Below are 42,316 nucleotides of genomic sequence, written 5' to 3'. Positions count from 1 at the left end.
CGTAGTGACGGTTTTCGGTTTCGTACTCGACGTGCGCGGTGTTGATGGTGATGCCGCGTGCTTTTTCTTCCGGAGCCGCATCGATCTGGTCGTATGCCTTGGCTTCGCCGCCGAATTTCTTCGACAGGACGGTTGCGATTGCAGCCGTCAGGGTGGTTTTGCCGTGGTCAACGTGACCGATGGTGCCGACGTTGACGTGCGGCTTGGTCCGTTCGAATTTACCTTTTGCCATTTTGATCTTCCTTTAAAAGAACGATTTTTACTTTGTGTCGTTATTGTAGCCGCGGCGGACACCCGCCACGGCACACATTTTTTATTACTTGGCTTTCGCGGTCACGATTGCATCGATGACGTGCTTCGGCGCTTCCGAGTAGTGCTTGAATTCCATCGTGTAGGTTGCACGACCCTGGGTCGCCGAACGCAGCGAGGTCGAGTAACCAAACATTTCCGACAGCGGAACTTCGGCCTTGATGATCTTGCCGCCGCCGCCTGGGATTTCGTCCATGCCCTGCACCATGCCGCGACGCGACGACAAGTCGCCCATCACGTTACCGGCGTAGTCTTCCGGCGTTTCGACTTCGACCGACATCATCGGTTCCAGGATGACTGGCGATGCTTTGCGGCAGCCGTCCTTGAATGCCATCGAACCGGCCATACGGAACGCGTTCTCGTTCGAGTCGACGTCGTGGTACGAACCGAAGGTGACGGTGACCTTGACGTCCACGACTGGGTAGCCAGCCAGGACACCGTTGGTCAGGGTTTCGCGCACACCTTTTTCGACCGCAGGGATGTATTCGCGAGGAATCACACCGCCCTTGATGGCGTCGACGAACTCGAAGCCCTTGCCCGGTTCTTGCGGTTCGATGGTCAGGACTGCGTGACCGTACTGGCCGCGGCCGCCCGACTGCTTGACGAACTTGCCTTCGACGTCGGTGACTGCCTTGCGGATCGTTTCGCGGTATGCAACCTGTGGCTTGCCGACGGTTGCTTCCACGTTGAATTCGCGCTTCATGCGGTCAACGATAATTTCCAGGTGCAGCTCGCCCATACCACCGATGATGGTCTGGCCCGATTCTTCGTCGGTACGCACGCGGAACGACGGATCTTCCTGTGCCAGGCGGTTCAGTGCCAGGCCCATTTTTTCCTGGTCGGCCTTGGTTTTCGGCTCGACTGCCTGCTGGATGACAGGCTCAGGGAAGACCATCTTTTCCAGGATGATCGGTGCCGAAGGATCGCACAGGGTTTCGCCGGTGGTCGCTTCTTTCAGGCCGACCGCAGCAGCGATGTCGCCTGCACGGACTTCCTTGATTTCTTCGCGCTGGTTCGCGTGCATCTGCAGAATACGGCCGACGCGTTCCTTCTTGCCCTTGATCGGGTTGTAGACGGTGTCGCCCGAATTGATGACGCCCGAGTACACGCGGAAGAAGATCAGCTGGCCGACGAATGGGTCGGTCATGATCTTGAATGCCAGCGCAGCGAACTTCTCGCTGTCGTCGGCCTTACGGGTGACCGGCTGGTCGTCTTCGTCGGTACCGCCGACCGGTGGGATGTCCACTGGCGATGGCAGGTATTCGATGACCGCATCCAGCATTGCCTGAACGCCCTTGTTCTTGAAGGCGGTGCCGCACATCATCGGGACGATTTCGCCCGCGATGGTACGATCGCGCAGTGCCTTCTTGATGTCGGCTTCCGACAGTTCGCCTTCTTCCAGGTACTTGTTCATCAGGTCTTCCGACGCTTCAGCGGCGGTTTCGACCAGCTTTTCGCGCCATTCGTTGGCCTGATCGACCAGCTCGGCCGGCACGTCGACGTAGTCGAACTTCATGCCCTGCGAAGCGTCGTCCCAGAGGATCGCCTTCATCTTGACCAGGTCGACCACGCCCTTGAAGTTGTCTTCGGCGCCGATCGGGATCTGCAGAGGAATCGGGTTGGCCTTCAGGCGCGCGCGCATCTGGTCGTAGACCTTGAAGAAGTTCGCACCGGTACGGTCCATCTTGTTGACGAAAGCCAGACGCGGGACTTTGTACTTGTTAGCCTGGCGCCACACGGTTTCCGACTGTGGCTGCACGCCGCCGACTGCGCAGTAAACCATGCAGGCGCCGTCCAGGACGCGCATCGAACGTTCCACTTCGATGGTGAAGTCGACGTGGCCCGGGGTATCGATGATGTTGAAGCGGTGTGGCTCGAAGTTGTTGGCCATACCTTTCCAGAAGCAGGTCGTCGCTGCCGAGGTAATGGTAATGCCGCGTTCCTGCTCCTGCTCCATCCAGTCCATGGTGGCGGCGCCGTCGTGCACTTCACCGATCTTGTGGTTCACACCCGTGTAGAACAGGATGCGCTCGGTGGTGGTCGTCTTGCCGGCGTCGATGTGAGCGGAGATACCGATGTTGCGGTAGCGCTCAATGGGGGTAGTGCGTGCCATAATTTTTCCTAAATCTTTGAATGGACAAAACCGGGCAACATTTTGAGATCAAAACGCGCCCGGCCTGAACAACAGATACTGCACGGCCAAGCCCCAAGGGAACCCAGCCATATTTTTTAGAAGCGGAAGTGCGAGAACGCCTTGTTCGCTTCTGCCATGCGGTGGACTTCGTCACGGCGCTTCATCGCGCCGCCGCGCATTTCCGCGGCTTCCATCAGTTCACCACCCAGGCGTTGTGGCATGGATTTTTCGCTGCGCTTGTTTGCGGCTTCGCGCAACCAACGCATGGACAGCGCCATACGACGAACCGGACGAACTTCAACTGGCACCTGGTAGTTGGCGCCGCCGACGCGGCGGGACTTCACTTCCACCATTGGCTTGGCGTTGTTGATCGCGGCTGCGAACACTTCCAGCGGGTCCTTGCCCGATTTCGACTGGATGTATTCGAACGCACCGTAGATGATGTTTTCAGCGACCGATTTCTTACCGGACAGCATCAGAACGTTGACGAACTTGGCGACATCGGTGTTACCGAATTTTGGATCCGGCAGGATATCGCGCTTGGGTACTTCACGACGACGTGGCATTTCAATTCCTTCCTATCTTCAGTTGAGTGCTTTTTCAGCACTCGCGAAAGACCCTCATGATCTTTCACTTACTCGGCCTTCCGGCCGGCTCAACTTAACTTTTCAATGTGACCTGTCGATGACAGGGCCGCAGATTACTTCTTGGCGCCGGCCTTGGCGCGCTTCGCACCGTACTTCGAGCGAGCTTGCTTACGGTCTTTCACGCCCTGGGTATCCAGTGCGCCGCGGACCATGTGGTAACGCACACCTGGCAAGTCCTTGACACGACCGCCGCGCAGCAGGACAACGCTGTGCTCTTGCAGGTTGTGGCCTTCACCGCCGATGTACGAAATGACTTCGAAACCGTTGGTCAGACGAACTTTGGCGACTTTACGCAGTGCCGAGTTAGGCTTCTTCGGGGTCGTGGTGTACACACGGGTGCAAACACCGCGCTTTTGCGGGCAGTTTTCAAGTGCCGGCGACTTGCTCTTCACAACCGCAGCAACGCGCGGCTTGCGAATCAGTTGATTGATGGTTGGCATCGTTCCTAATCCAACAAAGTACTACAGTTGATGACCCGAACCGCACAGGAGCGACCCGGGGACTGAAACCTAGTCCCGTTCAAGACTGACAGCGGAGGCGACGAAAGCCACTCACCGAAAAGGAGCGGCTGCGAGAGCGTATACGATTGCCAGAATAAATCGAGAACTCGCGAGTATAGACTTCCCGCAAACTGAGGTCAACCGGTTTACTGGCAGCGCGGGGAGCGGCCGGTCGAAAGCGCCGGTAAACCCCGGTGTTTGTGGTAGTCCTGACACAAGCGGCCATGCCCTCTGGAAGTACCTTGCACGGCAGGAATAGCTTTCCCGGCGATAAAAATCGGATAATAGCCGACTTTCCTCTGCCGCTACTGCCCATATCCTGCCCATGCGTTTGCCCGTGCGTCTGCCGTTGCGCTTGCCTGTCCGTCCGGCCACTGTCTACCTGGTGCTGACGTATGCGCTGCTGTCGGCAATGCCTTTCTTCCCGCTGCTGCTGGGCTTGCCGGTCACGCGGCCCTTGCAGGTGCTCGGCGTCGAGGTCATGGCCTGGATCGCGGCCTGGGCCCTGTTCAAGCGCCCGGCCTGGTTCCATCCACTGCTGCTGCCGGCCTTCCTGGCGCTGCCGACCGAGCTCTACTTATATACCTACTACGGCCAGGGCATTTCCACCCACCACCTTGGCATCATGGCCGAGACCAGCCCGCTGGAAGCCATGGAATTCCTGGGCTCCAAAGCCTGGCTGCTGGCGGCGGTGCTGCTGGGCGTGCTGGCCTGGTGGGCCAGCTGCTGGCGCGCGGCATGGAAGACCCGGCAGCTCGACTGGAACGACAGCTCGCGCTGGGTCGTGCTGGGTGTGCTCGGGCTGGCGGTGGCCGTGTTCGCCTACGAAAAACAGGTGGGCGTGACGCCGGAACCCAAGCCTGCCGCTGCCCCGGCGGCACGGGTGCACCTGGTGGCCGCGGCGAAGCCTGCGGCGTCCGCGACGGTTTCCGCATCCGCCGGTGCCTGGTCCGCACCGCGCTTGCCGGGCTGGGCCAGGCTGCCGGTCGAGCTGGATGCCTTTGCCCGCTCCTGGCCCTTCGGCCTGGTGGCGCGCGGCGTCGACTTCTACAAGGAGCGCCAGTACCTGGCCGATCTGAACCGGCGCAGCGCCGCCTTCCGCTTTGATGCGCGCCAGGCCGACCCGGCGAACGCGCCCGACGTGCTGGTGATGGTGCTGGGCGAATCGGCGCGCTTCGACCGCTGGAGCATCAACGGCTACACGCGCGAGACCAATCCGCTGCTGGCGAAGGAAGCGAACCTGGTGCCGCTGCAGGACCTGATCACCTCGGTATCGGCCACGCGCCTGTCGGTGCCGGTCATCATTTCGCGAAAACCCGCGATGCAGAGCCTGAAGGACGGTTTTACCGAAAAGTCCTTCCTGACCGCCTTCAAGGAAGCCGGCTATAAAACCTGGTGGCTGTCGAACCAGATCTCCTTCGGCAAGTTCGACACGCCGGTGTCGGTGTTCGCCAGGGAGGCCGACACGGTCGAGTTCCTGAACCTGGGCGGCTTCACCACGCGCTCGAACCTGGACGAGGTGCTGTTCGATCCGCTGGAGCGGGCCCTGGACGACCCGGCGCCGAAGAAGCTGATCGTGCTGCACACCCTGGGCAGCCACTGGAACTATGCACACCGCTATCCGGCCCGGTTCGACAAGTGGACGCCCTCGCTGCGCGGCGTCGACAAGCCGGTGGTCACCGACGACGCCATCGAGCCACAGATGAGCAACAGCTACGACAACTCGATCCTGTACACGGACTGGTTCCTGAGCCAGGTGATCGACAAGTTAAGATCGCCCGAGAAGGCGGCGGCCCTGATGTACGTGGCCGACCATGGCCAGACCCTGTACGACAAGTCCTGCGACCTGGCCTTCCACGGCCACAACACGCAATACGAATTCCACGTGCCGGCCTTTGTCTGGTATTCGGACGTGTACGCCGCGCTCTACCCGGCCAAGGTGGCGCAGCTGAAGCAGCACCGCAAGGCGCGGCTGTCGACCGAGAACGTGTTCCATACGCTGGTCGACCTGGGCGACATCCGCTATCCCGGCGAGCGCCTGGAGTGGAGCATCGCCAGCGCGCAGTGGAAGCGCCACAAGCGCTATGTCGACAGCTACGGCTGGACCGACTACGACAATGCGCGCATGCGCGGCGATTGCCGCGAGGTGATCGACAAGGGAACGCCGCTGCCGAGGAGGTAAAAGGTCGTTACGATTGCGCAGCCAACACATGCGCACCCGCTTCGGGCTGGCCGAGGTAGGTCTCCAGCCAGGCCGCCACCTTCTGCGCCTTGCCTTCGATCTCCGCGCCGAAGCCCTGCGTGGCCAGCAGCGCAATTCCGTTGGTCTGCGCCAGCACGCCCGGCGCCAGCACCAGCCGGCCCTCGTCGTCGCGGTCGATGCACAGCGCCTCCAGCCGGTGCTCCAGCAACGAGGCCAGCACCAGGTTGTGCGACGACACCACCACCCTCGCCCGCGCCGCCAGCGTATCGAGCACGGCCGCGCTGGACGCCACCGACTCCACGTGGTTCGTGCCCCGGAATATCTCGTCGATCAGGCAGATGCCCGGATGCGGCCCCTCGGCGGCGGCAATCAATTCCTTGGCGCGGCGCAGCTCGGCCATGTACAGGCTCTGGCCTTCCAGCAGCGAATCCTCGTTCTGCATGCTGGCATATACCGGCAGCGCCGGCAGACGCGCGCGGCGCGCATGGCAGAAGCCGAACGCGCGCGCCACCACCAGGTTCAGGCCCAGCATCCGTAGAAAAGTGCTCTTGCCCGAACCGTTCGGCCCCGAGATGAAGGCGCCCTTGTCTTCCAGCGCCACCGACAGCGCGGCCGGGGAAGCCAGCAGCGGATGCACGCCGGCCTCGATCTCGATCGCTCCATCGCTGCGCCCGGCCCAGCACCATGTTGGTGACGCGAGCAGCGTGCGCGCCAGCGCCAGGTCGGCCTCGAGCTCGGCGCAGGCGAGGTAACACTCGACCAAGAAGTCGCGCTCCGCGAACGCGATGGCCTGGCTGCGGTAATAGTGCTTGACGTTGGAGAGCATGAACCAGTCGCCATACGCCCCGCCGTCCTGGCTCATGCGCGCGAACATCGAGCGCGCCAGGCGCCCGCCCAGTCTGGCGGCGTGCTGGGCCCCCGCGCGCAATGCGTCCGGCGCTGCCGCGTCGCGCGTGCCGACGGTGCTGCTGGCCAGGAGCAGCATCTGCAGCGTGTTCAGCGCACGCTTCCAGGCCTCGACGCGCTCGTGGTAGCGCATCTGCCCCGCGATCAGCAGGTACAGCACGCCAGCCGTGGCCAGCCAGGACCAGGGCGTGAGGATCACGCCGGCAATCGAGGCCAGCAGCGCCAGCGGCAGCAGCCAGGTCCAGCCCAGCCAGGCCGGCGGCGCGGGCGCCTTTCCTTCGAACAGCAGGGCCGCCGTTTCGGTATCGGCATCGCGCAAGGGGCGCAGCGCCGCTTCCAGCTGCGTGCGGCGCGCCGGGTCGGCCATCAGCGCGCGCAGGCGCTCCGCCTGGCCGGCACATTCCGCATCGTTCGCGCCGCCGCGCAGGCGCCGGTACAAGGCCTGGCGGCCGAAGATGCTGACGCCGGCGCCCAGGCGCTCGTGGTAGCGCGGCAGCAGCAGGTCGTTCCAGGTCTGGTCGTCGAGCGCGGCATCGCCCGTGGGCGCCACCCGGTGCAGCTGGGCGATGTCGCTGTCGGCAAAGAAATAGTCGATCGGGGTCGCGTCCGGCCAGGCAAGCAGCTTGCGCGTGCCCTTCCTGAACGAGTCGAACAGCGTGGCGGCAAAGGCGGTCATGGTCGTTTCCAGGGCAAGGTCGGGAAGTATCCATGCCCCACTTATGGACAAGTTGACAAAAATCAATACGAATGTGCGTTAAGCCGGACTCATCAAATGTTCGTTCCCCCACATACCGCCGCGCGCCACTCTGGCACGATGAGTCGACCAATACTTACCCGACGATATCGACACGAAAGGACTGCACGATGAAACGCGCGCTCGCGGCTTCCCTGATGGGCCTTGCCATATCGGCTGCCTATGCCCAGCAGGGCGACGGCACCCAGTTTTCGACCAACATCAACATCTGGAAGCCGAACAAGGTCGAGCCGACGCCCGAGCGCATGCGCGCCATCAAGGCGCCGAGCGGCTTCACCGTCACACCCTTTGCCACCGGCCTGAAGAACGCGCGCATCATTGCGGTGGCGCCGAACGGCGACGTCTACCTGAGCCGGCGCGACCAGGGCGACGTGCTGCTGCTGAAGGATGCGAACGGCGACGGCCGTGCCGATGGCGCACCGGTCACCGTGGCGAATCGCGCCGGCGCCCACGGCCTGGCGATCCGCGACAACAAGCTCTACCTCATCACGGCCAAGGAACTGTTCGTCGCCGACATCCAGCCGGACGGCCGCCTGGGCGAGCTGAAGATGCTGATCGGCGACCTGCCCGACGCCGGCCAGCACGCCAACCGGACGATTGCCTTCGGCCCGGACGGCATGCTGTACATCAGCGTCGGCAGCACCTGCAATGCCTGCAACGAAAGCAATCCGGAAAACGCCACCCTGCTGCGCGCCTCGCCGGACGGCAAATCGCGCAGCATCTTCGCCAGCGGCCTGCGCAACATGATCGGCTTTGCCTGGCATCCGCAGACCGGCGAGCTGTGGGGCTTCGACCATGGCATCGACTTCCTGGGCGATAACCAGCAGCAGGAAGAACTGAACAAGATCGAGATGGGCAAGCAGTACGGCTGGCCTCACGTCTTCGGCAACAACGAGGTCTACCCGCAAAGCACGCCGCAGGGAGAAATCGGCAAGGATGAATGGAAGAAGCGCAGCACGCCGATGGTGCTGGGCTACACGGCGCACGCGGCGCCGATGCAGTTCGTCTTTGCCGACAAGAGCGCCTTCCCGGCGCAGTACCGGGGCGACGCGTTCGCGACCATGCGCGGGTCGTGGAACCGCAACCCGGCTTCCGGCTACGAGATCGTGCGCGTGCGCTTCGAGAATGGGCAGCCGAAAGGCGTCGAGCCCTTCGTCACCGGCTTCCTGACCGATGGCGGCAAGACCCACATTGCGCGGCCGGTCGGGCTGGCGTTTGCGAAGGATGGGTCGCTCTTGATGGCGGACGATGCGAATGGCGTGATCTACCGGGTGGCCTATACCGGGTCTGGCGCTTCGGCGCCGAGCGGTGCGGCCGCGGTGCCGCCCGCCGGGCCGATGGAGCAGCAGGCGAACAAGGGAAATGGGGTGCCGCTGGCGAATAAGCGGGCGGAGACGCAGGCATCGGGGGCGGTGACGGTGAGCTCGTCCAGCTTCCGCCATGGCGGCATGATGGACCAGAAGTACAGCGAGTATGCCGACGGCGTGTCGCCGGCGCTGTCGTGGAAGGCGGTGCCGGGGGCGAAGTCGTACGCGATCATTGCGGAGGACCCGGACTCGAAACCGGTGGCGCCGTTCGTGCACTGGCTGGCGTGGAATATCCCGGCGAATGTCACCAGCTTGCCGGAGGGCGTGCAGGAGCAGCCAAGGCTGACCGATCCGGAAGGCGTGCTGCAGGGGCGGAACACGCGCGGGTCGATGGGGTATTATGGGCCGAAGCCGCCGGTGGGCGAAGCGGCGCATCCGTATCACTTCCAGGTGTATGCGCTGGACGTGATGCTGGACGTGCCGTTCGGGTCGGATCGGGATACGCTGCTCAAGGCGATGCAGGGGCATGTGATGGCCAAGGGCGAGATCGTCGGGAAGTATGGGCAGAAGCAGAAGCCGCAGAAGTGATGCGTTTGTTGTGAAAGGCGGTTTGCACATGGCGTTGGGGCTGTTGCCTGTTCTGTTCGTGGTGGGTTGAATCCGCGTGGGCACGGGGTGCCCACCGTACGGGACACGCTGCGTATCCGGGTTTCGTATGATCTTGCCGATAATGGTGACCGTACGGTGGGCACCCCGTGCCCACGCGGATCATGCATACCAATAACGGCAACAGGCAACAGCCCCATTACCGCCCGAACACCCTGCGGACACGCCCGTGTCCGCGAACGACCGCCCACCCGTGACCGGACACCGCGGACACGTCTGCCCGTCCACCACAATCCTGCAAAATCAATGACTTAAACCCTGGCACGGATCGTGCAACAACGACCGCATACAACGTCGTTACCCGCACACATCATGATCCGCGATACCTCCCACCAGGATGCCGTCGTCACCGCGCCGCCATCCCACAAGTTCAAGCGCCCCGCTCTGCTGGTCGGCGCAGCCGTCGTGCTGATAGCAACCGCAGCCCTGCTCTTCTCCAACTGGAGCAGCGCCGGCCACTCGGTCAGCGCCAGCCGCCTGCGCATTGCCGAAGTCGGCCGCGGCACCCTGGTGCGCGATGCCTCGGTCAACGGCCGCGTGGTCGCCGCCGTCAGCCCGACGCTGTTCTCCACCGCTCCCGCCATCGTCAACCTGCAGGTGGCCGCCGGCGATACGGTCAAGAAGGGCGACATTCTCGCCGTGCTCGAATCCCCCGACCTGTCCGACGCCCTGAAGCGCGAACAATCCACCTACGAACAGCTGAAAGCCGAAGTCGCACGCCAGCAGATCCTCTCGCGCAAACAGAAGCTGCTGGCCCAGCGCGAAGCCGACACCGCCGAGATCGACCGCCTGTCCGCCCAGCGCACCCTGGAGCGCTACGACAGCGTCGGCCAGGTCGGCATCATCGCCAAGATCGACTACCAGAAAGCCAAGGACGCCCTGAACTCGGCCCAGATCCGCGCCCGCCATGCCAGCCAGGCGGCGAACCTGGAAGGCGACGACGTCGCCCTGGCGATCCGCACCAAGGCCAACGAACTGGAACGTGCGCGCCTGTCGATGGCGAACGCCCAGCGCCGCGTCGACGAACTCACCGTGCGCGCGCCGGTCGACGGCTTCATCGGCACCCTGAACGTCCAGAACCGCATGGTGGTGGCCGCCAATGCCCCCCTGATGACCCTGGTCGACCTGTCGCGCCTGGAAGTCGAGATCGAAGTCCCGGAAACCTATGTCTCCGACCTCGGTTTGGGCATGAACGCCGAGATCACCCTGCCCACCGGCAGCGCCAGCGGCAAGCTCACCGCGCTGTCGCCGGAAGTGGTGAAGAACCAGGTGCTGGCGCGGGTACGCTTCGACGGCGACCAGCCGAAGGGCCTGCGCCAGAGCCAGCGCGTGTCGGCGCGCCTCTTGATCGAGGAAAAGCCGAACGTGCTGATGGTGCAGCGCGGCCCCTTCGTGGAAAACGAGGGCGGACGCTTCGCCTATGTGGTGCGCGACGGCGCCGCGGTGCGCACCCCGATCCGGATCGGCGCCACCAGCATGTCCGCGGTCGAGATCGTGTCCGGCCTGAAGCCGGGCGACCAGGTCGTGGTCTCGGGCACCGACGCCTTCAGGAACGCCGAGCGCGTCACCATCAACTGACAACAACGAACAACCCGAAAGGACATCCCATGCTGCGCATGACCAAGCTCTCCAAGGTGTACCGCACCCACATGATCGAGACCCACGCCCTGCGCGGCTTCGAGATCGACGTCAAGCAGGGCGAGTTCGTCACCGTGACCGGCCCCTCCGGCTCGGGCAAGACCAGCTTCCTGAACATCGCCGGCCTGCTCGAGGAATTCACCTCGGGCGAATACATCCTCGACGGCGTCAACGTGAAAGGGCTGGACGACGCCGCGCGCTCGCGCCTGCGCAACGAAAAGCTCGGCTTCATCTTCCAGGGTTTCAACCTGATCCCCGACCTGAATCTGTTCGACAACGTCGACGTGCCGCTGCGCTACCGCGGCTTCAATACGCGCGAACGCAAGGGCCGCATCGAGGACGCGCTGGCAAAAGTCGGCCTGGCCTCGCGCATGAAGCACTACCCGGCCGAGCTGTCCGGCGGCCAGCAGCAGCGCGTGGCGATCGCGCGCGCCCTGGCCGGCTCGCCCAAGCTGCTGCTGGCCGACGAACCGACCGGCAACCTCGATACGCAGATGGCGCGCGGCGTGATGGAGCTGCTGGAAGAGATCAACGCCGCCGGCACCACCATCCTGATGGTGACCCACGACCCCGAGCTGGCGGTGCGCACCCACCGCAACGTGCACATCATCGACGGACAGGTGTCCGACCTGGTGCGGCACACGCCTTCGCTGGTGGATACCACCGGCGCGACCGCTTGAGGACACAGCCATGTTTGCCTACTACTTCAAGCTCGGCCTGCGCAACCTGCGCCGCAACCCGGCCCTCACCGCGCTGATGGTGCTGATCCTGGCGGTCGGCGTGGCGGCCAGCGTGTCCACGCTCGCCATCCTGCACGTGATGTCGGGCGACCCGATCCCGGGCAAGAGCGAGCGCCTGTTCGTGCCCTTCGTCGACAACGGCCAGCCCGAAGAAGGCGCCACCTACGAGGAACCCGAAGACATGCAGCTGTCTTACCAGGACGCGATGAACCTGCTGCGCAAGCATCCGGCCGAGCGCGCCACCGCCATGTTCGGCACCGGCATGCCGGTTGAGCCGCCGCGCAAGGACATCCCGGCCTTCCAGGCCTACGGCCTGGCGCCGACGCGCGACTTCTTCGCCATGTTCGAGGTGCCTTTCCTGCACGGCCAGCCCTGGAGCGCGCAGGACGAGGCGCGCGGCGCCAACGTCGTCGTGCTGAATCGCACGGTGGCCGAAAAGCTCTACGGCGACGCCAACCCGGTCGGCCAGCGCCTGATGATGAAAGGCGAACCCTTCACCGTGGTCGGCGTGCTCGGCGACTGGAACCCGATGCCGCGCTACTACAAGCTGATCGGCAGCGGCCCGGCCACCGGCGAGGAATTCATGATCCCGCTGGCCACGGCGGTGCGCAAGGAGCTCACGCCCTACGGCAGCGTGAATTGCAGCCAGACCCGCGACCCGGGCTACGCCAGCCTGCTGGCCTCGGAATGCACCTGGGTCCAGGCCTGGTTCGAGACCCGCTCGGGCGCTGATCGCGCCGAGCTGCAATCCTTCCTCGACAACTACGCAAGCGAGCAGCGCAAGCTCGGCCGCCTGAAGCGCAATGCGCCGAACCGCCTGTTTGACGTCATGGAGTGGATGGAAGAGCGCAAGGTGGTCGGCAACGACACCCGGCTGTCGGCCTGGCTCGCCTTCGGCTTTTTGGTCCTGTGCCTGGTGAACACCGTCGGCCTGCTGCTGGCGAAGTTCTCGGCGCGCGCGCCGGAAGTAGGCATCCGCCGCGCCCTGGGCGCCTCGCGCCGCGAGATCTTCCAGCAGTTCCTGATCGAGACCGGCGTGATCGGCCTGGCCGGCGGCCTTCTCGGCCTGCTGCTCGCCTTTGGCGCGCTGGCGCTGATCGGCATGCAAAGCCGCAGCATGGCGGCCATGGCGCGCATGGACTGGGAGATGCTGGGACTGACCTTCGTGATCTCGATCTGCGCCGCCCTGGTTGCCGGCCTGCTGCCGACCTGGCGCGCCTGCCAGGTCACGCCGGCCATGCAGCTGAAGTCCCAATAAGCGCAATGAACCCCGTCCAATAACGAGAGACCGAACATGGAAATCCGACCCATCCTGTCCGCGCTGTTGCGCAACAAGACCGGCCCGCTGCTGGTGGCGATGCAGGTCGCCCTCAGCCTGGCCATCCTGGCGAATGCCCTGCACATCGTGAGCGAGCGGCGCGACGTGGCCGCGCGGCCCTCGGGCCTGCTCGACGAAGCCTCAACCTTTTATTTCGCAGTGCGTAACCTGAACCAGGACACGCCGGAGCAGATGCTGTCCACCATCAAGCGCGAGCTGGAAGTGCTGCGCGCGGTGCCGGGCGTGGTGTCGGTGGCCCAGGTGTCGCAGATGCCGATGTCGCAAAGCGGCGGCACCACCAGCGTCGCCGCCGACTACCGCCAGCAGCGCGAAAGCGGCTACGCGTCGACCTATTTCAGCGGCGATTCGCTGGTCAAGACCCTGGGCCTGAAACTGGTGGAAGGGCGCGACTTCCTGCCTCAGGAAATCCCCGAGGTGAACGAGCAGACCAATGCCGAGGTGCCGAAACTGGTCATCCTCACCAAGCCGCTGGCCGACAAGCTGTGGCCGGGCGCCCCGGCGGTCGGCAAGACCATGTACTTCGGCACCGGCAGCGGGGCCACCGGCGCCCAGGTGGTGGGCGTGGTCGAGGGCCTGATGAGCGCCCACGCCGAACTGGGCGACACCGGCATCTCGTCGCTGATCATGCCGGCGCGCCAGTACGGCCAAGGCGGCGCCATGTACGCGATCCGCAGCGAAGCCGGCCAGCGCGACCGCGTGATGCAGGAAGCCGAACAGGCGCTGCGCAAGTCCTCGGCCACGCCGATGATCCTGCGCATCAAGACCGTCGAGGACGACCGCAAGGACCGCTACCGTGCCGACACCGCGCTGTCGTGGATGCTGGTCACCGTCAGCGTCCTGCTGCTCCTGATCACCTGCAGCGGCATCGTCGGCATGGCCAGCCTGTGGGTCAACCAGCGCCGCAAGCAGATCGGCGTGCGGCGCGCGCTCGGCGCCCGCAAACTCGACATCCTGCGCTACTTCATCGTCGAGAACGTGATGATCACCAGCGCCGGCGTGCTGGGCGGCGTGCTGCTGGGCGTGGGCCTGAACGCGCTGCTGGTGTCGCGGCTGGAAATGTCGCGCCTGCCCCTGCCCTACCTGGTGGCCGGCGCCGCCGTGTTCTGGGCGATCGGCATCCTGTCGGCCTATGGACCGGCCTGGCGCGCGGCGGGCATCTCGCCGGCATTGGCCACCCGCAGCACCTGAACGCAGTACTTGACGAGAATGCTATGCTGGCGCCCATGCCCACTGTACTCATCATTGACGACAACGCCGCCGTCGGCGTCGCCCTCGACGTGCTGTTCTCGCTGCACGACATCGCGGCGCTGCATGCGGCTTCGCCCGAGGAGGGGCTAGCGATCCTCGCCCGCGAACCAGTGGACCTGGTGATCCAGGACATGAACTTCAGCGCCGATACCACCTCCGGCGAGGAAGGCGTGGCCCTGTTCCGGCAGATCCGGGCGCATCATCCCGATTTGCCGGTGATTCTGCTCACCGCCTGGACCCACCTCGATGCGGCGGTCGACCTGGTGAAAGCCGGCGCCGCCGACTACCTGCCCAAGCCCTGGAACGACGAGCGTTTGCTGGCCACGGTCACCAACCTGGTCGAACTCGGCCAGGCGAACCGCGCGCTGGCCCAGCGCGTAGGGCGCGAGCGGCGCGAACGGCGCGAACTGGAAAACCAGTACGACTTGCGCGGCCTGGTCTGGGCCGACCCGGCCACCGAGCGTGTGCTGCAGCTGGCCTGCCAGGTGGCGCGCGCCGACGTCCCGGTGCTGATCACCGGCCCGAACGGCACCGGCAAGGAACGCATCGCCGAGATCATCCAGGCCAATTCCCAGGTCAGGGAGGGCCCCTTCGTGGTGCTGAACTGCGGCGCCCTGCCCTCGGAACTGATCGAGGCCGAGCTGTTCGGCGCCGACGCCGGCGCCTATACCGGCGCCTCCCGTGCGCGCGAAGGCAAGTTCGAGGCGGCCGACGGCGGCACCCTCTTCCTCGACGAGATCGGCAACCTGCCGCTGGCCGGGCAGATGAAACTGCTGCGCGTGCTGGAAACCGGGCGCTTCGAGCGGCTCGGCTCGAACCGCGAGCGCCAGGTAAAGGTGCGCGTGGTCAGCGCCACGAACGCCGACCTGGCGGCGATGATCCGGCTTGGCACCTTCCGCGAAGACCTGTTCTACCGCCTGAACGTGATCGAGCTGCGCCTGCCGCCGCTGGTTGCGCGCCCGGGCGACATCCTGCCGCTGGCTGCCAGCTTCCTGGCGCCAGGCAAGCGCCTCGAGCGCGGCGCGGAAAGCGCGCTGCTGGCCCACGCCTGGCCCGGCAACGTGCGCGAACTGAAGAACGTGATGGCGCGCGCCAACCTGCTGGCCCAGGGCGACCTGATACGCGTGGCCGACCTCGGCCTGCCGGCAGCTGCTACAGCTGCGGCAGCGGCGGCGCCGGCGCTTGAAGCGGAACCGGACCGCGACGCCATTGCCGCCGCCCTCGCGCGCGCCGGCGGCGTGGTGTCGCAGGCCGCCGCCGAGCTTGGCCTGTCGCGCCAGGCCCTTTACCGGCGCATGGAACGCCTCGGTATCGCGCGCGGCGCCTGATTCGCCGGCCACCGCGATGCGCCTGTCCCTCGTCACCCGCTTCTCGGCCCTGGTCGGCACCCTGCTCGCGCTCGGCATCGTACTGGCCCTGGCGCTCGATTACTTCCTGCCCGGCCGCCCGCTGTTGGTGTTCGTGCTCTGCCTGGCCTGCGTGGTGCCGCTCGCCATCATCACGGTGCGCGCCCAGATGCAGCCCATCCTGTCGCTGTTCCGCGCGCTGGAAGGCACGGTCAGCAGCTACCGCGACGCCGACTTTTCCTTCAGCCTGCACTGGCCCCAGAACGACGAACTGGCCGACCTGGTCGCTTCCCACAACGCCCTCGGCGACGTGCTGCGCGAGCAGCGCCGCGACCTGGTGCAGCGCGAACTGCTGCTCGACACCATGGTGCAGAACACACCGGTGGCGATGCTGCTGGCGGCCGACATCCCGCAGCGCCCGGGCACGGTGGTGTATGCCAACCTGGCGGCGCGCCAGCTGCTGGCCGACGGTCGCAAGCTCGAAGGCCACCGCCTCGGCGACCTGCTGGGCAGCGCCAGCCCGGCCCTGGTCGATGCCCTGGCGCGCGGCGGCGACGGTTTGTTCACGGCCGGAGAAGGCGCAGACGAAGAGGTGTACCACCTGGCGCGCAGCCACTTCAGCCTGAACGGGCGCAGGCACGAACTGCTGCTGCTGCGCCACCTGACGGCCGAACTGCGGCGCCAGGAAGTGCAGACCTGGAAAAAGGTGATCCGCGTGATCAGCCATGAAATCAACAACTCGCTGGCGCCGCTCGCCTCGCTGGCCCACTCCGGCGCGGAACTGGTGCGGCGCGGCCAAACCGAGCGCCTGCCGATGATCCTGGAAACCATCGGCGAACGCACGCGTCACCTTGAAAGCTTCATCCTCGGCTACGCGCGCTTTGCCAAGCTGCCCGCGCCGCGCATCGACGCCTGCGCCTGGCCCGAGCTGGTGGCGCACTTGCAGGCGCAGGTGAGCTTCCGCGTGGCTGGCGACCTGCCCGAAGAGCCGGCCCGCTTCGACCGCGCCCAGATGGAGCAGGCCCTGCTGAACCTGCTGAAGAACGCCCACGAATCGGGCTCGCCGCCCGATGACGTGGAACTGCAAGTGCGGCGCGGCCAGGACCTGCTGCGCATCGACGTCGCCGACCGCGGCAGCGGCATGAGCGAGGCGGTGCTGACCAACGCCCTGGTGCCCTTCTATTCCACCAAGCGCAGCGGCACCGGCCTGGGCCTGGCGCTGGTGCGCGAGATCGCCGAGGCCCACGGCGGACGCGTACTGCTGGCCAACCGCGAAGGCGGGGGGCTGGCGGTGACCATGATCCTCCCCATCTGAACGGTTCACACGGAGCGCCTGCATGCTGAAGATAGTCGGAAAAGCCACCTCGATCAATGTGCGCAAGGTGCTCTGGACCTGCGCCGAACTCGGCCTGCCCTTCGAACGCGAAGAGTGGAACGACGCGGCGCATGCCCTTCTCAACCCGAACCGCATAGTGCCGGTGCTGGTCGACGGCGACCTGGCGCTGTGGGAATCGAACACGATCTGCCGCTACCTGTGCACCCGGTATGATGGCGAGGCCCTGCTGCCGCGCGAGGCAGGCCCGCGCGCGCAGGTCGAACAATGGATGGACTGGCAGGCCACGGAATTGAACACCGCCTGGCGCTACGCCTTCATGGCGCTGGTGCGCCGCAGTCCCGCCCACACCGATGCGGCGCAGATCGACGCCAGCAGCGCCAGCTGGAACCGCCACATGGGCATTCTCGACGCCCAGCTGGGCCAGACCGGCGCCTGGGTGGCCGGCCCTGATTTCACGCTGGCCGACATCGTGCTGGGCCTGTCCGCCAACCGCTGGCAGATGACGCCGATGGCGCGGCCCGATTATCCGCACGTCGCGGCCTGGCTCGGGAAACTCGACGAACGCGCAGGCTGCCGCCTGTACGGCCGCAACGGCACGCCTTGACACGGCCAGGCGCGGCGCTCTGGTAAGATCGGCCTTCACCGCAGAACGCCTCTCCATGTCCAAGCCGCCTCCCTTCGATCCCCGTTTCGCCCAGCCGGGCCACCCGCCCGCCACCATCACCGAGTTCGAGGGCGTGCGCTCGCTGCACCTGGGCACCTCCTGGGAACAGGGGGCGATGCGCATTGCGCGACCCGATGCGATCGAGCTGGAATACGTGCAGATGATGATGGCCTGGCTGCTGTTCCTGGATGCGCCACGCCACATCGTGCAGCTGGGCCTGGGCAGCGCGGCGCTGACCAAGTTCTGCCACCGCCGCTTTCCGGAGGCGCGGGTGACGGCGGCCGAACTGAATCCGAACGTGATCGCCATCTGCCGCGCGCTGTTCGAGCTGCCACCGAACGACGCGCGCCTGGACGTACGCGAAATGAACGCCCTCGACTTCGTGCTCGACCCGGCGAACCGTGGCCAGGTCGATGTGCTGCAGGTGGATTTGTACGACGAGGAAGCGCGCGGCCCGGTGCTCGACACGCCGGAGTTCTACCAGGGCTGCTTCGACTGCCTGGCGCCGAACGGCATCATGACCACCAACGTGTTCGGCGACTTCGCCAGCTACGACAAGAACCTGGACGCGATGCGCGAGGTGTTCGACGCGGTGGTCTGGCTGCCCGAGGTGCACGACGCGAACATCGTGGTGATCGCCTTCAAGGACGCGCCGCAGATCGATTTCGCCGTGCTCTACGAGCGCGCCGGCGAGATCAAGCGGCGCTATAACCTGCCGGCCAAGGATTGGGTGAATGGCCTGAAGGAGTGGATGCGCGACCAGGCCGAGTAATGGCCAAGTAAGCGCCCAGTAAGGGCCGCGCTCCCGGGGTCTTACTGGCACTCGTGCGGCAGCGCCTTCGGCACGATCCCTTCGCCGCTGCAGCTCCACGACACATTCCCCTCCTTGTCGACCGAGGGTTCGAACACCAGCACGCCGGCGCCCTCTTTCGTCTCGATGCTGGTCAGCACGCGCAGCACGGCGTTCTTCGGATCGATCTCGATCTCGCGCACCTGGCCGCCCGGATTGGCCGGGATGCCAGCCTGGGCCAGCGTCGGAATGCGGCCATGCTCGGCCAGATAGTGCTCGACCTTGGCGCTGGCCTGCTGTCCGGTGGCGTAGGCGCCCATCACGACCGCCTTTTGCGTGTATTCCTGGTAGGCCGGGATGGCGACTGCCGCCAGGATGCCGGCGACGGCCACCAATGCAATCAGGCCGCCCAGGCTGCCGGCGGCGGCACCGCCCAGGCGCGGCACGAACAGCGCCAGCAGGGTGGCCAGGAAATGGCGGCGCGGCTGCTGCGGCTCCTGGCCGGCGGCCAGGGCGCGGATTGCGGCCATGCGCTTGACCAGCCACGGGTAATCGCCCACCAGTTCATGGAAGGACATCCAGAAACCCTCGGTCTCGCGCGACTGCTCGATGAAGGCGCTGTTGTTCATGGTGCGCCAGCGCTTCCCGCCGGCGGCCAGTGCGGCCATGCCGAATTCGGCGTTCACCGGCTGCTCGCAGGCCGCCAGGCCGTGGCGGTCGCAGGTGTACTCGCGGGCGCGCGAATAGGCGGCGCCGATCAGCGGCAGGACCGAGGCCGGCAGCAGTACCGTGCCCCAGCTCAGGTGCTTGCGCTTGATGTGGCCGATCTCGTGGCCGATGTAGAAGTTCAGGGCATCCGGATTGTCGTGCAGGCCGTCGACCACGTCGGAGTACAGCACCAGAAAGTCGCGCCCCAGGAAGCGGGTGGCAAAGGCGTTCAGCGAGCCGCCCATCTGCAGCAGGTAGGCGTCGGGCACGCGCTCCAGGCCGAGCTTGGCGCAGCAGGCGTTGATCTGCGCGTCGAGATCGGGGAACTGGTCGGCGGTAATGCGCACGGCATTGCCCTTGATGTAGGAGATCAGGGCGGACTGCGCGAAGCAGTAGAACAGGAAGAACATCACCGCATACCCGAACACCGCCCCGCCCATGCCGGCCACCAGGCCGGCCCAGACGATCAGCGACAACACCAGCATCACGACGAACAGGGAACGTTCGTTCTTGTACACCAAATCCATTGCATCCCTTTCGATTGTCTGATTATTATTACAACCTGGCAACTTTACAGTATTGCCAAGTAGAAATAAACAGCCAACGGGCGCGGGTGTTGTCGCTTAGACACAAGCTATTGGTGACGACGCGTTCCGCAACAGCAGGATCATTTCTTAACCAGCCTGAGCAGGGTCCTGCCATTCGCCAGCGTCTCGAACGGAACAATGCGAAACACCGCATCGTCCCGCGCCAGGGGCTGGTTCGCAGGCACCGGCACGAAGTCACCGTTGGCGCGGCTGTGGCGCACATAGCGCACGACGCGTCCCTGCGCCAGGAAGGCCAGCGACATCTCGCCATCGTCCATGGATTCGAAGGGCACGATGCGTTCGCAATCCCCGTCCTTCACGCCCAGTACGCCGCATGCCCGCGCGCGCGAGGTGTAGGGTTCGAAGATGAATACCCGGTCCCACGCGAAACGCGTGGCGTCGGCCAGGCGCAGCTCGGCCGGCTTATCCGTGCGGATCAGGCGGCCGATCGCCTCGCTGGTATCGGAGGCATCGGAACAGGCCGCGGCGGCGAGCGCGGTGGCCACCAACAGGACGGGGATGGAGCGCATGCAGGGGCTTTCATGTTGACCGACAAGCAATGTAGCCTTGTTGCCCCGTAAAGACAAATTCATGCTGTGTTTGTTTCCGCACTGAACGGGGCTCTGCCGCGTCCTATGCTGGGGTTGTAACGCAGCCGCCGGTTGCCCCTTGCAAGTGACGAAACATGAACACGCCCCGCTCCGCCCCCACCGACACCCGGACCGATGACGATCCGGCGTCGTCAAACGACAAGCGGCGGGCCGCTGCCTTGTCGCTCGCCGCCTGGAAGCAATTCGTGAACGTGGCCAGGCCCTACTGGCTGGGCGACCAGAAACGGACGGCCTGGACCCTGCTGGTGCTGCTGATCGTGCTGATGCTGGTCGAGACCAAGCTGGCCGTCATGCTGAACGACCAGGCCGGCGAAATGACCTCGGCGCTGGCGGGAAGGAATGGCGACCGCTTCTGGAACGCGGTGCGGGCCTGCCTGCTGGTGCTGGCCTTTGCGGTGCCGGTGTATGCCTTCTATTACTACATGCGCGACCGCTTCGCCAACCAGTGGCGGCGCTGGCTCACCGGCCGTTTCCTCGACGGCTACCTGAAGGAACGCAAGTACTATGCGCTGGGTGCCAACAGCGAGATCGACAACCCAGACCAGCGCATCAGCGAAGACATCAACACCTTCACCGGCCGCTCGATCCACTTCCTGCTGATCTTCCTCGGCTCGATCATGCAGCTGGTCGCCTTCAGCACGGTGCTGTGGTCGATCTCGCAGGTGCTGGTTGGCGTGCTGGCGGTATATGCGCTGACCGGCACCGTGGTCGCCCTCTACGTCTTCGGCAATCCGCTGATCCAGCTGAACTTCTGGCAGCTGCGGCGCGAAGCGGATTTCCGTTTCAGCCTGATCCGCCTGCGCGAGAACGCCGAGTCGATCGCCTTCTACCGTGGCGAAGCGCAGGAACGCGCCCACATCGACGGCAAGTTCGACAGCGTGATCCAGAATTTCGCGCGCCTGATCCGCAAGCAGTGCTCGCTGAACCTGTTCCAGCGCACCTTCAGCCAGCTCACGCTGGTGCTGCCCTTTATCATCCTGGCCCAGGGCGTACTGTCGGGCGAGCTGGAAGTGGGCCGCGCCGTGCAGGCGGCCGGCGCGTTCACCGCGGTGTTGACGGCGGTCGGCGTCATCGTCGACAACTTCGAGAGCTTGAGCCGCTTCGTGGCCGGCATCGACCGCCTGCAGGGCTTGTCGGCGCTGGTGCTGCCGGACGCGGCGCCTGAAGCGCCCGCCGCTGGCGAACATCCGCGCATCCGCATGCGCCCCGGCGAGCACTTGGCGCTGGAAGCGCTGACGCTGCATCCGCCGCAATCGGAACGGGTGCTGATCCGCGAGCTGAACCTGGTCCTGAAGCCGGGCGATGCCCTCCTGATCACCGGCGACAGCGGCTGCGGCAAGAGCTCGCTGCTGCGCGCGATCGCGGGCCTGTGGAACACGGGCAGCGGCACCATCCAGCATCCGCCGCTGGAAAGCTGCTTCTTCCTGCCGCAGCAGCCCTACCTGCAGGCCGGCACCCTGCGCAGCCAGCTGCTCTACCCCAGCGGCACGTCCAGCCTGGGCGACGCCGAGCTGCTGGAGATCCTCGACCAGGCGCACCTGCCGCACCTGGCCGCGCGCGTCGGCGGCCTGGATGCCGTGCAGGACTGGGAAAAGCTGCTGTCGGTCGGCGAACAGCAGCGCCTGGCCTTTGCCCGCGTGCTGGTGCACCGGCCTTCCATCGTCATCCTCGACGAAGCGACCAGCGCGCTCGACAGCGGCAACGAAGCCTCGCTGTATGCGCGCCTGCGCGCGAACGGCACCACCCTGATCAGCATCGCCCACCGCGCCGCCGTGCTGCGCCACCATACGCACGTGCTGCGCCTGCTGGGCGACGGCGCGTGGGAGATGCATGACGCCGAAGGGTATCAGTTCGATGGGGCGGTCGTGCCACTGCGGGGCAGCGGCGGCGGTACTGGTGCGGGTACTGGCGCCAGCCTGCAGCTGGTGACGCCGGCGCCGGTGATGGCGGCGACGGGCTAGTTCGCGGCTGGCTTCAGGTTTTCTTGTGGAACGAATGCGTCGCCCGGCCTGAGAACGCATGGCAAGACCGTTCGTCGTACTGCCAACGGATGAGCGGGCAAGCGGGCCAAAGGAACGTCTGATGTATGTCTGCTCTTCGTTCGTGTCGGATGCGCAGCCCGCGAAAGGAGGCTATCGAACCTGAGGTACGCTCCACGATCCGACGCCATCCTCCACGTCTTTTCGCCATCCCACGCCATGGTGTGATCATTGCTACGTGAGCGAAGCCCTGCGGCAGTTGTTGATGAGCCCGGAGACAAGCTGCGATAGATGCCTAAAGGTTTTCGGAAGAAGTGCGTGGGCCATGGCATGACTCGTCTATAAACACGGCCGCACTCTTCATGCTCGGACTGCGGCTATGTACGTCCGCTATCGACCCGGAGCGGACGGTCGCCAGCGGCCACTGTTTAGTTCGCTGTACAGGGAAAGTTCGAACCAATCGCACTGCCTGGCAGTTCGGGGACGCGGCATCAACGTTGTCTAGAACGACTATGCGCTTGCGGTAAGGGGCGCATTGATGCCGCCTTCCGCCCACGCGCAACTGCAGGCAGCCGAGGCGTATGAGTCTACGATGCTGTTGCATTTAAGGCTATACAAGTCAAAGGCCTGCATCTTTCGCCTTTTGCTTGCGCTTCGCCTCTTGTTCTTGACGCATTTTGGCATTATTTACTTCCTGATATGCCATAGACATGTACATGATGCTCACTTTTGGCTGATTGTTCACCACCATGAAGGCGTTACCATCATCTAGCTTCCACATAAGATCGTCCTTGACGACATTGGATGGCATAGGAAGAAATGAGGCTAAAGCAGACGTTACCTGCTTGACCTGACCGTCGTGCTCTTGTCGAGTTTTTGGGGTAGCGAGAGTCAAGTACACATTCCCTAAACCCATATCAAGAATGGTCATGGTAATAGATTCGACGTCAACGCCGCCGTATTTCAACCCCGAAGCTTTAACAACACAGGTTCCAGCCCCAGCTTGGAAGTCATCATCCTTGTGGCATTCCGTGAGCTTGGAAACATCCCGGCCATAGATTTTGTTGAGCTGAACAACGACTTGTTTGCCAGTCATGCCTAATTGCAGACCTTTGATGCCGTCTGGAAGATTTGCCGCTTGGGTCAGTGCAGTCGTGAATATAAAGGTAGCGGGAACAATAATTTTTGCAAAATTCAGCAAAGTAACCTCTAAACGGTAATGTACATATTTCGGTTGAAGCCTTAATAAGCTTGTACATCGCTTCTGCATGCGGAACGGCAAGCCATTAAAACCTTCTGAAAATCATTTGGCAAGGGCGCCACCGACACAATATTTGCCACAAAGGCAACTGGATTGGGTGATGTACTCCCCTTCGTTTTCGACGTGCGAATTTCAACGTCCGCTTCATGCAGATGTCCATGGAGCGGCACACGGTCATGTCGACAGCAATGATGATAGATTTAATTGTAGTTGCATTGTAGAAACATCTGCATCGGGACGCAAGTAGCGCGTTGACGACAGGTGTGGCATTTGAGTCCCGCGATCGCCAACGCAACGTACTTGTCTGCTCGGAGAGACCACGTCTTGGTAGGCACCCATGCCAGGAGATTTTCAGTCGCATCTGCACGTCAGCCAGTCATGCGCGGCGCAAGCGACCAGTCGGCGGGCGGTGGCGGCAGCGAGAAACGCTGCAGCCATTTATCGTGCAGCGTGGTTGTTTACGCAACCGAAAACAGGCATATTCGACGGTTGTACGGGGCAGACCATGGCATCAATCCGTCTACAAACACGGACGCATATTAGTACTTCGGCTGAGCCTGCATACGTCCGCTATCAATGGAAGACCGCTCCACCCCGTATTGGCATCAGATGTGCCGAAGTGGAACTGTTTAGTAGCCACTGAACAAGAGCGGACATTGAAAGCGATCAGTTATCAGTCTCTTTCGTCGGCGGAATCGCTTTGAAACAAGACGCACGAGCGCAGGACCATGCCAAGGTCCGCTCCTGGCCGATAGCATGCCATTCGTATAGCTCAGAGTATGCGCTTATCCCATCTGGTCAAGTAACAGGTACTGTCAGGCGCCTTAGTCCCACCGTCCATCCCCAGGCTGGAAAACCACCCGGTCGGGCGTCCGTCCAGGGTCGATCGCCGCGCTGTATTCCCCGTATTCGGCGCACAGCGAGAACGGCGCCCCGCCCCGCACGTCGTAGCGGGTGAACCAGGCCACGGCAAACGATACTTCTTCCGGTTCCGGCGGCGAGCGGCGCCATTCGCCGAATGCCTCGCGCAAATCGTGGAAGGTAAAGGCGCCGGGTTCGGAAATGAACTCGAGGGTCACGATGCGGGCCTCGGGTGAGGTGCCGGGCGCATCCAGCGAAAAGTGGATCTCGTCGAACAAGGGCGACGACGCCTCCAGCGTGCCGTCGCGCTCGCCCGACATCAGGTAGTCGCGGTGGTGCTCGGGCATGCTGCCCAGGTGCCGGATGACGTCGGCATACGGCTTGCCGGCACTGGCCAGTTCGAGTGCCGTACCGATCGTCTGTGCCAGTGCAAGGGCGGTCGGGCTGTTCGGGTCTGTCATGGTGTTCCAATCGCGGATGGAACCATGAGTGTAGTCAAATCCATCCCGGCGAAATGCACGGATTGTCACGACGCGGTCAGCGCCGCTCGCGCCACCACAGGCCGAGCATGGCCAGCGCGAACACGAGGCCGAACGGCCAGCCGGGCAGCGTGCCCCGGGTTTGTTCGGCGGCCACCGGCGTACGCGCCGCATAGCGGGCCGTAGCGTCGCGCCGCTCGGCGGCCTGCCACTGCGGCCAGTCGCCCGGCGCATACACGTAGACCTGCCCTACCGCCGGCTTGGCGCCCTGGGTTTCCATGCGCAGCCAGCCCGCCTGGCGCGGCCACACGGCCACGCACGACGCGTCGACGCGATCACTGCGGCGCTGCCAGGCCAAGGTCTGATCCAATGCCGGGAAGTGGACCTTGCCCGTCACGCCCTGTGCGCAGATCTCGGTACGCTGGCCCGGCAGCGGCATTTCCTGCGGATCGAGCCAGTGCACTTCCTCGATGCGCTGCACGCCGAGCGTATCAAGCACGCCCTGCCACCACAGCGCCAGCGCGCGCGGCTGGGCGATCGCCTGGCGGTGCCAGTCGGCGGCGCCGAGCCAGCCGATGCGGCCCTGGCCCCAGGCACGCGCCCACACGGCGTCCTTGCCGCTCCAGGCGCCGGCCTGTGCACCAGCCGGGTTCAGGGGCGCCGCCGTCAAGGCCAGCGAGCCGACGGTGGCATCGGCCGGCTGCGCACGCAGCGCGAGCTGCACGCTGCGCGACCAGACCGCGCTGTCGTTGGCGTTCCCGCCCAGGACCAGCAGCGCGGCGCCCTGCTTCACTTCTTCCAACAATGCGCTGCGCGCGGCGCTGGATGCGCGCTCAAACCACGCGGCGTCGATCAGCAGCAGGCCAGGCTTGTCCATCTTTTCGCGCGCGGTTTCGCTGCGGGTGACGGTTTTACCGAGCGCCACCTGCCAGTCGATCACGGCATGGCTGCTTCCCAAAAGTTCGTTCAGTACGCGCAAATCGAACGATGGCGCGCTGAAGCGTCCGCGCACCTGCAGCGGCGGCGTTGCACTGACGACCACCGGCACCGGCCCTTCGGCCACCAGCCTGCCTCCCGCATCGAGCAGGCGCGCCTTCAAATCCAGGGTTTCGGCCAGCGGCGGCAGCCAGTCGACGGTAAGCGCGCCATCGCCGCGCGCTTCGGCCAGCACCTGGCCATTCTCGGCCAGCAGCTGCAGACGTGCCGGCGTCTTGGCCGTGCGCTGCACGGTGAGCGTGAACATGCGGCCCAGCGGCAGATGGCGCGGGAAGTCCAGGCGCAGCGTTTCCGACGTGGGCGGTATCCAGGACAAGGGACGCGCCGGCAGGTCCTGCCATTGCGCGGCGCGCATGCCGTCGCCCTCCAGGGTGAGGGCACGCACGCCGTCGAGCGTCGTGGGCGGTTTCGCCGGGTCGATGGCCAACGTGGTGCCCAGCTCGCCGGGCAGCTTCCAGCCCGTGGCCAGCAGGAACAGCGCGCCGGTGGCAATCGCGGCCAGCAGCGCATCGAGAGGGCGGCGGCGCCACAGGTACAGCAGCAGGCTGAGGGCGCCGACGATGACAATGGCTGCGCGCAGTTCGATACTCACTTCGGCTCTCCTTTGCTCCACGCGCGGGTGAACGGCGTTTGCGCCACCGGTTTCGCTTGCAGGATCACCGGCGCCTGCGCGACACCAGCGCGCAGCCAGGCGCGCAGGACCGGACGGCAGCGCAGGCAACCGTCCGCCACGTCCTGGACCGCACGCTGGGCGGCCAGGCGCTGTTCGTCGTCAGCCAGGCGCTCGCGCACCCAGTCGTGGGCGGTGCGCGTCCACAGGGCGGGCAGCGGTCCCTCGCTCGACAAGGCCGTCACCAGCTCGCGCAGCGGCAGCGGGATCGCATCCTGGGCCTCGCCCTGCTCGCGCCGGTAGCTGGCGGTGCCGACCACGTCGCCCGTCATGCGGATTTCTTCCTTGATCGGCGGCGGCACGAATGCAGTCTTGTGCAGGTAGATGCGGTCGGCCTGCTGCAATTCCTTGATCGCTTCCAGGGCCTTGAGTTCGGGCGCGAGCGCGGTTTTCGGGGTGATGGCGCGCAGGGCCTTTTCGGCGTCCCACATCGCCACCAGTGCGCGGCGCAGGATTTTTTTCGTTCCCTCGTCGTACATCGTCGCGTTCTCGGCTTCGTCGTGGGCGTGGCCGAATTCGTGCAGCACGTCCAGTGGTTTACCCGGCGCCGCGTGGTCGTCGTGGTCGTCGTGCTCTTCCTCGCCGCCGAACAGCGTCGACTCCTCGCCCAGGAACTGGCCATAGCGGCGCCGCAGCTGGGCCTGGTCGGCGGCAATCGCTTCGCTGCGCTCGCGCACTTCGCCCGCGTTCATGCGGGTTGCCTTCATGTCGGCGATCAGCTGCTCGGTGTCGATGATGATCTGGCGCTGGCTGCGCAGGCTTTGCGGCTTGACCAGCATCGGCATGGCCGAGGTCTGTTCTTCTTCCTCCTGTTCCGGCGCGGGCAGGCGCAGGGTGTAGGTCGGCGACTGCACGGTGTGTGGCCTGGCGGCGTTGTCGACGGCGCGCACAAAGAAGTACAGCTCGTCGCCCGGCTCCATGCCCAGTTCCGCCAGGGTCCATTGTTTCGACCAGTTGCGCACGCGCGGGTCCTTCGACGCCGGGATCGGCATTTCGCTGTCGGTGAACTTGATGTTCTCGCCGCTGCCGCGCGCCAGGGTCAGGTGCAGGGTGGCGCGGCGCACGGCGTAGTCGTCGCGCACCGTCAATGCCATGGCGGCCGTCTTCGCCTCGGGCTTGAGTTCCTGGATCATCTGGGTCGGTTGCGAGACCGTGATCTGCGGCGGCGCGTCCGGCGTTACCTTCAGCGTGTAGCGTGCGCCGCGCCAGCGCCAGAACAGCGATTCGGTGGCGGCCAGCTCCGCGCACTTGTCGCCCACGTTCAGGGTGCGGCCATCGCTCAGTTCGAGGATGGTCTGGCCGGCCTCGGGATTCTTCAGGCACCAGGTGAGCTTGCTCCCCTCCGGCAGTTCGAGGTGGCGCGGTGCGCCTTCGCTGCGCGCCAGGCCGGTGTACGACGGCGGGATGGCGGTAAGGGTCAATTGCGGCACCACGGCCGCCCTGGCAGCCGGCGCCGCTGCGCCTGGCGCTGCGGGCTGCGCTGCGCTGCCCTGCTGGCCGAAGTACCAGACAATCGCGGCAAACACCAGCCAGGGGGCGAGCCAGCTCAGGCCCATGTCCACGTGACGGCGCACGATGGCGCGCAGCGTGCGCGCGTCGAGGCGTTCGGCGATGCGCGCCAGCAGGCGCTCGCGCTGCAGCCGGGCCAGCGGCGTGTCGGCATCGACCAATAAGGCGCTGCTGTCTTCCAGCTCGGGCACATCGGCGTCGAGCCAGCTCACCCAGCCATGCGATACGCGCTGGCGCAGGCGCGCGCCGTCCCACATGCACCAGGCCACCCAGGCCAGGAGCCCCGGCAGCAGGCGCAGCGACAGCCAGGGCAAGGCGCCCAGTACCCACAGCGGCAGGCGCCGCAGCAGCGCGGCACGCCAGATGCGCCCGGCGATGTCAGCGTCGGCGTGCATGGGTCAAGGTCCTCTCGAGAGCAAACAGGGCGACCAGCGCCATCATCAGGAAATCGCGCAGCGCACCGTCGGCATGCTGCGTTGCCGGCACGTTCGATGCGGCGAAGCGGTGTGCGGGCGCGGCATGGGGCAATGGCGCGTAATGCAGGCTGCGCCAGGTTTCCAGCAGGCGGCGTGCGGCAGCCGCGTCGCCCGGCGGCCAGGCACCTGATGTCCAGAGACGGCCGCGCGCACTGCCGGCGTAGCGGATGCCGTCCACGCCGGGGGCCTTGGCCAGCTCGGGGAAGGCGGCCGTATTCGCGGCCCACCACAGCGGCGCACGCATCGATGGCGGCGGCGCTTCCGGCTTGTCCCAGACGATCAATTCGGTTTTTGCACCCGGCACGGCGTCGACCACGGCGCGCAAGGGGCCGTCCAGGGCGGCGAACATGCGGCGCCACTCGCCTGCCCGCTCGCTGACGATGGCCACGTGTACCTCGCGCGGTGCGGCAGGCTTGGCCAGGGTGCGCAGCTCGAGCGCATGGCGGAACTGCGGCAGCGTGGCCGGCATCGGGATATCGCCCAGCACCAACAGGCGCGCATTCGGTTTCCATTCGCGCTCATGGGCGCGGACCCAGCTCAAGGCCTCGGCTGCGGGAAGCGGCAGGCGCGCTGCATCCTCCAAGCCGGCCTGCGCGGCCTGCTGCTCGACCCAGGCGGCGTCCGTGCCCTCGGCCACCACGACGGTATTCCCGCGCCACGGCAGCACCGGATCGGCCAGCCAGGCGATCAGGCAGGCCAGCAGCAGGCAGCGCACGATCATCAGGATCACGTCGGCCCAGCGCCACACGCGCATCTGGCGCGGTTCGGTGCGCGGCAGGAAGCGTGCGCTGGCCAGCGGTTCTGCCGCAACCTGGACGCGCTTCTTGCGATGCCACCAGATTGGCAGCAGCAAGGTCGGTAAAGCCAGCCACCACAAACTGTTCATCGTCGTCCCGCCTGGCGCAGCCATTGCCGCAACACGTCACCGGGCGCCTGTTCGATACGCGCATGCACCAGCGGCACGTCGCCGGCGCGACAGGCGGCCGTTACGGTGGCGAAGTGGGCCTCGCGGTTGCGCAGGTAGCCTTCGCGCAGGTCGGCGCCGAATCGGAACACGCCGGCGTCAAGCTCGGGGTCGCGGTAGGCCGGGTCCGCAGCGAAGCCGCCCGTGCACTCGGCCTCGGTTTGGATGCAGGCCAGGCGCACGTCGTGGCGCATGTGGCGCAGGCGCAGCAGCGCTTCCGACAAGGGAGAAGGAAAATCGAGGAAGTCGCTGGCGGCGAACACCAGCGACGGCGATTGTGCAAAGCGCAGGCCGGACTTCAATGCGGCGGCGTCCGGCAATGCGCCTTCGGCCTGGGCCGCGTTCAATTTCGCCAGCACGCGCTGCAACTGGCGCGGACCGCGCGCGGCGGGCGTGAACTGCACGCGGCCGCCAGACAGCACCACCAGCCCGAAGGCATCGCCCTGGCGCTGGGCGATCGCCGCCACGCAGGCCAGCAGGGTGCGCGCATAGGCGAGTTTATCGAGGCCGGGAATGCTGCGGCTCGGCTCCATCATCGAGGCGCTGGCGTCCAGCACCAGCCACAGGGCGACATGGCTGTCGCGCTCGGCCTCGCGCACGTAGTAGCGGTCGGCGCGCGCCAGCAGCTTCCAGTCGACGCGGCGCCACTCGTCGCCCGGCGCATAGGTCCGGTATTCGGAGAACTCGACGCCGGAACCGCGTTCGCGGCCGGCGTGGATGCCCTGCCCCAGCCCGGCCAGCACGTGGCGGATGACGAGGTCGAGGTTGGTCGTGTGCGCGATCAGCGCCGAGCTAGCAACTGCCAATTCAGTCGACCTTGATCTCGCTGCGCAGCGCCTGCAGGATGTCGGCCATCGCCACGCCGTCGGCTTCGGCCTCGAAGTTGCGCACGACGCGGTGCGCCAGCACCGGCAGCAGCATCGCTCCGATATCGTCGCGCGTCACGGCCAGGCGGCCCTGCATCACGGCGCGCGCCTTCGAGGCCAGCACCAGCGCCTGCCCGGCGCGCGGGCCGGCGCCCCAGCCGACGTGCTTCTTCACCGCGGCTACCGTCGTTTCCTGCGGCCGCGTGGCGCGCACCAGGCGCGTGGCATAGCGCACCAGGTGGTCGCCGATCTCGATGTCGCGCACCAGCTGCTGCAGGCGCAGCAGGGTCGCCACATCCATCGCCGCTTCTGCATCCTGCAGGCTCGAGCGGGTGGTGGCCGCCACCATCATCACTTCTTCGTCCTCGGTCGGGTAGACCACGTCGATGCGCAGCAAGAAGCGGTCGAGCTGGGCTTCCGGCAGCGGATAGGTGCCGCTCTGTTCGATCGGATTCTGCGTGGCCAGCACGAAGAAAGGACGCGGCAAGGCGTGCGTGGTGCCGGCAAAGGTGACCGAGCGTTCCTGCATCGCCTCCAGCAGGGCCGACTGGGTCTTCGGCGGCGCGCGGTTGATCTCGTCGGCCAGCAGCACCTGGGTGAACACGGGGCCGGGCTGGAAGCGGAAGGAACGCTGGCGGGTGGCCGCGTCTTCTTCCAGGATCTCGGTGCCGACGATATCCGAGGGCATCAGGTCGGGCGTGAACTGCACCCGGCGGAACTGCATGTCGGTGGCCTGGGCCAGCGACTTGACCAACAGGGTCTTGCCCAGGCCCGGCACGCCCTCCACCAGCGCATGGCCGCCGGCCAGCAGGCAGGTGATCAGGAGCTCGACCACGTTTTCCTGGCCGATGATCACCCGGCCCATGCTTGCCTTCAGTGCGGCGGTCTTGGCCACCAGGCTTGCCACTTCCACTTCATTCCACGCTACCGCATCTTGTTCAGCCACTGCTCAAGCCCCTAACGCATATTGAATGATGTTCACCGCAAAGCGGGTGTTGTCGACCGCGAGAAAACGTTTATTACGGAAGTCGTAATCCCACTCGCAGCCATAGTCCTTGTTCGAGTACAGCACGCGCACGCGCCCGCCGATCTCGATCGCCTTCAGGTATTCGTGCACCAGGTCGTCGCCCCAGCCGTTCAGCTCCACCGAGGTATTCGGCGGGCCGTCGAACTTGAAGAAGCTCGAATACACCGGATGGTTATTCGGGATCTTCTTCAGGGCCGTGGCCCCGAAGATCTTCGCCATCTCGGCCTCGAACGACTTCGCGAACAGGCCGTCGATGTCGTGGTTGCAGTCGTCCACGAAGACGAAGCCGCCGCCCTTCACGTAGCGCTCGAAGTTCTTGCGCTCGGCCGGGGTGAACTGCACCAGCTTGTGCCCCGCCAGGTAGCAGAACGGGGCTTCGAGCATCTTCGGGTCGGACAGCGACACCATCCGCTCGGCCGGGTCCACCTTCAGGGTGGTGTACTCGACCAGCGAATTGAGCACGTTACTGGGCATGCGGATGTCCACGTCCCAGTCGCCCGACTCGTACATCAGGCGCGTGAAGTAAAAATCGAACCGCTTCATCTCTTGATGCGATTACACCGCGTCGGACAGCGACGTGAAGTTGAAGTCGCGCACCTTCATCGGCGGCAGCACCATCTGGTAAGGCACCTCGTCGCCACCGATGACTTCCGGCTTGCCCAGTTCATCGACGTTGTTGAGGATGGTGACCGGACTTTCGTTGAAGCGGAAGTTCTTGATCGGGTACTTGATCTTGCCGTTCTCGACGTAGAAGGTGCCGTCGCGCGTGAGGCCCGTCAGCAGCAGCGACTGCGGGTCGACCATGCGGATGTACCAGGTGCGGGTCACGACCACGCCCTTCTTGGTCGAGGCAATCAGCTCTTCCAGCGATTTCGAGCCGCCGGCCATGATCATGTTGCCGTGCTTTGCGGTCGGCGCCACGCCCTGCTTTTTCGCCCAGTACAGCGAGTAGTCGAGCGAGGCGATGCGGCCGTTCTTGATGATGTCGGCACGCTGGCGCGCCAGGCCGGTCTGGCCATCCCACGGCGCCACCGGCACGTCCGGGTTCCACGGGTCGGCCCAGACGTTGATCTGCTCGTCGAACAGCTTGTCGCCCAGGCGGTTCTTGCCGCCGGATTTGGTCAGGAAACTGCGGCCTTCGTCGGCGTCGCGCGCATCGAAACTGGCGAACATATTGCCCAGCACTTCAGAGGTGGCGGCAGGCTCCAGGATCACCGTGTAGCGGCCCGGTTCCAGCGCTTTCGCATCGACCGAGCGCAGCGCCTTTTCGATGGCCACGCCAGCCGCCTCGCGCGCATCGAAACGCGACGCATCGACTGCCGAGCGGGTGACCCAGCCCGAGCCGCGGCCGTCTTCGGTGCGCACGGTGCAGGTATAGGCCAGGTCCGTCATTTCCTGGAAACCGAACACGCCGTTCGAATTGGCCACCGCATTGAAGCGGGTGCTGTCGTTGAAGAAGCCGGCACAGACCAGCTTGTTCTTGTTGGCCGCCTCGATGCTGTAGGCCGCCACTTGTGCGCGGTATTCCGGGTCGATGGCGGCGGTGGCGCGGACAAACGTCGGCGTGGCCTTGTACTCCTGCTTGCCGACGGCCGGCATGAATTCCGGATTCTCCGGCGCCAGGCGCGCCAACTCCTCTGCCCTTCGCACCGCCTTTTCGAGCGATTTATCGTCGAACTCGTTCAGCTGGGCGATGCCCGATTTCTTGCCGAAGGCGACCTGCACGGTGAGGGTCATGTCCTCGTTCAGGCCGGCGGTAGAGATGCTGTTGCGCGCGAAGCGCACGTTGCCGGCGCGGTTGCCGCTGATGTCGACGCTGCATTCGTCGGCTTTCGAAAAGCCCATGACACGGTCGCAGATGCGTTTTGCTTCTTCCTGGTTCAGATGTTTCATGTGTTTTCCTCAACCGATCTTGCGTGCGGTGTTGATGACATTGATGCCGTTGAAGCGCGTGGTGCTCGACCCGTGCGAGACCGCGCTGACCTGGCTCGGCTGGCCCTTGCCGTCGAAGAAGGAGCCGCCCATGCGCCAGTCGCGTTCGTCGCAGATGGCGCTGCAGGCGTTCCAGAATTCCTGAGTGTTTGACTGGTAGGCCACGTCTTCCAGCGGGTTCGTGATCTTGCCGTTCTTGATTTCGTAGAACAGCGTGCCGCCGAACTGGAAGTTGTAGCGCTGCTGGTCGATCGAGTAGGAGCCGCGGCCGATGATGTAGATGCCCTTCTTGACGTCGGCCACCATTTCGTCCGGCGTCATGCGCGCCTTGCCGGCGGCCAGCGACACGTTCGGCATGCGCTGGAACTGCACGCTGCTCCACGAGTCCGCATACGAGCAGCCGTGCGATTCCTTTTCGCCGATGATGTGGGCCTGGTCGCGCGTGGCCTGGTAGTTGACCAGCACGCCGTCCTTGATGATGTCCCATTCCTTGGCGCGCACGCCTTCGTCGTCGTAGCCGATCAGGCCGAGGGAGCCCGGCGTGGTGCGGTCGGCAATGAAGTTCACGCGTTCGGAGCCGAACTTGAATTTCTTCGTCTGCCATTTGTCGAGCGTAGCGAAGCTGGTGCCGGCGTAGTTGGCTTCGTAGCCGAGCACGCGGTCCAGCTCCGTCGGGTGGCCGACGGCTTCGTGGATGGTCAGGAACAGGTGTTCCGGCGCCAGCACCAGGTCGTACTTGCCGGGTTCGACGGATTTGGCGCTGAGCTTCTCGCGCGCCTGCTTGCCTGCGAGGCGGGCGTCTTCCACCACGTCGTACGACTTGGTGTAGAGCGTGGTCACGCCGCCGGCGGCGCGCACCTTGTCTTGCGCGCGCACGTCGAAGTATTCGTAGCCCATGCTCACCGGCGCACCCAGGCCGCCGCGCGAGCGGAACTTGCCGGTGGCCTTGTCGACCGCGGTGGCGGTGATCGGCGCCCACAGGCGGTGGATGTCCTGGTCGATGTAGGAACCGTCGGTGGAAGCGAAATACTTTTGCTGGTTAATCTGGAACAGGTTCGCCGTCATGAAGCTGGCGCCCGCTTCCAGGCCGGCCTTGTTGGCGGCGATCAGCATGTCGGCCTTTTCCTTGACCGGCACCGCGCGCCAGTCCTTCTTGATCGGCGTGGCCCAGCTGACTTCGCCCACGCCCTTCACCGGCGCGAGTTGCACCGGTTCGGTTTGCAGTTTTGCGTTGGCCTTGGCGATCGCTACCGCCTGGCGCGCGGCGGCGGCCACGGCGTCGGGATGCATGCTGTTGGTGGCGGCGAAACCGTAGGCGCCGCCGGCGATCACGCGCACGCCGACGCCGGTCGATTCGGTGTTGGTGATGTTCTCGACGTTCAGGTCGCGCGTGGTGATGAACTGGTTCAGGTAGCGGCCGATGCGCACGTCGCAGTAGGACGCGCCGGCCTTGGTGGCGGCGTTCAGGGCGGCGTCGGCCAGGGATTTCTTGAAGCTCAGCGCCATCGGGTTGAGCAGGTCTTCGGCGGCGATGGCATTGCCGAAGACCGGGACCAGCATGGCGCCAGCGGTGCCGGCGCCGATTTTTAAGAAGCTACGTCGTTCCATCTTGTCTCCATTTACCGCGCGTGTTTCCATATCCGCGCTGCGTCCCGTACGGTGGGCACCCCGTGCCCACGCGGATGCGTACGCGTTGTTACCTTGTGTCGTGGCCTGCTTCCGATGCGCTGCCACGGTGCATCCAATGGCATATCGTTTCGGCGTCAACGTGGCGCGAACATTCGCGTGGGCACGGGGTGCCCACCGTACGGTCAGCGCCAACATTCATATCGGCGCCAACGAGTCTTACACCGCGTCCGACAGCGACGTGAAGTTGAAGTCCCTGACCTTCATCGACGGAATCACCATCGGGTCCGGGCCTTCGTCGCCGCCGATCACCACCGGCTTGCCGATTTCCTCGATATTGTTCAGCAGCGCCACCGGGCTTTCGTTGAAGCGGAAGTTCTTGATCGGATGCTTGATCTTGCCGTTCTCGATGTAGAAGGTGCCGTCGCGGGTCAGGCCGGTCAGGGCCACCGATTGCGGGTCGACCATGCGGATGTACCAGGTACGGGTGACCAGCACGCCCTTCTTGGTGTTCGCGATCAGTTCGGCCGTGGTTTTATCCGTGCCGCCCATGATGTAGTTGCCGGCGCCGCCGATCGAGCGCACGCCCTTTTGCTGGGCCCAGTAGCGCGAGTAATCCATCGAGGCCACGCGGCCGCCCTTGATCAGGTCGATGCGTTCGCGCGCGCGCATGGATTCGTCCCACGGCAGCACCGGCACGTCCGGGTTCCACGGGTCGGTCCAGATGTTCACCTGCTCATCGAACAGCTTGTCGCCCAGGCGGTTCTTGCCGCCGGCCTTGGACAGGAAGCTGCGGCCTTCGTCGGCGCGGCGCGCGTCGAAGCCGTTGAACATAAAGGCGAGCAAATCGCTGGTGGCGGCCGGTTCCAGCACCACGGTGTAGCGGCCCGGTTCCAGTGCCTTGGCGTCGACCGAGCGCAGCGCCTTTTCGATGGCGACGTCGGCCGCTTCGCGCGGATCGAACTTCGCCAGGTCGCGCGCCGAGCGCTTGACCCAGCCCGAGCCGCGGCCGTCTTCGGTGCGGATGGTGCAGGTGAAGTCGAGCGAGGTCAGGACCTGGTGGCCGAAGACGCCGTTCGAGTTGGCGATGGTTTCGAACGAGGTGGTGTCGGTCAGGAAGCCGGCAGCCACCAGGCCCTGCTTGCGGCAGGCCTCGATGCTGTAGGCGGCGGCCTGGGCGCGGATCTCGGGGTCGATGTCGGCGGTCTTCTGGACAAAGGTGTTCGACTGCCTGAACGCGGCCTTGGCCACGGCCGGCATGAACTCCGGGTTTTCCGGCGCCAGGCGCGCTAGCTCTTCGGCGCGGCGCACCACGCGTTCGAGCGACTTGTCGTCGAACTCGTTGATGCTGGCGGTGCCCTGGCGCTTGCCGAAGGCGACGCGCACGGTAATCGACGTGTCGTCGGTCAGGCCGGCGGTGGAGACGGCATTACGGGCGAAGCGGATATTGCCGGCGCGTTTGCCGCCGATGCTGACGATGCACTCGTCGGCCTTGGTCAGCGACAGCACGCGGTCGCAGATGCGCTTGGTTTGTTCCTGGGTCAGGATGGTCATGTGCGTTTCCTTAACCGATCTTGCGGGCGGTGTTGATCACGTTGATGCCGTTGAAGCGCGCGGTCGAGGCGCCATGCGAGACGATGGAAATCTGCGGCGGCTGGCCCTTGCCGTCGAAGAAGGAACCACCCATGCGCCAGTCGCGCTCGTCGCACAGGGCCGTGCAGGCGCTCCAGAATTCCTGGGTGTTCGCCTGGTAGGCCACGTCTTCCAGCATCTCGCCGATCTTGCCGTCCTTGATTTCGTAGTACAGCTGGCCGCCGAACTGGAAGTTGTAGCGCTGCTGGTCGATCGAGAACGAACCGTCGCCGACGATGTAGATGCCCTTCTTGATGTTCTTGACCATCTCGTCCGGCGTCATTTTCTTTTTGCCGGCCGCGAGCGACACGTTCGGCATGCGCTGGAACTGCACGTTGCTCCACGAGTCCGCGTACGAGCAGCCATGCGATTCCTTTTCGCCGATGATGTGGGCCTGGTCGCGCGTGGCCTGGTAGTTGACCAGGATGCCGTCCTTGATGATGTCCCACTGCTTGCACTTGACGCCTTCATCGTCGTAGGCCACCGCGCCGAGCGAACCCGGGGTGGTCTTGTCGGCGACGATGTTCACCAGGTCCGAGCCGTACTTGAATTTCTTGGTCTGCCACTTGTCGAGCGTGGCGAAGCTGGTGCCGGCGTAGTTTGCTTCGTAGCCGAGCACGCGGTCGAGTTCCGTCGGGTGGCCCACCGATTCGTGGATGGTCAGCCACAGGTGTTCCGGCGTCAGCATCAGGTCGTACTTGCCCGGGGTGACCGACTTCGCGGTGAGCTTGCGCTTGGCGTCGCGGCCGGCGGCGCGCGCGTCCTCGACGATGTCGTAGGACTGGGTGTAGAGGGTGGCGACACCGCCGGCGGCCTTGATCTTGTGCTCGGGGCGGGCATCGAGGTACTCGTAGCCCATGCCGACCGGCGCGCCCAGGCCGGCGCGCGAGCGGAACTTGCCGGTGGCCTTGTCGACCGCGGTGGCCGTCATCGGCGCCCACAGGCGGTGCAGGTCCTGGTCGATGTAGGAGCCGTCGGTGGAAGCAAAGTACTTCTGCTGGTTCACCTGGAACAGCATCGACTGCATGAAGTTGGCGCCGCCGTCCATGCCGGCCTTGTTGGCGGCGATCAGCAGGTCGGCCTTGTCCTTGATCGGCACCGTGCGCCAGTCCTTCTTGATCGGCGTGGCCCAGCTAACCTCGCCCACGCCCTTCACCGGCGCCAGCTGCACCGGTTCGGTCTGCAGCTTGGCGTTGGCCTTCGCAATCGCCACCGCCTGGCGCGCCGCGCCGGCGATGCCGTCGTTGGTCATGTCGGAGGTGGCGGCAAAGCCGTAGGCGCCGTTCACGATCACGCGCACGCCGACGCCGGCCGACTCGGTATTCACGACGTTCTCGACGTTCAGGTCGCGGGTGGTGACGAACTGGTTCAGGTAGCGCCCGATGCGCACGTCGCAGTAGGAAGCGCCGGCCTTGGTGGCGGCGTTCAGCGCGATGTCCGCCAGCGCCTTTTTCGCCGATGCGGCCATCGGATTGAGCAGCTCTTCGGCCGCGATTGCGCGGCCAGCCACCGGGATCAGCATCGAGCCAAAGGCGATGGTGCCGATGTTGAGGAAGGTACGACGTTCCATTCTGTCTCCTGAATTCAAGCTGCTTCTGGGGCGGCGTTCATACGGACCGTGCCGCGTATGTATATGGTGAACTCGTGGCTGCCGGCGCTGCGAGCGCAACGGCAAACCGCTAAACATTATCAGCAACTAAACGTTTTGAATAGGCAATCTTTGCGGCCGATACAAACTGGCTACACGACTACGCACGGCTGCTGCATGCGAGGGCGTTTTTGTATTGACACTCCCTCCGAAGGTGCACGCGGATTCGCTTGACTGTGCGGTATGCATGCCCGATCATCGGGCGCGACGCTCAACCACAATGGAGACGCAACCGATGAAACGACTGATCCTGGCAGCAGCACTGGCCACCGGCATGCTGGGCGCTGCCCACGCCGACGACGCTTTGAAAGCCGCCATCGCCGGCGAGCACCGCGCCGCCACCAACAGCGCACGCGATGTCTATCGCCATCCCTATGAAACGCTGACCTTCTTCGGCATCAAGCCGAACATGACGGTGGTGGAACTGGTGCCCTCGGGCGGCTGGTACACCGAGATCCTGGCGCCCTACCTGCGCGACAAGGGCAAGCTGATCGGCGCCGGCCAGGCCGTCGCACCGGGCAACCGCTATGGCGAGGCCTTCAAGAAGAAGCTCGACTCGAATCCGGCGCTGTACGACAAGGTCGTGACCAGCGTGTTCGAGCCGCCAAGCCGCTACGAAATCGCCGCGCCGAACAGCGTCGACATGGTGCTCACCTTCCGCAACCTGCACAACTGGGTGGGGTATGGCGACGACTCGGTGAAGACGATCTTCAAGGAGATCCACAAGGTGCTCAAGCCGGGCGGCGTGCTGGGCGTGGTGGACCATCGTCTGCCGGCGTCGATGAAGCAGGACGAAAAGGCATCGAGCGGCTACGTGCACGAGTCGTACGTGATCAAGATGGCCGAGAGCGCGGGCTTCAAGCTGGCGGGAAGGTCGGAAGTGAATGCGAATGCCAAGGACAAGGCCGACCACGACAAGGGCGTGTGGACGTTGCCGCCGGTGCTGGCGAACAAGGACAAGGATCGCGAGAAGTACGTGGCGATTGGCGAGAGCGATCGGATGACGTTGAAATTCGTGAAGCAGTAAGTAAGCGGGGCCGATGGCCCCGTTTTTTATCGTAGCGCCGGCATATTCGTGAGGCAGGAATGATCGGGGCGGTGACCGTACGGTGGGCACGCCGTGCCCACGCGGAAGCCTGATACGGGTTGGCTCCGTTTGATGCCGGTACTCTGCACAGCGTTGGCTGTCGTCCAAGATAAACGTTAGCGATTGTTCTTTGAGACACGTTGTCTCGATATGCGCAACGCGTCCAGAACACGGCCGCCGATGACATCGCATTCCGCGTGGGCACGGAGTGCCCACCGTACGGTACAAGCCAACAATGAAAAAGGGGCCGCGGCCCCTTTTTCTGTTACTTCTTCGCTGCTGCCTTCACCGGCGTAAACAGCAAATCATGGAAGTCGTAGCTGAAGTCGGTCTCCTCGGACACCGCCTTCATCTTCACATGATCGATGCTGCCGTCATGGTCCAGCGAGAAGGTCGCATACGCATCGGCATTGAAGTTGCGCTCCTTCCAGCGCACGATGAAGGTGTCGTGCTGGAAGTGTTCCATCTCGCCTGTCAAATCGGGCGTCTTCGAGAACGACATCACCAGCTTGTTGCCATTGCGCTTCACGTTCATGATGCCGTACCACGGGTCCTCGTACTGGCCTTCGTAGGCCGACAGCGCCAGCGACGGCTTCGACGTCGACGCGCGCGTGGTCGATGCCGACTTCAAACGCGCCAGTTCCTTGGCATGCGCTTCTTCCTCGATATCGGACACCAGCTTGATCCAGTCGGTCGGCGTGGAACCCGTCATGTACTGGTCCATCAGGCGGTACTGCAGCGCGCTCAGGGCGCCGCCGCTTTCGGCGTTGGTCAGGATCGCGATGCCCAGCTTCGATTCCGGCACCAGCAGCACGCGCGAATAGAAGCCCTGCAGTGCGCCGCCGTGCATGGCCACCAGCTGGCCCTTGTAGTCGCGCAGCTGGAAGCCCAGGCCGTAGGCATAGAAGTTCGGCTTGGTGGACGCCAGCGGGCCTTTCGGCGTGTTGATCTTCATCGGCGTCTGCGCGGTCCACATCTCGCGCGATTGCGCTTCGCTCCACAAACGCAGTTCCTTGCCGTCCGCGCCCTTGGCGCCTGCCACGCGGCCGCCGTCGAGCAGCACCTGCATCCACTTGGCGATGTCTTCGGCATTCGTGTTGATGCCCACCGCGCCGACCGCGTTCGCCACCGGCATCGACTTCACGGCGCTGATCTTGTCCTTGATCTTGCTGTGCGCGTTCGAGGCGTTCGGGTTGCCCTCGTTTTCCGCCAGGCTGGTGGTGGTCGTGGTCATGCCGACCGGGTTCAGGATGCGCTCGCGCACCGTATCGCCCCAGGATTTACCGGACTTCTGGGCGATGATCTTGCCGGCCACGATGTACAGCAGGTTGTCGTAGGCGTAGCTGCTGCGGAAGCTGGTGGCCGGGCGGATGTAGCGCAGCTTCTCGATGATCTCGTCGGTGCTGAAGTTGGTGGTCGGCCACCACAGCAGGTCCCCGGCGCCCAGGCCCAGGCCGCTGCGGTGGGTCAGCAGATCGCGCACCGTCATTTCACGGGTGACGTAGGCATCGTACATCTGGAAGTCCGGCAGGTGCTTGACCACCGGGTCGTCCCATTTCAGCTTGCCCTCGTCGACCAGCATGGCCAGGGCGGCGGCGGTAAAGGCTTTCGAGTTCGAGGCGATTTCGAACAGGGTCTTGCCATCCACTTTCGCCGGCTCGCCGAGTTTACGCACGCCGAAGCCGCGCGCAGCGATCACTTGACCGTCCTTGACGACGGCAATCGCGATGCCGGGCACGTCGAAGGCCTTCATGGTGCGGGTGACGTCCTGTTCCAGGTCGTAGGCACTGGCTGGCGCGATGGCGGCGATCGCTGGCGCTTGTGTTTGAGCATAGGCGCCAGCGGCAGAAAACGCGATGAGGATTGCGGCTGTAAGGTGTTTGATCTGTTGCACTCTCGGGTTCCTTTTATTGTTTGACCATCTGTTTATCGACGCTTCCCTGCGTTTCGGGGTGGTAGCGTTCGCGGGCGGACTTGTAGACGCTCTCGGCCCAGGCGCGGTCTTCCGCATTCGCGCGCAGTGCGGTGTACAGCGGCACCACGAACTTCTGGCGGCCGACGCTCATCAGGAAGGCGTTCAGCTGCGGGCGGATGTCGCGGTAGCCGGCGTGCACGGCGGCGCGGTAGAAGCGGAAGGCGACTTCGTTGTTGCCGGTCTTGGCCAGGCCAAAGGCGGTGTCCAGTTCCTTTAGGCGCTTCGCATCCACCTTGTTGTCGATATCGTTCAGGAACTTCATCCACTCAGCGGCCGTCCAGCCTTTGGTGTCGAGCTTCGCTGTCGGCAGCTCGCCTTTGATCCAGGCGGCGGTGGCGGTATCCAGCGCCGTCAAGCGCTGCGACTTGGCGTGCTTGGCGCTCGCCGGAATGCCCGGGCCGTACAGCCATTCGTCGAGTTCCGCATTGCTCATTACCTGTGGGTGCTTCGCCAGCAAATTGCTGCGCAGGTAGGCAACGAACTGGTCGGTGGTCACGCTCTGGAAGGCGTGGCTGTCGAACCAGCCGCGCAGGAAGGGATCGAACACGGCGCGGCCGGCGCGCTCTTCCAGGGTGCGCAGGAACCAGGCGCCCTTCGGATAGGCCAGGCCTTCGTCGGTGTAGGTGGCCGAACCGGTGTCGGCGGCGCGCGTGATCAAGGCCTGTTTCGCCGGCGGGATCTCCTTCAGCGAGTCGATCGCTTCTTCCTGCTCGAGCTGCAAATTCATCAGCGCGACTTCCTGGCCATACAGGACCTCAAGAATGCGGGTGGTCACGTAGGTCGTAAAACCTTCATTCAGCCACCAGTGCTTCCACGAGGCGTTGGTGACCAGGTTGCCCGACCAGCTGTGCGCCAGTTCGTGGGCGATCAGGTCGACCAGGCTGCGGTCGCCGGC

Annotated in this window: 33 protein-coding genes (1 of these 33 running past the window's edge); 12 read left to right on the top strand and 21 right to left on the bottom strand. The window is 64.9% G+C overall.

The features are described 5' to 3' along the window. From LK540_RS22205 to rpsL, 4 genes are all read right to left on the bottom strand, one after another. A partial coding sequence (locus tag LK540_RS22205) for a GTP-binding protein (protein WP_229439571.1) occupies positions 1-232 on the bottom strand: 232 nt, incomplete at its 3' end. A gap of 84 nt (positions 233-316) precedes the next feature. Continuing rightward, entirely contained in the window at positions 317-2,422 is a 2,106-nt protein-coding gene (gene fusA / locus LK540_RS22200) for an elongation factor G (protein WP_229439570.1), read from the bottom strand. Between the two features lie 116 nt (positions 2,423-2,538). After that, positions 2,539-3,009 (bottom strand): 30S ribosomal protein S7, encoded by a 471-nt coding sequence (rpsG, locus tag LK540_RS22195; RefSeq protein ID WP_229439569.1) that lies wholly within the window; start codon positions 3,007-3,009, stop codon positions 2,539-2,541. 134 nt (positions 3,010-3,143) lie between these two features. Further along, positions 3,144-3,530: a 30S ribosomal protein S12 gene (gene rpsL / locus LK540_RS22190; protein ID WP_056336781.1), complete on the bottom strand. Its 387-nt coding sequence runs from the start codon at positions 3,528-3,530 to the stop codon at positions 3,144-3,146. Between the two features lie 397 nt (positions 3,531-3,927). Here rpsL and LK540_RS22185 point away from each other — a divergent pair, with 397 nt between their 5' ends. Further along, positions 3,928-5,772 (top strand): phosphoethanolamine transferase, encoded by a 1,845-nt coding sequence (locus tag LK540_RS22185; RefSeq protein ID WP_374041385.1) that lies wholly within the window; start codon positions 3,928-3,930, stop codon positions 5,770-5,772. Positions 5,773-5,779: 7 nt separating this feature from the next. Here the strand turns inward: LK540_RS22185 and LK540_RS22180 are convergent, their stop codons facing one another. After that, positions 5,780-7,375, bottom strand: a complete 1,596-nt coding sequence (locus LK540_RS22180) for a hypothetical protein (RefSeq protein ID WP_229439568.1) — start codon at positions 7,373-7,375, stop codon at positions 5,780-5,782. 188 nt (positions 7,376-7,563) lie between these two features. Between LK540_RS22180 and LK540_RS22175 the strand changes: the two genes are divergently transcribed. From LK540_RS22175 to LK540_RS22135, 9 genes are all read left to right on the top strand, one after another. Beyond that, on the top strand, positions 7,564-9,348 hold the full coding sequence (locus LK540_RS22175) for a YbhB/YbcL family Raf kinase inhibitor-like protein (RefSeq protein ID WP_229439567.1): 1,785 nt from the start codon (positions 7,564-7,566) through the stop codon (positions 9,346-9,348). Positions 9,349-9,738: 390 nt separating this feature from the next. Then, complete coding sequence (locus LK540_RS22170) at positions 9,739-11,004, top strand: efflux RND transporter periplasmic adaptor subunit (protein WP_229439566.1); 1,266 nt, start codon at positions 9,739-9,741, stop codon at positions 11,002-11,004. A gap of 29 nt (positions 11,005-11,033) precedes the next feature. Next, positions 11,034-11,744 carry an ABC transporter ATP-binding protein gene (locus tag LK540_RS22165; RefSeq protein ID WP_229439565.1) on the top strand — a complete coding sequence of 237 codons (711 nt, stop codon included), beginning with the start codon at positions 11,034-11,036 and terminating at the stop codon, positions 11,742-11,744. 10 nt (positions 11,745-11,754) lie between these two features. Continuing rightward, positions 11,755-13,062 carry an ABC transporter permease gene (locus LK540_RS22160; RefSeq protein ID WP_229439564.1) on the top strand — a complete coding sequence of 436 codons (1,308 nt, stop codon included), beginning with the start codon at positions 11,755-11,757 and terminating at the stop codon, positions 13,060-13,062. A gap of 36 nt (positions 13,063-13,098) precedes the next feature. Then, positions 13,099-14,331 carry an FtsX-like permease family protein gene (locus LK540_RS22155; protein ID WP_229439563.1) on the top strand — a complete coding sequence of 411 codons (1,233 nt, stop codon included), beginning with the start codon at positions 13,099-13,101 and terminating at the stop codon, positions 14,329-14,331. Positions 14,332-14,366: 35 nt separating this feature from the next. Further along, on the top strand, positions 14,367-15,719 hold the full coding sequence (locus LK540_RS22150; RefSeq protein ID WP_229439562.1) for a sigma-54 dependent transcriptional regulator: 1,353 nt from the start codon (positions 14,367-14,369) through the stop codon (positions 15,717-15,719). 16 nt (positions 15,720-15,735) lie between these two features. After that, a complete protein-coding gene (locus tag LK540_RS22145) occupies positions 15,736-17,052 on the top strand; it encodes a PAS domain-containing sensor histidine kinase (RefSeq protein ID WP_229439561.1) in 1,317 nt (438 codons plus the stop codon). A 22-nt stretch (positions 17,053-17,074) separates the two neighbouring features. Then, positions 17,075-17,677 (top strand): glutathione S-transferase family protein, encoded by a 603-nt coding sequence (locus LK540_RS22140; RefSeq protein ID WP_229439560.1) that lies wholly within the window; start codon positions 17,075-17,077, stop codon positions 17,675-17,677. A gap of 55 nt (positions 17,678-17,732) precedes the next feature. Then, positions 17,733-18,509, top strand: coding sequence for a spermidine synthase (locus LK540_RS22135; RefSeq protein WP_229439559.1), 777 nt, complete (start codon positions 17,733-17,735; stop codon positions 18,507-18,509). Positions 18,510-18,550: 41 nt separating this feature from the next. Here LK540_RS22135 and LK540_RS22130 read toward each other — a convergent pair whose 3' ends face one another. Beyond that, entirely contained in the window at positions 18,551-19,762 is a 1,212-nt protein-coding gene (locus LK540_RS22130) for a M48 family metalloprotease (protein WP_229439558.1), read from the bottom strand. A 140-nt stretch (positions 19,763-19,902) separates the two neighbouring features. Next, positions 19,903-20,352 carry a hypothetical protein gene (locus LK540_RS22125; RefSeq protein ID WP_229439557.1) on the bottom strand — a complete coding sequence of 150 codons (450 nt, stop codon included), beginning with the start codon at positions 20,350-20,352 and terminating at the stop codon, positions 19,903-19,905. A gap of 155 nt (positions 20,353-20,507) precedes the next feature. On the opposite strand from LK540_RS22125, the gene LK540_RS22120 reads away from it, so the two are divergent. Next, positions 20,508-22,394 carry an ABC transporter ATP-binding protein/permease gene (locus LK540_RS22120; RefSeq protein ID WP_229439556.1) on the top strand — a complete coding sequence of 629 codons (1,887 nt, stop codon included), beginning with the start codon at positions 20,508-20,510 and terminating at the stop codon, positions 22,392-22,394. A 637-nt stretch (positions 22,395-23,031) separates the two neighbouring features. On the opposite strand, the gene LK540_RS22110 is transcribed toward LK540_RS22120, so the two are convergent. From LK540_RS22110 to LK540_RS22055, 12 genes are all read right to left on the bottom strand, one after another. Continuing rightward, complete coding sequence (locus LK540_RS22110) at positions 23,032-23,613, bottom strand: hypothetical protein (RefSeq protein WP_229439555.1); 582 nt, start codon at positions 23,611-23,613, stop codon at positions 23,032-23,034. An 884-nt stretch (positions 23,614-24,497) separates the two neighbouring features. Next, a complete protein-coding gene (locus tag LK540_RS22105; RefSeq protein WP_229439554.1) occupies positions 24,498-24,995 on the bottom strand; it encodes a hypothetical protein in 498 nt (165 codons plus the stop codon). A gap of 76 nt (positions 24,996-25,071) precedes the next feature. Beyond that, positions 25,072-26,601, bottom strand: coding sequence for a hypothetical protein (locus tag LK540_RS22100; protein WP_229439553.1), 1,530 nt, complete (start codon positions 26,599-26,601; stop codon positions 25,072-25,074). Next, positions 26,598-28,583, bottom strand: coding sequence for a DUF4175 domain-containing protein (locus LK540_RS22095; RefSeq protein WP_229439552.1), 1,986 nt, complete (start codon positions 28,581-28,583; stop codon positions 26,598-26,600). The genes LK540_RS22100 and LK540_RS22095 overlap by 4 nt, the downstream gene beginning before the upstream one ends. After that, positions 28,567-29,550: a BatA domain-containing protein gene (locus LK540_RS22090; RefSeq protein ID WP_229439551.1), complete on the bottom strand. Its 984-nt coding sequence runs from the start codon at positions 29,548-29,550 to the stop codon at positions 28,567-28,569. Before LK540_RS22090 ends, LK540_RS22095 begins: the two co-directional genes overlap by 17 nt. Then, complete coding sequence (locus tag LK540_RS22085; protein ID WP_229439550.1) at positions 29,547-30,434, bottom strand: DUF58 domain-containing protein; 888 nt, start codon at positions 30,432-30,434, stop codon at positions 29,547-29,549. Before LK540_RS22085 ends, LK540_RS22090 begins: the two co-directional genes overlap by 4 nt. Position 30,435: 1 nt before the next feature. Continuing rightward, entirely contained in the window at positions 30,436-31,440 is a 1,005-nt protein-coding gene (locus LK540_RS22080) for a MoxR family ATPase (RefSeq protein ID WP_229439549.1), read from the bottom strand. Between the two features lie 3 nt (positions 31,441-31,443). Further along, complete coding sequence (locus LK540_RS22075; RefSeq protein ID WP_229439548.1) at positions 31,444-32,064, bottom strand: DUF4159 domain-containing protein; 621 nt, start codon at positions 32,062-32,064, stop codon at positions 31,444-31,446. A gap of 12 nt (positions 32,065-32,076) precedes the next feature. Next, positions 32,077-33,414 carry a TldD/PmbA family protein gene (locus tag LK540_RS22070; protein WP_229439547.1) on the bottom strand — a complete coding sequence of 446 codons (1,338 nt, stop codon included), beginning with the start codon at positions 33,412-33,414 and terminating at the stop codon, positions 32,077-32,079. Between the two features lie 9 nt (positions 33,415-33,423). Further along, complete coding sequence (locus LK540_RS22065; RefSeq protein ID WP_229439546.1) at positions 33,424-35,061, bottom strand: TldD/PmbA family protein; 1,638 nt, start codon at positions 35,059-35,061, stop codon at positions 33,424-33,426. Between the two features lie 237 nt (positions 35,062-35,298). Further along, positions 35,299-36,633 carry a TldD/PmbA family protein gene (locus LK540_RS22060; protein ID WP_229439545.1) on the bottom strand — a complete coding sequence of 445 codons (1,335 nt, stop codon included), beginning with the start codon at positions 36,631-36,633 and terminating at the stop codon, positions 35,299-35,301. A 10-nt stretch (positions 36,634-36,643) separates the two neighbouring features. Beyond that, positions 36,644-38,281, bottom strand: a complete 1,638-nt coding sequence (locus LK540_RS22055) for a TldD/PmbA family protein (RefSeq protein WP_229439544.1) — start codon at positions 38,279-38,281, stop codon at positions 36,644-36,646. Between the two features lie 313 nt (positions 38,282-38,594). Between LK540_RS22055 and LK540_RS22050 the strand changes: the two genes are divergently transcribed. Further along, a complete protein-coding gene (locus LK540_RS22050; RefSeq protein ID WP_229439543.1) occupies positions 38,595-39,386 on the top strand; it encodes a class I SAM-dependent methyltransferase in 792 nt (263 codons plus the stop codon). Between the two features lie 325 nt (positions 39,387-39,711). On the opposite strand, the gene LK540_RS22045 is transcribed toward LK540_RS22050, so the two are convergent. Both LK540_RS22045 and LK540_RS22040 read right to left on the bottom strand, forming a co-directional pair. Continuing rightward, the gene (locus LK540_RS22045) at positions 39,712-41,340 is read right to left on the bottom strand and encodes a serine hydrolase (RefSeq protein ID WP_374041384.1); all 1,629 of its coding nucleotides are present in this window, start codon (positions 41,338-41,340) and stop codon (positions 39,712-39,714) included. A 13-nt stretch (positions 41,341-41,353) separates the two neighbouring features. Further along, on the bottom strand, positions 41,354-42,316 hold the 3' portion of the coding sequence (locus tag LK540_RS22040) for a M1 family metallopeptidase (protein ID WP_229439542.1). The gene runs 894 nt beyond the window's last position; 963 of the gene's 1,857 nt are visible here — the last part of the coding sequence; its start codon lies off the right edge, out of view — the gene reads right to left on this strand; the stop codon is at positions 41,354-41,356.

The sequence above is a fragment of the Massilia sp. IC2-278 genome (assembly GCF_020708045.1).
Lineage (GTDB): Bacteria > Pseudomonadota > Gammaproteobacteria > Burkholderiales > Burkholderiaceae_D > Telluria.
The sequence above is the reverse complement of the archived record's forward strand: the minus strand, read 5'-3'. Positions and strand labels throughout refer to the sequence as shown.

What these genes read in the sequence shown, in the direction of transcription:
- LK540_RS22175 (WP_229439567.1), top strand. Translation starts at nt 7,564, where the DNA reads ATGAAACGCGCGCTCGCGGCTTCCCTGATGGGCCTTGCCATATCGGCT.
- rpsL (WP_056336781.1), bottom strand. Translation starts at nt 3,530, where the DNA reads ATGCCAACCATCAATCAACTGATTCGCAAGCCGCGCGTTGCTGCGGTT.
- LK540_RS22145 (WP_229439561.1), top strand. Translation starts at nt 15,736, where the DNA reads ATGCGCCTGTCCCTCGTCACCCGCTTCTCGGCCCTGGTCGGCACCCTG.
- LK540_RS22090 (WP_229439551.1), bottom strand. Translation starts at nt 29,550, where the DNA reads ATGAACAGTTTGTGGTGGCTGGCTTTACCGACCTTGCTGCTGCCAATC.
- LK540_RS22140 (WP_229439560.1), top strand. Translation starts at nt 17,075, where the DNA reads ATGCTGAAGATAGTCGGAAAAGCCACCTCGATCAATGTGCGCAAGGTG.
- LK540_RS22165 (WP_229439565.1), top strand. Translation starts at nt 11,034, where the DNA reads ATGCTGCGCATGACCAAGCTCTCCAAGGTGTACCGCACCCACATGATC.
- LK540_RS22065 (WP_229439546.1), bottom strand. Translation starts at nt 35,061, where the DNA reads ATGGAACGACGTAGCTTCTTAAAAATCGGCGCCGGCACCGCTGGCGCC.
- LK540_RS22105 (WP_229439554.1), bottom strand. Translation starts at nt 24,995, where the DNA reads ATGACAGACCCGAACAGCCCGACCGCCCTTGCACTGGCACAGACGATC.
- LK540_RS22150 (WP_229439562.1), top strand. Translation starts at nt 14,367, where the DNA reads ATGCCCACTGTACTCATCATTGACGACAACGCCGCCGTCGGCGTCGCC.
- LK540_RS22155 (WP_229439563.1), top strand. Translation starts at nt 13,099, where the DNA reads ATGGAAATCCGACCCATCCTGTCCGCGCTGTTGCGCAACAAGACCGGC.
- LK540_RS22160 (WP_229439564.1), top strand. Translation starts at nt 11,755, where the DNA reads ATGTTTGCCTACTACTTCAAGCTCGGCCTGCGCAACCTGCGCCGCAAC.
- LK540_RS22050 (WP_229439543.1), top strand. Translation starts at nt 38,595, where the DNA reads ATGAAACGACTGATCCTGGCAGCAGCACTGGCCACCGGCATGCTGGGC.
- fusA (WP_229439570.1), bottom strand. Translation starts at nt 2,422, where the DNA reads ATGGCACGCACTACCCCCATTGAGCGCTACCGCAACATCGGTATCTCC.
- LK540_RS22135 (WP_229439559.1), top strand. Translation starts at nt 17,733, where the DNA reads ATGTCCAAGCCGCCTCCCTTCGATCCCCGTTTCGCCCAGCCGGGCCAC.
- LK540_RS22180 (WP_229439568.1), bottom strand. Translation starts at nt 7,375, where the DNA reads ATGACCGCCTTTGCCGCCACGCTGTTCGACTCGTTCAGGAAGGGCACG.
- LK540_RS22070 (WP_229439547.1), bottom strand. Translation starts at nt 33,414, where the DNA reads ATGAAACATCTGAACCAGGAAGAAGCAAAACGCATCTGCGACCGTGTC.
- LK540_RS22075 (WP_229439548.1), bottom strand. Translation starts at nt 32,064, where the DNA reads ATGAAGCGGTTCGATTTTTACTTCACGCGCCTGATGTACGAGTCGGGC.
- LK540_RS22170 (WP_229439566.1), top strand. Translation starts at nt 9,739, where the DNA reads ATGATCCGCGATACCTCCCACCAGGATGCCGTCGTCACCGCGCCGCCA.
- LK540_RS22055 (WP_229439544.1), bottom strand. Translation starts at nt 38,281, where the DNA reads ATGGAACGTCGTACCTTCCTCAACATCGGCACCATCGCCTTTGGCTCG.
- LK540_RS22130 (WP_229439558.1), bottom strand. Translation starts at nt 19,762, where the DNA reads ATGGATTTGGTGTACAAGAACGAACGTTCCCTGTTCGTCGTGATGCTG.
- LK540_RS22060 (WP_229439545.1), bottom strand. Translation starts at nt 36,633, where the DNA reads ATGACCATCCTGACCCAGGAACAAACCAAGCGCATCTGCGACCGCGTG.
- LK540_RS22095 (WP_229439552.1), bottom strand. Translation starts at nt 28,583, where the DNA reads ATGCACGCCGACGCTGACATCGCCGGGCGCATCTGGCGTGCCGCGCTG.
- LK540_RS22125 (WP_229439557.1), bottom strand. Translation starts at nt 20,352, where the DNA reads ATGCGCTCCATCCCCGTCCTGTTGGTGGCCACCGCGCTCGCCGCCGCG.
- rpsG (WP_229439569.1), bottom strand. Translation starts at nt 3,009, where the DNA reads ATGCCACGTCGTCGTGAAGTACCCAAGCGCGATATCCTGCCGGATCCA.
- LK540_RS22120 (WP_229439556.1), top strand. Translation starts at nt 20,508, where the DNA reads ATGAACACGCCCCGCTCCGCCCCCACCGACACCCGGACCGATGACGAT.